Genomic DNA, 52,817 nt, shown 5'->3' on the forward strand with positions numbered 1-52,817 from the left:
TTTTTATTATAAATATATAAATCTAAAAATTATTTAAGGATTTCTCCTATTAAATCATACTCTAGTGCATCTTTTATTCTTACCTTAACAAAATCACCTATACTTAATTTATTAGATTTTACATAAACTTCTCCGTCAATTTCTGGAGCCATTTCATAACTTCTTCCACAATATGTTCCTTTTTCTTTACTTTCAATCAATACATCATAGGTTCTACCTATTTTATTTTTATTTATTTCTGTTGATATACTTTGTTGAGCCATCATTATAGAGTGAAGTCTTTCTTCTTTAATATTTTCTTCTATTTGACCTTCCATTTCTGCAGCCAAAGTACCTTCCTCTTGAGAGTAAGTAAATACTCCTAGCTTATCAAATTTAGTTTCTCTGACGAAATTTAACAATTCTAAGAAGTTCTCTTCTGTTTCTCCTGGAAATCCTACTATAAGAGTAGTTCTTATAGTTATATTAGGAACTGCATCTCTAAGCTTTTTAATATTTTCAGTGATTATTTTCTTTCTTCCTTTTCTTCTCATTGCCTTTAAAACATCATCACTGATATGTTGTATAGGAATATCTATATACTTACATATCTTATCATTGATAGCTATTTCATTTATAACTTCATCAGTTAGCTCTTCTGCATAACAATAAAGAAGTCTTATCCATTTTATACTTTTAATTTTACCTAGCTCTCTTAAAAGAATATGTAAAGTTTTTTCTCCATATATATCTACCCCATAATTAGTAGTATCTTGAGCTACTATAATTAACTCCTTATATCCATTTAAAGCTAACTCTTTTGCTTCTTTAAGGATATCTTCTATATCCCTACTTCTGTATCTTCCTCTTATTTTAGGAATTGCACAGTAGGCACAAATATTGTTACACCCTTCAGATATTCTTATATAAGCAGTAGTTCCTCCTGTTGTAACCTGTCTCTTACCAATGTTTATATTGGTATCACTATAAGTTGTAATACAGCTCTTTTCTCCAGTTTCCATAGATTTTTCAATACATTCATGCAATTTATCATAATCATTTACACCTAAAATTATATCTAATTCTGGCATAAGTTCTAAAAGCTCACTACCATATCTCTGAGTTAAGCACCCAGTAGCTATGAGTACCTTGCATTTATCTTTCTTATATTTTGTCATTTCTAATATGGTATCAATAGATTCTTGCTTTGAAGTTTCTATAAATCCACAGGTGTTAACTAGCAATATGTCTGCCTGCCTTTCATCTGTCACCGCTTCATACCTACTCTTCAAACTACTTATTATAATTTCTGCATCTATTCTATTCTTGTCACAACCTAAATTTATTACTCCAAATTTTAATTTTTCCACTTTTATCCTCCTAAGTTATCTCTATATTATTTATAATCTCTTCTTTTGTGTTGTAATGAAAGTTTCATTAAGAAATTATTGCCTCATGGTATCATCTCTTCCAAAAACCTGCCTTGGCTTACTTCCATTACGACCAGAGATAATCCCTTCAGCTTCCATTTCATCTATAATTCTAGCCGCTCTATTATACCCTATTTTTAGCCTTCTCTGCAACAAAGATGTTGAAGCTTGCCCTTCTTCTAATACAATTTTAATAGCTTCATCTATTAACTCATCACAATCTTCTCCACCCTTAGATTTAGAAACACTATTTTCTATTTCATCCATGATTTCTTTTTTATACTCTAATTCCTTTAATCCATTACGAATAAATTCTACTACAGTCTCTACTTCTTCCTCAGACACAAAGGCTCCTTGAATCCTAAGTGGCTTAGATTCACCTACAGGATAATATAGCATATCCCCTTTACCTAAAAGCTTCTCTGCTCCTGAAGAGTCTAGTATAGTTCTTGAGTCTATTTGACTTGACACAGCAAAGGATATCCTAGATGGTATATTAGCTTTAATTACCCCTGTAATTACATCTACAGATGGTCTTTGTGTTGCTATTACTAAATGCATTCCTGCAGCCCTAGCCATTTGTGCAAGTCTACCTATATATTCTTCAACATCATTTGGACATACCATCATTAAGTCTGCTAACTCATCGATTATGATTACAATCCATGGAAGCTTTTCTTCTATTATTCCCTTTTCTGCAAAGTCGTTATATCCTTCAATATTTCTTACGTTATTATCTGCAAAGAGTTTATATCTTCTAGTCATTTCATTAACTGCCCAATTTAATGCTCCTGCAGCTTTTTTAGGTTCTGTAACTACTGGAATTAATAGGTGTGGTATTCCATTGTATATATTAAGTTCTACTACTTTAGGATCTATTAGAAGTAATTTAACCTCTTGAGGTGTATATTTATATAATAAGCTTATTAAAAGAGTATTAATACATACACTTTTTCCTGACCCTGTAGCTCCTGCAATCAAAAGGTGAGGCATCTTAGATAAATCTCCGACTACACAATTTCCTGCAATATCCTTTCCAAGGGCAAAGGCTAAATTTTTCTTAGCAAGTGTAAATTCTTCACTTTCTATTACCTCTCTCAAAAATACTGCTGATAAATCTTTATTCGGTACTTCTATACCCACTGCTGCCTTTCCTGGTATTGGAGCCTCTATCCTAACTCCTGAGGCTGCTAAGTTTAGAGCTATATCATCTGCTAGATTAACTATCTTACTAACCTTAACTCCTACATGTGGTTGTAATTCAAATCTGGTTACAGATGGACCTTTTGTAACCTGTATTACCTTAGCTTCAACTCCAAAACTTTCTAGAGTTTCTTGAAGTTTATTAGCACTGTTAAGGAGGTCTTTTTTATCGCTATTTTTACCTATACTACTTAAATTTTTATGAAGGAGTTCTGGTGCAGGATGTTCATAAGCATATATTTTGTTTCCATCACCAAAGGAAATGTCAATATCTATATCCTCTATATTATTTCTATTTTCCTTTGACTTATTAGGTTGTTCTATACTTGTTTCTGTTTTTCCTTCAAATCTATTCTCTTCTTCATCCATCTTCATAAAATCTATAATTTTAATCTTCGACTCTTCACTACTTCCATTGTCTCTAGTATTCCCATCTGCTGATACATATTCCATAGCTTCATCAATTGCAATATTAGTTTTCTTCAAATCCCTTGACTTTTTTTTGCTTTCTACTTTCTCAAAGGTAAATAACTCTTTTATGGTAATATTATTAATTAAAACTAAAGATATTATATATAAAGCAAATAAAACTATATAACTACCTACCTTTCCTAAAAGTGAACTTATAGGGACAGTAATTACTAAAGATATAATACCTCCATGAAGTACAGACTTAGATTTAAATTGTTCTATAATAGCACTTGCCATATTTCCTTTTACATAGTAAGCAGGTAATACTATAAGCTCAACAAAAATCATGGTAGTAACTATAAACATTAAAATTCCAAGGGATTTTTTTGTTACCTTTAAATATTTATCTATTTTTATGTAGCTTACTCCCATGTATATAAGCACAAAAGGTAAAGCATAGGCACCAATTCCAAGGAGTCCTATAAAAATTCTATTAATAAATACTCCCATGGAACCTGCTAAAGATGTTGGGTCTGAAAACATAACTGATAGTAAGGCTAAAAATATTAAAACACCTAGGGTTATCAGTATAATTCCATTAAAATCAAAAAGTTTATCCTTTTTTGCTTTCTTAGCTTTTGAACTATTATTTTTAACAGTGTTCTTTTTACTACTGTTTTTCTTTTTTAAAGGTTCTTTTCCTTTAGTCATAGTATCTCCTCCAAAACTCATCCTAAGATTCATGAAAATAATTTCCATTTATCCATCTCAATATATTGTACATTGAAATCCACCTATATTTCAAATTTTTTTACAAATAAAAAGTTGCCAACATAATTTTGTTGACAACTCAATGCTCAATTGTTAAATTTTATCTATTTATTCACTAATATTTTCTTCTGAACTTATTTCTAGTTGATTTTTTTCACCTTCACTTATTAACTCTTCTAATTTATCTAAGGCTTCTCTAATTCCACCTACTTCATCAATAAGACCACATTCTACGGCTTGATCCCCTATCAATATAGTTCCTATATCATTTAGCAATTCATCTGTTTGACTCATAAGCCTTCTAAAATCATCTGAATCAATTTTTGAAGTTCTAACTACAAACTCAACTATTCGCTCCTGCATCTTTCTAAAATATTCAAAGGTTTGAGGCACACCTATAACAAATCCATTCATTCTTACAGGATGCACTATCATTGTAGCTGAAGGAGTTATAAATGAATAATCTGATGCCGTAGCTAATGGAACTCCTATAGAGTGTCCTCCACCTATGACTATAGATACTGTAGGCTTACTAAGACTAGTTATCATTTCTGCAATGGCTAAGCCTGCTTCTACATCCCCTCCTGCAGTATTCAACACTATGAGTATACCTTTTACATTACTATCTCTCTCAATAGCTATTAACTGGGGAATAATTAACTCATATTTAGTAGACTTAGTTTGATTGCCAGAAATATTATGACCTTCAACCTGACCTATTATAGGTATAACTTGAATCCTGTCATCAGCCTTTGCTACAGACATGACTCCTACTTCTTTTAGGTTTGCAACTTCCTTACTTACCCCTTTAGAGGTATCCTCTTCATTTTGTTCATCATCATTTTCTTCATTTATTATAACTTTACTTTTATTATTTTTTTTGTGTTTAGTATCTTTATCTTCCTTATGTTTTTTATTTTCCGCTTCATTAATCATGGAAAAACACCTCCTAATGTTTCTTATTCTTTGCATTAAGGGGTGTTTATATACTATCCTAATTTAAATTCATTATGAAGTAAATTTATAGCATCTTTAACTTTATTACTTTCTACAAGACACCAAATAGTTGTATGTGAATCAGCAGTTTGAAGAATATCTATATTACCTTCTTCTAAAGCCTTTAGAATTCTAGACATAACTCCAGGTATTCCTCTCATCTTTGAACCTATTATAGATATTTTGCTACAACTTTCTGTATACTGATAATCAATTTCATAGTTAGCTGCTATATTTTTAAACTGTTCTAAGTCTACTTCACTTATAGTAAATATTTTATCATTAGTAAATACACTTATCAAATCAATACTTATTTCATTTTCAGCTAAAATATGAAATATATTATTGCAGTGCTCCTTTGAGCCTCCATTAATTCTTATTTGAACTCTATTACTCATATGCGTAATTCCAGTGATAATTCTTTCATTGTCCTCCCCATAAGAAGAAATAGTAGTCCCCTCACAATCACTAAGAGTATTTTTAATTACTAATGGAATATTATATTTTCTAGATATTTCAACAGCTCTAGGATGTATTACTTTAGCTCCTTGATCAGCAAATTGGAATACTTCATCATAGCTTATACTCTCAATTAATGAAGCTTTAGAAACTATTCTTGGATCTGCTGTCATTATACCATCAACATCTGTATATATTTGAACTTCCTTTGCCTTTAGTGCTGCTCCTAAAATTGCCCCTGTAACGTCACTTCCACCTCTTCCTATTGTAGTGATGCTACCCTCTTCACTTATACCTTGGAAACCTGCTACTACAGGTACTTTTCCCTGTTCTAATACCTTTAGTACATTTTTCGGATTAACATCTAAAATAGATGCATTATTAAAATTATTATCAGTCCTTATACCAGCTTCTCCACCCATAAGTGGAACCGCCTCTATGCCTTCTCTTAATAAATCATTACACATTACCACTGTACTTAAAGTTTCACCACAGGACAAAAGTAAGTCTAAAGCCCTTTTATTATTTATCTTAAATTCTTCACTAACTAAAGACAATAATGTATCTGTTGCATAAGGAGAACCTTTTCTCCCCATAGCTGATACTACTACTACAGGTTTATACCCATCCTTTATAGCATTTTTAATCTTTTTTGTAACTAATATTCTATTATTTTCACTAGATACTGATGTACCACCAAATTTCTGAACAACTATATCCATACTTACCTCCATATTATATATGGGATTTTCTTAGTGTTTCCCCATCAACATCGATGATTATAGTTTTAGAGCCTATCTTCTTTACATAATCCCATGAAACTTCCAGCATCTCATTATTTCTAAAAAACATCTTACTAGACTTTCCATCTCCAAGTAATAGTAGCTTTAGCTCACCATTTTCATTTATAACTATATCATTATTGCCCAGGACACTATACTTATCTCCATCATTAATGTTTATTATTTCATATCGTTCCATTTCACTTAAATATCTATATTTTTCTTCCATCACATATCACCTCATATATAATTATATAAATTACTATGATTAATATGTTTTCTATTATATATTTATGAGTAAATTAACGAAACTTAATACAATTATAATATAATTTATGAAATTATACACTAGTATGTTCTTATGTTTTATAATAAAAAAAATAAAAAGGTATTTTACCTTTTTATTTTAACTTCTATTTACTCTTCTGTTTTAGACTCTTCACTATCTTTTAATGCATCTTTTCTTGAAAGATTTACTCTTCCTTGAGAATCGATTTCTGTTACTTTTACGAGTATTTCATCACCTATAGCTACTACATCTTCTACTTTATTTACTCTTTCGTTAGCTAATTTAGATATGTGTACTAAACCTTCTTTACCTGGAAGTACCTCTACAAAAGCACCAAAAGCCATAATCTTAGTAACTTTACCTAAATATATTTCTCCAACTTCTACTTCTTTAGTGATTTCCTTTATAATTCTTAATGCTTCATTAGCACTTTCACTATCAGTAGACATTATAACTATCTTACCATCATCATTAGTATCAATTTTAACCCCTGTATCTGCTATTATTTTCTTAATAGTTTTTCCACCAGGTCCTATTATATCTCTAATTTTGTCTGGTTTTATATTTATAGTGTACATCCTTGGAGCATATTGAGATAGCTCTGCTCTTGGCTCAGCTATACATTCATTTATCTTATCTAAGATATATAATCTAGCTGTTCTAGCATCTTCTATAGCTGTTCTTATACAATACTTAGATAATCCTTTTATTTTTGTATCAACTTGAATTGAAGTTATTCCTTTTTCTGTACCAGCAACTTTAAAGTCCATGTCTCCAAAGAAGTCTTCGATTCCTTGAATATCTGTAATTACAGCCTCTTCACTTAAATCTTCACTAGTTATAAGTCCCATGGCAATTCCTGCTGCTGGTCTCTTTATTGGAACTCCAGCATCAAGTAATGCTAATGTACTTCCGCATACACTGGCTTGAGATGTAGATCCGTTAGAGCTTAAAACTTCTGAAACAAGTCTTATAGCATATGGGAATTCCTCTATAGAAGGAATTAGTGGTTCTAAAGCTCTTTCAGCTAAAGCACCGTGTCCTATTTCTCTTCTTCCTGGTCCTCTAAGTGGTCTTACTTCTCCAACACTGTATGCTGGGAAATTGTAGTGATGCATATATCTCTTGAAGTCTTCTTCTCCAATACCATCTATGATTTGAACATCACCTAAAGCTCCCAATGTAGCTACAGTCATTACTTGAGTTAATCCTCTTGTAAATAATCCTGTACCATGAGTTCTTGGAAGGAGTCCAGTTTCACAAGATATAGATCTAATTTGATTAAATTCTCTTCCATCTGGTCTTCTCTTATCTCTAAGTAACATGTTTCTTACAATTTCCTTTTGAATATTGTAAACAACTTCTCCTATGTCACTTCCGCCCTCTGGATACTTCTCAGAAAATTCTTCATTTATTTTAGCTTTAATTTCACTTACTTTAAGATTTCTTTCATCTTTATCAGTGATATACATAGCTTCTTTTAACATATCAAAAGCAAAGTTTCTTACTTCACTTTGGATTTCTTCATTTGCTTTGTATAGTACTGGCTCAGGTTTAACCTTTCCAAATTTAGCTCTAGCCTCTTCTTGGAATGCTATAATAGATTGACACTGATTAAATCCAAAGTCTATAGCTTCAATCATAGTTTCTTCTGGAATTTCATCTCCACCAGCTTCTATCATCATAACTCTGTCTTTAGTAGCACATACAGTTAATTGCATTGTGCTTAATTCTCTTTCTTTAGATGTAGGGTTAACTACAAACTTTCCATCGATTAATCCAATTGATACTGTAGCTACTGCATCAGTAAATGGTATACTTGATAAAAGTAATGCTATTGAAGCTGCATTCATAGCTAATATTTCTGGAGAATTATCTTGGTCTACAGATAATACCGTACAAACCACTTGAACGTCATTTCTATATCCTTTTGGGAATAGAGGTCTTATAGGTCTATCTATAGCTCTACAATTTAGTATAGCTTTTTCTGATGGCCTTCCCTCTCTCTTTAAAAATCCCCCTGGAATTTTACCTACTGCATATAGTCTTTCTTCATATTCTACACTTAGTGGGAAAAAATCTATTCCTTGTCTTGGCTCTTCAGATGCATTTACATTTACAAGGATTACAGTCTCTCCATAACTAATAAACATAGCACAATCAGATAACTTTCCAATTTTACCAATTTCTATCTTCATTTCTCTTCCTGCTACAGAAGCACTTAACGTATTTGTCATTTAATCTCCTCCTTTCGGTTATTAAAAAAAAATATATATATATATATATACTTATTATTATCTTTTTTTTGCTATTTAATTAAAATAATAGAGCGGCTTTGCCGCTCTTAATTATTTTCTAATTCCTAATTTAGCAATTATAGCACGGTATCTTTCGATATCTTGCTTCTTTAAGTAGCTTAAAAGTCCTTTTCTTTGTCCAACCATCATTAAAAGACCTCTTCTTGAGTGGTGATCTTTTTTGTGAACTTTTAAATGCTCAGTTAATTCCTTAATTCTTTCTGTTAATAATGCTATTTGTACTTCTGGAGAACCTGTATCTCCTTCTGTTCTTGCAAATTGTTGCATTATTTCTTGTTTTCTTGCCTTTTCCATATTGTATGCACCTCCAATAGTTAAATCGCCATATGCCATGTACCCCGTTGGCATTCAGAATACATAGCATAAGGTTCATATGAAATTATATCAAACTAAATTTATTTTGTAAATAGAAAAACTAATTAAAAATTTGTAAAAATTAGTTATTTAGGAATTTTATCTATATATATAGAATAATCCTTACTATTTATATAATTTTTATCCTTGGATAGTTGATTCTTTAGTTCATCAATTGATCCAAATCTTTTTTCTTCTCTTATTTTCTCTATAAAATATAATTTAATTTCTTCTCCATATATATTTTTATCAAAATTTAAAATATTAGTTTCAATACTTAATTTACTACCTTCTAGGGTAGGATTGTATCCAATATTAGTTATGGCTTTATAAAAGCAATTTTTATACTCTACAATAGTTCCATAAACTCCACCCTTAGGTACTACGAATTTTTTATTATAATTTAAGTTTACAGTAGGAAATCCCATAGTTCTACCTATCTGCTTGCCCTTAATTATATTTCCACTTAACATAAATGGTCTACCAAGAAACTTATTAGCTCTTTCTATATTTCCTTCTTGAAGATTATGTCTAATGGCAGAGCTACTTACCACTTCTCCATCTGAAGTTATGGGCTCTACTACAAAAAGTTCATAGTCTAATATTTCACTATATTTTTTAAGAATCTCTACATCACCTAAATTTTTATATCCAAAACGATAATTAAAGCCAACTACTATACCTTTAGCATTATAATGCTTCTTTAAATTATTAATGAATTGTTCTGGTGAAATTGACATGAACTCCTTATTAAATTCCATAAAATTCAATATATTCACTTGAAGTTTTTCAAATAAAATAGCTTTCTCTTCATTGCTCATTATAAGTTTTGGACAAATCTCTTTATTAACAACAGACAAAGGATGATTTTTAAAGGTACACACCATTACCTCTACATCTTGTATCTTTTCAGTTAATTTAATCTTCTCTGCTAATTCCTTAGCACTATTAATTAATTCTCTATGACCACTATGTATACCATCAAAACTTCCCAGAACAATTATACTAGGAGTTTCAATGATTTCATTAAAATTATCTTGTATAATTTTCATAAATATATCCCCTAAAGAAAAAGTTTTATTAATTTAAATCCTACATCACTTTCTGATCCAATTCCTATAAGTTTATTTGAATTGTTGTATACTGCATATTTGCAAAACTTTTCAATTCTATTTAAAAGAGTTCTATCATTTATGGTTACACCATTTAATATTAACCTTTCAAACTTTTCATTAACTACAAGTTTAGGAAACTTACTAAATACTTCATCTAAGGAAATAATATAATTATTTATATTATCCTCTGTTAGATCTTTTAGCTCCACACTTCTATCTATAGTAAAAGGACCAGTAGCTGTTCTCTCTAGCTCCCACATCATAGCTCCACAACCAAGTTCTTCTCCTATATCATAGCATAAACTTCTTATGTAAGTTCCTTTAGAACATCTAACTTTTATGTGGATTATAGGGCTATCTATGGATAATACATCAATACTATGGATAGTAACTGTCCTTGGCTCTCTATAGACTTCTTTTCCTTCTCTAGCTAATTCATAAAGTTTTTTCCCATTTTGTTTAAGAGCAGAATACATAGGTGGAACTTGGTCAATAGTTCCTACAAATTTATTTATAGCCTTAGTAATTTCTTCTTCTGTAGAATCTACCTTACTCTCACGAAGTACTTTTCCTTCTCTATCGTAAGTATCTGTGACAACTCCTAATTTAACCTTTGCTATATATTCTTTCTCACCTTCCATTATAAAGTCTATGGCCTTTGTTGCTCTTCCTATACATACCGGAAGCACACCACAAGCTTCTGGATCTAAGGTACCCCCATGTCCAACTTTCTTCTCTTTAGCTAGCTTTTTTATTTTTCTTACTACGTCAAAGGAACTAATGCCAAGAGGTTTATTTATATTTAAAACTCCAAAGGGTTTATTATTTTCTATCATAAGATATCAACTCTTCTTCTAATATTTTGTATATTTTATCCTTTACTTCAATCATGGAACCTTCACAAAAAAGACCAGAAGCTCTTTTATGACCTCCACCATTAAAATTTTCCGCTACTTTACTAACGTCAACTATTTCTTTAGACCTTAAGCTTACTTTTATTCCACCCTTACTTTCTTTAAATAAAGCTACTACTTCTACTCCACTTATCATAGTTCCAAAGTGAATAACCTCGGAAGAATCCATGGATTCTAAGCCTACTTCATTAAGCATAGTATCATTAATCTCCATAAATACAACTTTATTATTAAGATATAATGTCAAAGTATCAATGACTTTTCCAAAGAACTTAACTTTATTAAATTCTTTATTTTCAAAGACTTGTCTTTGAATTTTATTAAAGTTAACTCCAGTTTTAATAATTTCACCAGCTATCTCATGAGTTCTGCTTGTAGTATTAGAATGCTTAAAGGAACTTGTATCTGTTAAAATGGAAGTATAAATTGATTTACCTATATCCTTTGTAATCTCTACTTTTAACTGATTTAATAGGTCGTAAATTATTTCTCCAACTGCTGAAGAATTTATATCCACATAATTAAAATCACCATACTTTTCATTACTTAGATGGTGATCTATATTTACAAGCTTATATTGCCTATTCTCAACATCTAAATTAGCATTTATTCTCTTGAAATCTCCACAATCTAGTACAATTATTAAATCTGTACCATCCTTTACCTGTTGAAGTAATCCTGTGATTTCCTCACTATAAGGCAAATACTCAAAAGTATCTGGAATTTTCTCCTTAGAAAGTATATATGCTTCTTTATTAAGTGCCCTCAGCCCTTGAAGTAGGGCTGTGGCACTTCCTAGAGAATCACCATCTGGTGATTGATGAAAAGTAATTCCTATACAATTACTTTTCTCTATGATATCTACTATATTCCTAGTTATCATTAGAATCATTCTCCTTTATCTTTCTAAATAAAGATTCTAAATGATTAGCTTTATCTAAAGTTGTATCTAACTCTATGATAACTTCTGGAACATGTCTTAACTTAACATTTTTTCCTATCTCTTTTCTTATAAAACCTGTTGAGCTTTTAAGAATTTTAAGAGCATCTGTCTTTTGATCCTCTGTACCAAATATACTAACAAATACTTTAGCATAGCTTAAGTCTCTTGTTACTTCTACATCTGTTACACTTACCATTGCTGTAAGTCTGGGATCCTTTATTTTATTTTGAATAGTGTTGCTAACATCTTTTTTTATCTCTTCATTGATTCTGCCGCCTCTATAGTTAGCCATGGAGATCACTCCTTCCTATTACAATTGTTTTGGTTTAATTTCTTCCATGATATAGCCTTCTATAATGTCTCCTTCTTTTATATCATTGAATTTCTCAATGCTAAGTCCACATTCGTATCCAGCTGCTGCCTCTTTAACGTCATCTTTAAATCTCTTTAAAGATGCAAGAGTAGATTCTGTAATCACTATACCATCTCTTAGTACTCTAACTTTACAGTTTCTTGTTATCTTTCCATTAAGAACATAACATCCTGCTATAGTCCCAACGTTAGAAATTTTATATACCTGTCTTGCTTCACAACGTCCAGTAATAACTTCTTTGTATTCAGGTTCAAGCATACCAATCATTGCTGATTTAATATCATCCAATGCATCATAGATAATTCTATAAGTTTTAATTTCTACGTTATCTCTTTCTGCAACTGTAATAGCATTATTGTCTGGTCTTACGTTGAAACCAATAATAATAGCATTAGAAGCATAAGCTAGAGATACGTCTGTTTCAGTTATAGCTCCAACTGCTCCGTGGATAACTCTAACTTTCACGTTATCTGTAGAAAGCTTTTCTATGGATTGCTTAACAGCTTCTGCTGAACCTTGAACGTCAGCCTTAACTATTACACTTAATTCTTTAACCTTGCCTTCTTGGATTTGGTTATATAGATTTTCCATAGACACTCTATTAGAGGTTTGGAAATGTTCTTGTCTAATCTTTTCTTTTCTTGACTCTGCCATTATTCTAGCTGTCTTTTCATCTCTAACAACAGTAAATCTATCTCCTGCTGCTGGAACTTCTGAAAGTCCTAATATTTCTACTGGCATAGAAGGTCCAGCTGCTTTTGTAGTTTTACCTTTATCATCAATCATTGCTCTGATTCTACCATAAGTAGTTCCAACTATTATAGAATCTCCTGATTTTAAAGTTCCATTTTGAACTAGTATACTAGCTACAGGTCCTCTACCTTTATCTAATTTAGCTTCTATAACTGTTCCCTTAGCTCTTCTGTTAGCATCAGCTTTTAATTCTAACATTTCAGCATTTATTGTAATCATTTCAAGAAGATTATCTAAGCCTTCCTTAGTGTGAGCAGATACTGGTACACATATAGTATCTCCACCCCAATCTTCAGATACTAATCCATATTCTGTTAACTCTTGCTTAACCCTATCTGGATTTGCACTTTCTTTATCCATTTTGTTTATAGCTATAATCATAGGTACTTCTGCAGCTTTACAGTGATTTATAGCTTCAACAGTTTGTGGCATAATTCCATCATCTGCTGCTACTACTAATATAACTATATCTGTAACTTGAGCTCCTCTAGCTCTCATAGAAGTAAAAGCTTCGTGACCTGGAGTATCAAGGAAGGTAATTCTCTCACCATTTACATCTACAGTATAAGCACCTATGTGTTGAGTAATTCCACCAGCTTCTGTTGCTGTAACTTTAGATTTCTTTATTGCATCTAGTAATGATGTCTTACCGTGGTCAACGTGACCCATTACTGTAACTATTGGTGGTCTTTTAGTTTCTTTTGCTTCTGATGCTTCGTCTTCTATCTCATCAATCTCATCCTCTTGTTCTTTAGCAATGTCACCAACATTTTGCTCTTTTAATACTGCAATAGATCCAAAGCTGTCTACAAGCTTTTCGGCTGTGTTAAAGTCAATCTCTTGGTTTACACTTGCCATAACTCCTTGGAATATTAAAGCTCTTATAACTTCTACCACTGGTTTTTTTAGCTTATCAGCTAAGTCTTTTACAACGATAGTTTCTTCCATTTCGATTACTTCATCTGGAGTTTCATCAGCTTTTTCTTCGTTTCTCTTATTTCCGCCTTTTCTCATTTTGCTATTTTTTCTTTGCTGCTTACTTATATCTTCATTGATTTTTGATTCATATTCCTCAATGATTTCTTTCTTTTCAGCTGCTTCTTTTTTCTGTTCTTCATATAGCTCTTTTATAAGATCAGCATCCTCTTCATCGATGACACTCATGTGATTCTTAGCTTCAACACCGAACTCTTCCATTAATACACTTATAAGTTCCTTGTTTGTAACTTCTAATTCTTTAGCTAACTCATATATTCTTATTTTCGACAAAACTTTCACCCCCGAATTTACATTCCGTAATTCTCTTTCCATAACTTTATTAAATTTTCACAAATTTTTTCATCTCTTACTGCTAACACATTGATTTCTTCTCTACCTATGGCCATACCCAATTCATTTTTAGGTATATTCCCTATTACAGGCACTCTTCTGTCATCACAGTATTTTTCAAATTTTTTCTTAGTGTTTTCTGAACACTCTATGGATAAAATACATAGATGGATTTTATTTCTTTTTATCTCTTCTTCACATCCATTATATCCTTCTACTAAGTTTCTAGATTTTTTTGCAATTCCTAGAAAACTTAAAAATTTATTCTGCATTAACTATCTCTTCCTTTAGTTTATCATATATTTCATCATTTATCTTAGTTTCTAGATTTCTTTCTAGTCTTTTAGTCTTTACGGCTTTTTCTAAACATTGAATATTTCTGCAGATATAGGCTCCACGACCAGGTTTTTTACCATGTAAATCTATAGATATCTCATTTTCCTTATTTTTAACAACTCTTATAAGTTCCTTCTTAGGTTTCATTTCCATGCATCCTGTGCACATTCTTTGAGGTATCTTTTTTACCTTCATAAAATATCACCTACCTTTAAAGGTTACTTTCTTCGTTTTGTAAGCTTTCAGCTTGACTCTTACTCTTAATATCTATTTTCCATCCAGTAAGTCTTGCTGCTAATCTAACATTTTGACCTTCCTTACCTATGGCTAATGATAATTGATTATCATCTACTACAACCTTAGCACTCTTTCCATCATCATCTACATCAACTGATAGAACTTTAGCTGGACTTAGTGCATGAGCAATATACTCTTCTGATAACTTACTCCACTTTATTATATCAATCTTTTCATTTCTAAGTTCATTTACTATGTTTTGAACTCTAATTCCTTTAGGTCCAACACAAGCTCCCATAGGATCTACTTCTTCATCGTTAGACCATACAGCTATTTTAGTTCTTGAACCTGCTTCTCTAGCTATACTTTTTATTTCTACAATTCCACTGTATATTTCCGGAACTTCTAACTCAAATAATCTTTTTACAAGGCCTGGGTGTGTTCTTGAAACTACAATTTGTGGTCCCTTAGAACTTTTCTTTACTTCTACTATATATAGCTTTAATTTCTCATTAAATGTATAAGATTCTCCTGGCATTTGCTCATTTGGGCCTAATACAGCTTCTAGTTTACCTAGATCTATAAATACATTTCCTCTATCTTTTCTTAGAACTATACCTGTTATTATGTCAAATTCCTTAGTTATAAATTCATTATATATAAGAGTTCTTTCAGCTTCCTTAATTCTTTGAATAACAACTTGCTTCGCAGCTTGAGCCGCGACTCTTCCAAAATCTCTTGGAGTAACTTCAATTTCCGCAACATCTTCTAAGTTATATTTGGCACTGATTTCTCTAGCATCCTCTAAGGATATTTCTATTACATCATCATATACTTCTTCTACAACTTCTTTTAATGAGTATACGTGAGTTTCTCCTGTATCTCTATTAACCCATACTCTTACGTTTTGTTCCTTGGCATGAGACTTTGCAAAATTCTTCTTATATGCTGCTACTAAAGCATCCTCTATAGTAGTAAAAAGCATTTCCTCACTAATTCCTTTTTCAACAACTAGTTGTTTTACAGCATCTATAAATTCTTCCTTAAATCCGGTGCTCATTATATTTATATCCTCCTTATAAAGTTGGGTTTAACGTAACTAAAGAAACCTTTGACATTGGTATTGCAACTTCATTGTCATTGATTTCTAACATTAAGTTTTCGCTATCAAACCCCTTCAATATCCCTTCATATTTTTTCTTTCCTTCAAATAATGCTGAAAGTTTTACAGCTACATCATGATTTATATACTTATTAAAATGTTCTTTTGTATATAAGGTTCTAAATATACCTGGAGATGATACTTCTAAATTATATTCTTCTGTTATAGGATCTTCTTTATCTAGCATTTCTCCAACAGCCTTACTTACTTCTACACAGTTATCCAAAGCAACGCCTTTTTCATTATCTATAAAAACTCTTAAAATATTTTGTCCGCCTTCACGTACATATTCTAAGTGATAAAGTTCAAATCCGAGTTTTTCTACTATATTAGTAATTTTACTATGGAGTTTTTCCACAACACCGCTACTATTCATAATACATTTCCTCCTTTTTATTATATTTACTTTAAACCTTTAGTAATAAACTTAATATTTTTTATTGCTATATAACTTCCATCTTTTTATGAAGTTGAAAGTATTTGGTCAAATAGTCATGGGATAATATTTACATTACCACAGTACCCTTTAAGGTATGAGTTCAACTAGCTTTAGTGAGATGTAAAACCTTAGTTCAAACTAAGGTTCACTTTATAATTAAAACGCAACTTGGGGTTGCGTTTTAATAAATAGAGAGTAGGCATAAATCCTACTCTCCCTCAAAGACTATCATAATAACTAGCTCATTAAGTACAATTATATCATAGCTATTTTCAATATGCAATGGTTTTAGCTCCTTTGAGGTATTTATCAAATGGCACCTAACTTAAATTATTTAAATAAACAGTTGTTAAAAAAGACTTAATTGATTTGTTTCTGGTAAATTTCCTATGGCTCCGTGATTTGCCAAAGCTTCTACTACAGTCTTTGTAGCTTTACTTCTTATACGAAGATCTTCCTTAGATATAAATTCCCCATGATTTCTAGCTTCTGCTATAGCCTTTGCTGCATTTTCCCCTACTCCAGTAAGTCCACTTAAAGGAATTCTTATATTATCTCCTTCTATTGTAAATTTTACTGCCTCTGATTTATATACATCTACGGGTAGAAATTTTATACCTCTTTTGTACATTTCATAACAAAGTTCTAAGGTGGTAAGAAGACCTTTTTCTTTCGTACCTATATTATTCCCTAAAGCATTTAATTCATCCATAGTATCTTTCATTGCTTCTTCACCCTTTATAACTAAATCGCCATCAAAATCGTCTGCCCTAACAGTAAAATAAGTTGCATAGTAAGCCTTTGGGTGATGAACCTTAAAATAAGCTATTCTCATAGCCATCATTACATAGGCAACGGCATGACCCTTAGGAAACATGTATTTTATTTTTTTACAGGACTCTATATACCAATCTGGAACATTATGTTCTCTCATTATGGATTCAAACTCTTCTGATACACCCTTTCCTTTCCTAACCTTCTCCATGATGGTAAAAGCAGTCTTGGGTGGAAGTCCTTTATATATAAGATAAACCATAATATCATCTCTGGTAGATATACAATCTTTAAGGGTAGTATATCCTTCTTTTATATAATATTGAGCATTATTAAGCCATACGTCAGTACCATGGGAAAGACCAGAAATTCTAACCAAATCAGAAAATGTTTGTGGTTTTGTATCTAAAAGCATCTGTCTAACAAATTTGGTTCCAAACTCTGGAACACCATAACATCCAACTTCACAACCTAGCTCTTCTGGAGTTATGCCAAGAGCTTGTGTTCCTGTGAAAAGACTCAAAACCTTTGGGTCTGATAAAGGTACACTTTGAGGACTTATTCCAGTTAAATCTTGAAGCATCCTAAGCATAGTAGGATCGTCATGGCCTAGTATATCAAGTTTTAAAAGCCTACCACTTATAGAATGATAATCAAAGTGAGTTGTTATTATCTCTGAATTGGGGTCATCTGCTGGATGTTGTATTGGGCAAAAATTAAATATTTCATTATCACTAGGTACAACCATAATTCCTCCTGGGTGTTGCCCTGAAGTTCTTTTTACCCCAGTGCATCCAATAGTTAATCTTTCTATTTCTGCATTAGTAGTATTTATATCTCTTTCATCTAAATACTTTTTAACATACCCATAGGCAGTCTTATCTGCAATAGTTCCTATGGTTCCAGCTTTAAAAGTATGACCTTTTCCAAAAAGAACTTCTGTATATCTATGAATATCACCTTGGTTATCCCCTGAGAAATTTAAGTCTATATCTGGTTCCTTATCCCCCTCAAAGCCTAAGAATGTTTCAAAAGGTATATCATGACCATCTTTTATATAAGGAGTTCCACATTTTTCACAGTTTTTATCCGGTAAGTCAACTCCCGAACCTATTGATCCATCTAAAATGAATTCACTATTTTTACAATTAGGGCATACATAATGGGGTGGAAGCCCATTAACCTCTGTTATATCTGACATGGTAGCTACAAAGGAAGATCCAACAGATCCTCTAGATCCAACTAGATATCCATCACTGATAGACTTTGCCACTAATTTTTGTGCTATAAGATAAAGCACCGCATATCCATTATTTATAATAGAATTTAATTCCTTATCAAGTCTTTTCTGAATAACTTCTGGAAGATTACCTCCATATATAGATTTTACTTTATTTAAAGTCATGTTTCTAATGTCATCCTCTGCACCTTCTATTTTAGGAGCATAGGTTTCATCTGGAATTGGTTTAACTTCTCCAACTAAGCTTTGTATATATTCAGGGTTTTCCACCACAATTTCCCTGGCCTTTTCTTCCCCTAAATATGAAAACTCTCTTAACATTTCTGTAGTTGTTTTGAAATATAGTGGAGGTTGATTATCAGCATCATCAAACCCTTTTCCAGCCATTAAAATTCTTCTAAAAACTTCATCTCGTGGTTCTAAAAAGTGTACATCACCCGTGGCAACTACTTTTTTATTATAGAAATCTCCAAGTTCACATACCCTTCTATTGAGATCCCTAAGTCCTTCTTCATCTTTAACCATGTTCTTCTTTATTAAAAATTCATTATTCCCAATGGGCTGTACTTCTAAATAATCATAAAACTCCACTATATGTTCCATGTCCTCTATGGACCTTCCTGCTAGAACCCCCTTAAATATCTCTCCAGCCTCACAGGCAGAACCAATAATAAGTCCCTCTCTATATTCTTCTATTAGACTCTTAGGAAGCCTTGGTCGTCTTTGGTAATAGTCTAAAGTAGAAAAGGAAATTAGCTTATATAGATTTTTTAATCCACTCTGGTTTTTGGCTAAAATTATTATATGGTATGTAGGAGCTTTTTTTACATCAAAGGATTTTAAATATTCCTTATTAATTTGATCTAAATTATTAAAATCCTTCTCTCTTAACATTTCAAAGGATTTTAAAAGAATATCTCCAGTAGCCTTAGCATCATCCACAGCTCTATGATGGTTTTCTAAGGATATCTTTAAGTGTTCACATATTACATTAAGCTTATGCTTTTTAAGTTGTGGAAATAAAAATCTAACTAAAGGTAATGTATCTATAATTCCATTTTTAAATTGCAATCCAAGATTTCTGCACTTAGACTTAATAAATCCCGTATCAAACTCCGCATTGTGAGCTACTACTACAGAATTCCCTACAAACTCTAAAAACCTAGGAAGAACATCTTCTATGGTTTTACAACCCTTCACCATATCATTACTTATACCTGTAAGCTCTGTTATTTTATATGGAATGCTCATCTCTGGATTTATAAGTTCATTAAAACTATCAATAACATGTCCATTCTCTATTTTAACAGCTCCTATTTCTATAATGCGATCCTGGTGACTTGAAAATCCTGTAGTTTCAATATCAAATACTACAAAGGAACTATTAAAATCTATTCCTCTACACCCGGTAGCTATACCTACTCCATCATTAACTAAATATCCCTCTATTCCATATATAATTTTTATATTATGTTTCTTCCCTGCATCCATAGCCTCTGGAAAGGCTTGAGCTACTCCATGATCTGTTATAGCAATTGCCTTATGTCCCCATTTAGCAGCTTTAGCAATAAGATTTGAAGGTGTAACCACTGCATCCATGGAGCTCATGGTGGTATGAGCATGAAGCTCTATCCTCTTGACTTCACAACCATCCATTCTTTCACTAGGTTTCAACTTTACAATAGACTTTGCATTAAGCACTAAATCTTTAGAAAATCTATCAATTTCTACTTCCCCATAAACCTTACAACATACCCCTGGTTTTAACTCTTCTAGCAGTTTTTCTACTTCTTCATTACTTCTTGGATATATTTTTATAGTTATAGAACTAGTGTAGTCTGTAATATATAAAGAAGGATATATTTTTCCACTTTTAGCTTCAAATATATTCACCTTAAATACATCTCCAGCCACAGCTACTCTCCCAGAACCCATATTTAATTCACACATTTCTGTGGTTTCTTCATTTATATTTCTATTACCATATACCACATTGTCATCTAAAGGCTCTTTGTTCTTTCTATAATTTTCCTTCCAAGGACTAGCTTTTTTATCCCCCTTAGTTTCTTTAGCCTTTTCTTTAGCTTTATCACTAGATCTACTAGAAATCTTAGGACTATTTGCTATAATATCACTTACTATTCTCTTTTCTTCAATTTGCTTTTCTAGGATATAATCTTCTTCAATAGCCGATTCATCATAGTATATTTTTACTTCTACTTTAATGTTGAACATATTATAAATTTCACTTTGTATTAATCTATCTATATTCTTATGGCAGAGCATCTTAGATATAAATTCATTAGATATACCTATGTTAATTCTGTCATTTTCTAGCTTTTTAACTGCTTTTAGTAAACTAGTCTTAGCAGAAGGAAAAGATGAGGCAAGAGAGTTAATGACATCTATCCAATACTCCCCCACCACATCTTCTAAAGCAACATGTTCTACATCTCTATACCACAAGATATCTATAGTACCTAAATCACAAAGTTTATCCTTAATAAGATTACATATATTCTCCTTCATAGGATCATCTAAGGAACTCTTATGTTTTAATACTACCTTAACCATCTCGCTTTGTTTTAGATATTGAACTTTATTTATGATGATATCTTCATAAATAGGCAATCTACTATCGTATCCTAGTAGTTCTGACAATGTCATTTAGATTCCTCCTATCTATAAACTTTCAATCTCCTTAATCAATTCATCCAGTAAATCTTCCTCTTTTACTTTTCTTACAATCTCACCTTTTCTAAAGATAAGACCTTCTCCATTACCACCAGCTATTCCTACATCTGCTTCTCTAGCTTCTCCTGGTCCATTAACTACGCATCCCATAATAGCCACCTTTATATTTTTATTTATGTGACTTAATCTTTTTTCTGCTTCTTCTGCTATGCTAATAAGATCTATTTGAGTTCTTCCGCAGGTTGGGCAAGATACAAATTTTATTCCATCCTCTAACATGCCAAGAGATTTTAATATTTCTCTTCCCACCTTAACTTCTTCAACCACATCTCCTGTAAGGGAAATTCTTAAGGTATCTCCTATGCCCTCTGCTAAAAGTGCTCCTACACCTACGCTGGACTTAACGGTACCTCTCCATGTGGTACCTGCCTCTGTAACTCCAATATGCAATGGATAATTAACCTTACTAGAAACTATATTATAAGCCTCTATCATTTGAACTACGTCAGAAGATTTTATAGATATGATTATATCTTCAAAATTTACTTCTTCTAGAATTTTCACATGATTAAGAGCACTTTCTGCTAAAGCCTCACTACACACTCTACCGTATTTATTTAAAACTTCTTTTTCTAGAGATCCAGAGTTAACCCCAATCCTTATTGGTATATTTCTTTCTTTTGCAGCTTTCGCCACCATCTCAACTCTACTTATATCACCAATATTTCCTGGATTAATTCTAAGTTTAGAAACTCCATTTTCTATAGACTTTAATGCTAATCTATAATCAAAGTGTATATCTGCAACTAAAGGAATGTGAATTTGTTTTACGATTTCCTTTATAGCTTCTGCAGCCTCCATATCGGGAACTGCACATCTTACTATATCACAACCACTTTCTTCAAGTCTTAAAATTTGCTCTACTGTGGAGGATACATCTCTTGTATCTGTATTAGTCATGGATTGTACTGTAATTCTAGAATCTCCTCCAATGTATATATCTCCAACTTTAACTTTTCTTGTTTCTTTTCTCTTCATAATTTCCTCCTAAAACTGAATAGGATTTATAATATCTTTTAGCAATACCAAAACCATAAGAGACATCAATGCTAAAAATCCATAGTAATTAATTGTTGCAACCTTTTCTTTATTTACTTCCTTTCCAGTTATAATCTGGAATAGTAATAGGAATATCCATCCACCATCTAAGGCAGGGAAGGGAATTACATTAAATATTGCTAGTTGAACACTAAATAAAGCCATAATATTTAATAATGTAAGAATTCCTTGCTGAGCAGCTCTTCCTGAAATTTTCATAATGCTTATAGGACCTCCTACATCATCAGCAGAAACCTTTCCTTTGAATAGCTGACCAAAAAAGCCAAAGGTCTGTCTTATGGTGCTTCCCGTTTGATTAAGCCCATATTTTATAGATTCAATAAAATTAGGCTTTACAACCTTAGAATATATCCCAACTTGATATCTATCTTCCCCTTCATTATAGGATGGTACTAAATCAAATTTTATTTTTTGTCCTTCTCTCTCTATTTCCATATTAAGGGGCTTTCCTTCTCCTGTAAAAATCTCAGTAAGAAATTCTTCCCAGGTAGTAACCATCTTACCATTGACTTCTGTAATCTTATCTCCAGCTTTTATTCCCACTTCCATGGCTGGTGAATTTTCTATTACTTTATCTACAACGTTAGTGGAGTGTCCTTGAATACCTCCTACTAAACTAAAGAATAGTATAGCTATTATAAAATTCATTATAGGACCTGCTGCTACAATAGTTAACTTTTGAAAGGATGTCTTATTAGAAAAGGCTCTATCATCAACTACAGTTACATCATCCTCTTCTCCATACATTCTTACGTAGCCACCAATTGGAAGTGCTTTTATAAGGTACTCTGTCTCCTTACCTTTAATAGAAAATAATTTCGGTCCCATACCTAATGAAAATTCAAGAACCTTTACACCATTAACTCTAGCCATTATAAAATGTCCAAATTCATGACCTATAATTAATACACTAAATGCAAGTAAAGCCATTAAAAAATACGGTATATTACCTATAATACTTTGCAATATTCTTCTCCCCTTCCACTATATTCACTTATACATATCTCTTTAAAACATATTCCCTAACCTGCTTATCTATGTCTAAAACTTGTTGTAAATCTGGATTTTTCACATGTGGAAACTTATTCATGGCATCTTCTATTATTTCTTCAATTTGTAGATACTTAATCCTTTCATCCAGGAATAATTCTACTGCAATTTCATTAGCTCCATTATAAATTGCCGGCATATTGCCACCAAGTTTTCCTGCTTTAAATGCTAATTCTAAGCATCTAAAAGTGTTTATATCGGGCTGTTCAAAGGTTAGACTTGAAACAGTTTTAAAATCTAACTTATCTGCTATAGCTGTCCTTCTCTCAGGATAGCTTAAGGCATATTGGATAGGTAACCTCATATCTGTGCTTCCTAATTGAGCAATAATTGAACCATCTTTATACTCTACCATGGAATGTACAATACTTTGTGGATGAACTATAACTTCAATGTCATCATAGCCAACTCCAAATAAAAAGTGTGCTTCTATAACTTCTAATCCCTTGTTTACCAAGGTTGACGAATCTATAGAAATCTTTCTTCCCATGTTCCATTTAGGATGTTTTAGAGCCTCTTTAGGGGTAATTTCCTTCAAATCATCTCTAGTTTTACCTCTAAATGGCCCACCTGAAGCGGTAAGTATTATCTTATTTATATCTTTTTTTTCATTACCCTGAATACATTGAAATATAGCTCCATGCTCTGAATCTACTGGAAGAATTTTAACACCATTTTCCTTTGCCTTTGCTATAACTATATCTCCAGCAACTACTAAGGTTTCTTTATTAGCTAATGCTATATTTTTCTTAGCTTCAATAGCTCTAATAGTTGGTTTCAATCCTGCAATTCCTACTACAGAAGTCAAAACCGTATCTATTTCTTTTAAAGTAGCAACTTTTTCTAGCGCTTCTTCTCCACCAAATAGGTTTACTTGTTTATTTTCTCTTTCACAGTACTCCTTTATATCTTCATAACATTTCTCATCTGTTATACCTATATATTTTGGACTAAACTCTTCTATAATATCCACTAATCCTTTAAAGTTTCTATGAGCTGTAACCCCTATTAGGTTTACTTTATTTTCTTCATTTCTTATTACATCTAACGCCTGTGTTCCAATGGAGCCAGTAGCTCCAAGTATGCTTATGTTTTTCACTGTCAACGCTCCTTTAATTTTATCTAAACACATTATACCCTATAATATGTAATAATACAAAATACTAATAGTTAAATTAATTTTAAAAACCTAAATTTAAAAAAGGATTTCCCAAAATAAACTAATTTTAAGTAAATATTGAGCATCACTTATCTTATTCTTGCTCAGTACTTAAAGACTAGTAAATTTTTTGAGAAATCCCTTAAATTAATAATACCTTAATAATTTTTTATAATTACACTACAAAAATATTAATATAATAATATACCACCACGGATACTAGCAATATACTATCGAACCTATCTAATATGCCACCATGTCCAGGAATTAAATTTGAGTAATCCTTAACACCCGCATGTCTTTTTATTGAAGATGCCACCAAGTCTCCACACTGTCCAAAAATTCCACCTAATAGACCAATTATAATATAGTGATATAGGGGTACTACTACTCCAAATTTAGTTATGATGTATCCATAAATTGTACATCCTAAAATACTTCCTATAAGTCCACCTACGGCTCCCTCTATGGTTTTTTTAGGGCTAACCTTTGGATTTAATTTATGTTTTCCTAAATATCTACCAAAATAATAAGCTAAAGTATCACATCCCCATGAGGATATAAATATAAGCCATATGAAGAAGTTACCATTTTCCATATTATTAAGTAATAATATAAAACTAAAAAATATGCCTACATAAAAACAAGGTAATATGGTCAATGCTACATCAATGAAGTTTCTATCAGTATCAAATACCGGAACTATCATTAAAAGGAATAAAACAAGTATAAATATACCCACAGCAACATTTAAATTAAATCCATGTCCTAAATAAATATAATAAAGTAAACATAATAAATATCCTACTATAGATATAGGTTTATATCCATCCACTTTGCTTACCTTATAAAATTCATACATTCCACCAAGGGATAATAAAACTACAGAAATCTTTAAAAAATATCCCCCTAAAAATATAAATAGTAATAGAGGAGCTAATATCATTGCCCCTATATATCTTTCATTCATTTGCCTCACCTCTTACTATACTCCACCAAATCTTCTATCTCTCTTTTGAAAATCACTAATAGCTCTTCTCAAATCTTCTTTTGCAAAGTCAGGCCAATTTATATTGGAAAACCAAAATTCAGAATAAGCACTTTGCCATAATAAATAATTACTAAGTCTTAATTCTCCACTGGGCCTTATAATAATATCCGGATCTGGCATACCACTAGTATACAAATGGTCCGATATGATCTTATCATCTATGTTGTCTACTTGTAACTTTCCTTCTAATACTTCCTTGGCTATTTCCTTAATCCCTTTTACAATTTCATCTCTTCCTCCATAATTTAAGGCTATGTTAAGAGTTAAACCTGTATTATTTCTAGTTTTATACATTGCATCCTCTACGGCAGCCTTTGATTTTTCAGGAAGCTTACTTATATCTCCTATTGAATTAAGTTTCACATTATTTCTATGTAGCTCTTCAAATTCCTTATTTATAAACTCTACTACTAAGTCCATTAAAGCACCTATTTCTTCTTTTGATCTCTTCCAATTTTCTGTAGAAAAAGCATATAAGGTTAAATATTTAACTCCCAGATTACTAGACTCCTCCACCATCATTTTAATATTTTTCATACCAGCTCTATGCCCCATAGTTCTTGGAAGTTTTCTTTGTTTAGCCCAACGTCCATTCCCATCCATAATTATAGCTATATGGGAAGGGATTCGCTCCATATCTAATTGTATTTTTTCTTTAATTGTATCTTTTTTAAATTTAAATATATCCAAAATATACCTCTCCATTTCAAGTAATCATGATGCTATTATATCACAAATACATAATAATAAAACCTGCAATATTTGCAGGTTTTATCTTACATATTATACTGACATTATTGACTTTTCTTTTTCTTCTATAGCCTTATCAATTAATTTGATAAACTTATCAGTTTCTTTTTGAATCTGATCTTCAGCTTTTTTAGATTCGTCTTCACTGATTTCACTATTCTTCTTTAAGTTTTTAATCTTATCATTCGCATCACGTCTTATGGATCTGATAGCAACCTTAGCATCTTCACCACATTTTTTAACTGATTTAACTAAATTTTTTCTAGTCTCTTCAGTTAATTCTGGAACAATCAGTCTAATAACCTGACCATCATTACTAGGATTAATTCCTAAATCTGATTTTAAAATTGCTTTTTCTATATCCTTCATGCAACTTTTGTCCCATGGTTGAATAAGAAGAACTCTTGGCTCTGGAGCAGATATGTTCCCTACTTGGTTAAGAGGTACCATTGTTCCATAACTTTCTACTAATATTCTATCAAGCATTGTAGGGTTTGCTCTTCCAGCTTTTAATGTTCCAAGCTCATTTTGTAAGCTTAAAATAGTTTTGTTCATTTTCTCATCAGCATTTTTAATGATATCTTTTACCATAAAATTACCTCCATCAATTATTTACATATATTAGATGATACTAAAGTACCAATATTTTCACCTTTTACCGCTCTTATAATATTATGAGGCTCATCTAAACCAAATACTAGAATAGGTATTTGATTATCCATACATAGGGATGTAGCAGTCGAATCCATAACCTGCAATCCCTTTTCTAATACCTCAATATAAGATAAATTATTAAACTTAACTGCACCCTCATGTTTATGAGGATCTTTATCATATACCCCATCAACTTTTTTAGCAAGCAAAATAACTTCAGCTTCTATTTCTGCTGCTCTTAAAGCTGCTGTAGTGTCTGTGGAGAAATATGGATTTCCTGTTCCTGCTGCAAATATTACAACTCTTCCCTTTTCAAGATGTCTCATTGCTCTTCTTCTAATGTAAGGCTCTGCTATTTCTCTCATTTCAATAGCCGTTTGAACCCTTGTATTAACACCTATAGCTTCCAAGGAGTCTTGTAATGCTAAAGCATTTATACATGTAGCAAGCATACCCATATAGTCCGCGGTAGTTCTATCCATGCCTTCACCACTTCTACCTCTCCATATGTTGCCGCCACCAACAACTGCACCTACTTCAACACCCATTTCAACTAACTTCTTAATTTGTAAAGCAATAGTGTTCGCTGTATCAAAATCAATGCCGTACCCCTTCTCTGACGCTAATGCCTCTCCTGAAAGTTTAAGCATGACTCTTTTATATTTCGCAGTTTCCATATATATATTATACCTCCAACTCAATATATTTACACCATATTTTTATATTTTTATCCGATGACTACCATCTCTAATACTCCCATATTCTTTAAAGTGGGTGTAGAGATCTGTTACGTCCCTGGATAACGATTTCCCCTAAAGGACAACGACTTCTTAGTATCAAATAAATTGATACTAAGAATTCTGTTAGTAACCTTCATAGGGAGAAAGTTCCCTCTGAAGGAAAGAACTCTGTTTATTAATTAATAACTAAAATTAACCATAGAAATTATATTATATATTTTAATGTAAATATGACTTTCTCTGGTTACATAGCTATTATAATACATGTAGATTTCAAAAAAAGAGAACCTAGGTTCTCTTTAATATTATCTTGTATTATTTTCCTTGCATTTGTCTTTGAACTTCTTCAGCAAAGTTTTCTTCTTTCTTTTCTATTCCTTCGCCTCTTTCAAATCTTGCAAATTTAACAATTTCCATAGTTGCTCCAAGTTTCTTTCCTTCTTCTTGAAGATACTTGCTTATAGTGTAATCTCCATTTTTAACCCATACTTGATCTACTAAGCAAACTTCTTTGTAATATTTGCTTATTCTTCCCATAACCATTTTCTCAACTATGTTTTCTGGTTTTCCTTCGTTAAGAGCTTGAACTCTGTAAATTTCTTTTTCTTTTTCTAAAGATTCATTATCTACTTGATCTTTGTTTAAGAATAATGGGTTAGCTGCTGCTACTTGCATTGCTACATCTTTAGCAACTGTTTTTAATACTTCATCTTGCTTTTCACAAGCTAATTGAACTAAAACCCCTATTTTCCCATTTCCATGGATATAACTTTGAATTATTCCATTGTCAACTACAAACTTTTCAAATCTTCTAACAGACATATTTTCACCTAATTTTGCAATTAGGGCTGTAACAGCGTCTTGAAGAGTTATGCTATCATCTCCAACATATTTTTCTGCTAATAATCCTTCTACAGTAGTTACATTAGTAGTTGCTGCCATTTTAGCTACATTTGCTGCTAATGCTTTAAAGTCATCGTTTGCTGCAACAAAGTCAGTTTCACAGTTAACTTCTACTACAGAACCTATTTTCATATCTTCTGATATATAAGTAGTAACTATACCTTCAGCTGCTATTCTTCCAGCTTTTTTAGTTGCTGCTGCTAATCCTTTTTCTCTTAAAACTTCTACTGCTTTTTCCATATCTCCATTTGTTTCGCTAAGAGCTTTTTTACAATCCATCATTCCTGATCCAGTTCTTTCTCTTAACTCTTTTACCATTGCTGCTGTTATCATCTTTATTCCTCCTTTAATTTCCTAACAAAAAGGTAAATGAAAGATTTCTCTCTCATCTACCTTTAAAATTTCATATGTTTTACAACCATAGATGAGGCTGTTTGAAATTTACTTAGAAAGTTGCTATATTATTCAGCTACTTCTTCACCTTGTCTTGCTTCAATTATAGCATCAGCTAATCTTTCAGTTATTAATTTAACTGCTCTTATAGCATCATCATTTCCTGGGATTACATAGTCAACATCATCTGGATCACAGTTTGTATCAACTATTGCTATTACAGGAATTCCTAATGTTTTAGCTTCAAGTATAGCATTTTTTTCTTTTCTTGGGTCAACTATAAATAAAGCTCCAATATTCTTAGCATCCATGTTTCTAATTCCGCCAAGGTTCTTTTCTAGTTTTTCTCTTTCATTTTTAAGTTGAATAACTTCTTTTTTAGGAAGAACATCAAATGTTCCATCTTCTTCCATTTTATCTAATGCTTCAAGTCTACCTATTCTTGTTTTAATAGTTCTGAAGTTAGTTAACATTCCACCTAACCATCTGTTGTTTACAAAATGCATGCTTGATCTGATAGCTTCTTCTTGGATAGCTTCTTGAGCTTGCTTTTTAGTTCCAACAAATAATATATCTTTTCCTTCTTCTGATACTGATTTTATGAACTCATATGCTTCATCAATTTTCTTAACTGTTTTTTGTAAATCAATGATATAGATACCATTTCTCTCAGTGAAGATGTATGGAGCCATTTTAGGGTTCCATCTTCTTGTTTGATGTCCAAAATGAACACCTGCTTCTAATAATTGTTTCATTGAAATAACTGCCATTTTAATATACCTCCTGGTTTTTTCCTCCACTACCATCATTTTTATTAAATACTCCTTAAAGCACCTTTTAATAAATTCAGTAGTGTGTGTATTTTCTTACCTTGTGTATTATATCACATAGAAAATCAATGTTCAACAAATTTATTTCTAAATAACAATGTTAATTTTAAATTTTTATTATTTAAAACTCTGTTAATGCAATAATTATAATTTTTCATAATTAATATATATTAATTCTAGAATTTTAAAAGACAGATCCCTGAAATCCGCATGGATAAAACAACTATTTACCTATTTAAATAGTTTACATTATAACTGTTTAACTAGGCAACTGTTTATCCTATGACTACCAACTCTAATACTCCCATCTTCTTCAAAGTGGGAGTAAAGAGTTGGTACGTCCCTGGATAACAATTTATTTGCTTATATAGTTTCCTAGAAAACTTTTAAAATACATCTGAGTAGTGAAAGAATCTTCTTTATTAAAAATAAAAATCCTTTATCAGGATTTTTATTTTTAATATATTTCTACATATTGTATTAAATTATTTAAGCTTATTTAATTCATCTATTAATTTCTCATTTAGAATCTTTATGTGAGTACCCTTCATTCCTAAAGATCTAGATTCTATAACTCCAGCACTTTCAAACTTTCTAAGAGCATTTACTATAACAGATCTAGTTATTCCAACCTTATCTGCTATTTTAGATGCAACTAAAAGTCCCTCACTACCATCAAGTTCGTTAAATATATGTTCTACGGCTTCTAACTCTGAATAAGATAATGTTCCTATTGCTAATTGAACTATAGCCTTTTTTCTTGCTTCTTCTTCTATTTCATCAGTCTTAGCTCTTAACATTTCCATTCCTACAATAGTACCACTATATTCTGCAATAACTAAATCATCTTCAGTAAACTGGTTAGAAAATCTTGATAACAATAAAGTTCCCAATCTCTCTCTATTCCCATTAATAGGAACTATAGTTGATAGCATATCTTTGAAGTCACATTGAACTTCTCCATTAAATACACAAATACCACTGCTTGGCATATTTGCCTTTGTCTCATCTATATTTAGCAGTTTAGCATTATATTGCTCTGGAAATCTTTTATTTTCAACTACTTGTTCTTTAACTTTATCGCATTCAAATCCATAGGAAAGATTATATCCTAAAACTTTCCCCTTTCTACTAATAACATATACATTACAATCTAACACTTCACTTAGAAGTTCACATATATCATCAAAAACTACTGGTTCTGAACCTGATTTCTGTAAAATCTTGTTTAATTTTCTTGTTTTATCTAATAATGACATCTCTATTCCTCCTTCTTCTTTTTTCACTTTTTATAATGCTATTTATCACTGCAACTTTTTAAATAATTCAAAATATTCTTTTCTTTCACAAATTTTAGAATTGTTTCGTTGCCATATACCATCATAACATATAGAATTTATTCTATCAACATGTTTTTTATTAATTTTCGACATATTTAACTTATTTTTAAATTAAATTTTACTTCAAGGTAATTTTTAACTAATATAAACCATTTTATTTATTATCTGTTAACTCTTTATATTTACATTCTGAGTTAATACATTCTAAATAATCACCTTTTGCTTTGCTATATCTTTTAGCCATTACACTCCCACACTGAGGGCACTTCTTTTCTGTAGGTTCATGCCAACTTACAAAATCACATTGTGGGTAATTTCCACATCCATAAAATATCTTACCTTTTTTGCTTCTCTTTTCTAAAACATTTCCTCCACACTTAGGACACTTTACATCCAATTCTCTAGCCATGGTCTTTGTATTTTTACACTCTGGATATCCTGGACATGCGAGAAACTCACCAAATCTTCCCTGTTTTATCACCATAAGTCTTCCGCATTTATCACATGGTATGTCAGATACCTTATCTTCTATAGTTATCTTAGCTATTTCTTTTTCGGCTATTTCTATAGCTTCCTTTAGTGGTACAAAGAATTCTTCTACTACAGATTTCCAATTTGTATTTCCTTCTTCGATTCTATCTAATTTACTTTCCATTTCTGCAGTAAATTCTACATCAACTATTTGTTTAAAATATTCGCTAACTATATTATTAACTATGAATCCTAATTCCGTAGGAAATAATACCTTCTTTTCTCTATCTACATATTTCCTGCTTAATAAGGTGGTAATTGTAGGTGCATAAGTACTCGGTCTACCTATTCCATTTTCCTCTAAAGTTTTAACTAAGGATGCCTCTGAAAATCTTGCTGGAGGTTGAGTAAAATGTTGCTTACCATCTACAGATTTTTCTATTAACTTTTCATCTGTATTTAAGGTTGGTAATTTTGCATTTCCATCCTCATCTTCATTATCTGTAGCATAGATTTTAGTAAACCCATCGAATCTCACCTTAAATCCTGAAGCTTTAAATAAATAATCCCCATTGCTTATTGAAATTGATGTAGTATCAATTATTGCAGACTCCATTTGGCTAGCTACGAATCTATTCCAAATTAAAGTATAGAGTTTTAATTGATCATTGCTTAAGGTTTCCTTAGCAATTTCTGGAGTTATCTCTACATTAGTGGGTCTTATAGCTTCGTGAGCATCTTGTGCTCCCTTCTTACCCTTGTAAGCTCTTTTAACCTTTGGTGCATATTTATCTCCATAGATATTTTTTATAAATTCAAGAGTAGCTCCCTGAGCCTCCTCTGATACTCTTACTGAGTCCGTTCTCATATAAGTTATAAGACCGATAGTTCCATGTCCTTTAACTTCTATACCCTCATACAACTGTTGTGCTGTTGCCATGGTTTTTTTAGTTGAAAAGTTTATTTTTCTATAGGCATCTTGTTGAAGAGTACTAGTAGTAAATGGTGGTAGTGGATTTTTAGATTTAGCTGTATCTTTTATATCTTTTACCACAAATTCACCTTGCTGCACAACTTTTATAATATTATTAGCTTCTTCTTCCTTATTTATAATAATCTTTTTCCCTTTTTTACTATGCAGTTTCACTGTAAAGGTTTTTGTTTCTGCTAATTTAGATACTTTTGCTTCTACAGTCCAATATTCTTCTGGTACAAAAGCTTGAATTTCCTTTTCTCTATCGCATATTATTCTAAGAGCTACGGATTGTACTCTTCCAGCACTTAATCCCCATTTTATTTTTCTCCAAAGTATAGGACTTATCTCATATCCTACTAATCTATCTAATACTCTTCTCGCCTGTTGAGCATCAAATACATTTTCATTTATCTTTCTTGGAGATTTTATGGCATTTTTTACAGCACTTTTTGTAACCTCATTAAACTCTATTCTACATGACTCTTCAGTGTCTATCTTTAATATGTTAGCTAAATGCCAAGATATAGCTTCCCCTTCTCTATCAGGGTCCGTAGCAAGATATATTTTTTCACTTTTTTTAGCTTGTTTCTTAATCTTATCTAAAAGTTCTCCTTTACCTCTAATAGTTATGTATTTGGGTTCATAATTTTTTTCTATATCTACCCCTAACTGACTTTTAGGTAAATCTCTTACATGACCCATAGATGCTTCTACTACATAATTTTTTCCTAAATACTTCTTTATGGTTTTCGCTTTTGCTGGCGACTCAACTATGACTAATTTTTGCCCCATTCTAACCCCTCCATTATAGCTTATAATTTTTTACTTTATTACATATTTATAAGCACCATGCAGATTTCTCATAATCTTTTTATTATATATAAAATTCTACATCCTACTATATTTTAAAATATTATTATCTCATTGCAAGTCATAATATACAAACATTATTAAATATTTCATAAATTTTTAACTATTTATTAATTCTAACATAAAAGTTTCCACTTAAACATAAAATCTCCTCTTTTACTTGCAACTCAAATAATAACTTATATAATCGATTAATGTCAACATCAACTAATTTAATTATTTTATCAATGTGTATAGGATTATCATCTATAACTTGATATATTCTTTCCTCTAGTTTGCTTTTTAAAGTAGTTATATTTCTATTATCCATGGAAATTCTAGAAATATTCAATAAATTTAACACATCTTCTATGTCTGTATAAACATAGGCACCATCTTTTATTAATTTATTAGTTCCTCTACTTTCACTGGAGAATATACTCCCTGGCACAACAATTATATTTTTACCTTGCTCTAAAGCTGCTCCTACAGTAATTAGCGTCCCACTTTTCTCTCCGCCTTCAGTGACAACTAACAATTCACACATACCACTAATAATTCTATTTCTCATTGGAAAATTTCTACTTAAAGGCGGTGTTCCCAAGGGAAACTCACTAATTATACAACCACCTTTTTCTAAAATTTCATGGTAGAGTCTATAGTTTTCTTTAGGATATATAACATCAATGCCACTACCTAAAACTGCAATTGTATTAATGTTGTTTTTTATTGCAGCCCTATGAGCTACAGAATCAATACCTTTAGCCATACCACTTACAATATTTATTTCATAAGGGCTTAACTGTTCCACCATACTATTAGTTACGTCTATCCCATACCTAGAACACTTCCTAGAACCCACAATAGAAATATTCTTTTTTTCATTAATCATTGAAATATTCCCCTTGTAAAACATACCAAAAGGTGCATCCTCATACCGCAGTAAACTTATAGGATAATCTATATCATACATAGTACAAATATGTATATCCTTAATGGATTTACATTCTTCAGCAGCTAACTCTTCAATTTTTATATAAGACTTTTGAAACTTTTCTACAATTTTTTTAGGCAATAGTGTCATATTATCATTAATCACCATTTTTCTCAAGGTATCAAAATCATGATATTCATCATAAACGTATTTTTTCATATTATTAGATACTTCCGTAATAATAATCCATAATTTAAATAAATCAACCATCTATACTCACCCAATTCTTTATATTATATCTTCTCTTATGTACTTCCTATATTGAAGTGCTTCAATAATATGATTTTCTTCTATGGATTTATTGCCATCTAAATCTGCAATAGTTCTAGCTACTTTTAAAATCCTATTATAAACTCTAGTACTAAGTCCATATTTTTTATAGGTATATTCAAGAATCCTATTAGAACCCTCATTAAGCTTACAGTATTTTTTTATATGACTAGAAGACATATTACTATTATATTTTATATGTTCATTCCTAAATCTTTCACTTTGTATCTCCCTTGCCCTTTCTATCCTAAGGGCCATAACCTCTGATTTTTCTTCTTTTTTATCATTATTTATAGTCTCATAGGATATGGAATTTACTGAAGTGAAAATATCTATTCTCTCTAATAAAGGTCCAGATAATCTAGATAAATATCTTTTCACTTCACTATCGCTACATTTACACAACCTTGTTTCACTTCCATACATCCCACAGTTGCAAGGATTCATAGCTGCCACAAGCATAAAATCTGCTGGATAAGTTATAGTTCCATTTACTCTTGATATTCTTACCCTCTTATTCTCTAAAGGTTGCCTTAGAACTTGAAGAGCTCTTTTATCAAACTCTAATATTTCATCTAGGAATAACACTCCATTATGAGCTAAAGATACTTCTCCTGCTGAGGGGTTTCTACCACCACCAATTAAAGCAGTACTAGTAATAGTATGATGAGGATTTCTAAATGGTCTATTTCCCATTAATCCTTCTTCTTTAAGCTCTCCACTAATACTATATATCTTCGTAACCTCTAGAGCTTCCTCATCGGTAAGAGGTGGCATAATAGAAATAACTCTCTCTGCCAGCATAGTTTTTCCCGATCCTGGAGTTCCATACATAAGTACATTATGATTTCCTGCTACTGCTACCTCCAATGCTCTTTTAGCTGCTTGCTGTCCTATGACATCTTCAAAATCTAATGGACAATTATTATTTTTATTTTTTCCTCTATTGGTAAATTTATAGGGTTTTACATCCTTATAAGTAAAAAGATGAATTACTTCACTCAAATTTTTGATAGGATATATATTGGCTTCTTCAATACAAGCACATTCATCTTTATTTTCCATAGGTACTATATAGTTCTTTACACCATGTTTTATACCTTCAATTACAATAGGAAGAGCACCTTTAATTTTATTTATATTTCCATTTAAGGACAACTCACCCATAAATATAAAATTATCTGGCTCTTCTAAGAAAAGTTGATTAGTTGCTAAAAGAATTCCTACAGCTATAGGTAAATCATAGTGGGAGCCTTCCTTTCGTATATGAGCCGGAGCTAAATTTATAGTTATTCTGCTAATCGGAAAATCTAAAGAAGAGTTGGTTATAGCCGATCTAACCCTATCCTTAGATTCTTTTACAGCAGTATCCCCTAAACCTACAATATTAAAATTAGGTAACCCATAGGTGATATCTACCTCTACATTAATTAATATACCTTCCACTCCTGAAAAGGCTGCGGTTTTTATTTGAATTGACATAATTTCACCCTCTAAATATAAATTTCCAACTTTACTAGTGTAAGTATTGACCATTGAATTTAGAATAAATCAACTTTGTAAAAATTTTAATTAAATCAAAGTTTAGCTTTGGATTATATTGTCTAAAATGTAGACATAGTTCTTTGCATTAAAGGGAGTTTTAAATGAAGATTTTAAATAAAACTATAGGTAATTATGGAGAAAATCTAGCTAGAGAATATATTGAAAAAAAGGGATATATAATATTAGAAGAAAATTTTTTATGTAAGTTAGGGGAAATTGATATTATAGCTAAGGATAATAATTATATTTGCTTTATAGAGGTAAAAACTCGATATAGCAAAAGATACGGCACTCCATTAGAAAGTATCACTAATACTAAGAAAAGAAAATTGTATAAAACTGCACAATATTATATTTGTTTAAAAAATATACATAAATCTTATTTTAGATTTGATGCCATAGAGGTAACACTTATTTCTTCTGGTGAAACCCCTAATATTACACTCATTAAAAACGCTTTCTAAAAAGTAAATACCTGAATAAAAAAGTAATTAGATAACTTTTTTATTCAGGTATTTTTTATTTTATTAATTATTTGTTAAGTATATTTTTCAAAAAACTTTCTCTATGAATTGGACAGCTACCATGACAAATTATTGCATCTATATGTTCTTTGGTCCCATATCCTACATTTTTATCAAAGTGGTATTTTGTATATTTCTTACTATACTCTTCCATTAAATTATCTCTATATACTTTAGCTATTATAGAGGCACACGCAATGGCAGCACTTTTAGTGTCTCCTTTAATTACAGCTTCATTTCTAAGGTTAAATTCTCTTATAGTATATCCATCAGATAATACTATATCAGGAGTAATTTTTAGTTCTCCCACAGCCATCTTGAAAATTTCATTGTTACAAAACCCTATGCCTTCTTTATCTATTTCTCTGTTGGTTTTTAGGGCTATAGAATAACTTATTGCTTCTTTTTTTATTATATCACTTAACTCTTCTCTTACTTCTTTAGTTAACTTCTTAGAATCATTTATTCGTAATATTAAATCCCTTGAATTATTGTCAAGAACTACTGCAGCAGCAACTATAGGACCTGCTAAGGGTCCTCTTCCAACCTCATCTACACCAGCTACAATATCATGTCCATAGCTTTTATCAAAATCATATAATTTTTCTACTCTAGCATATTCATTTTTATAATGCTCCACATATTTTCTTAGGGTTTCTCCTAAAGCTCTTACATTTTTCCTATGATCATTGTTTAATAATTGATATATAGCTTCATAATCTGCTTCATGGCTACTTACATCTTTTAATGACATAAACCCACGTACAGAAGATTTTATATCGTTAAATCTCATAGTTTTAATTTCTTTTAAAAAATTTATACTACTCATATTTATTTTCTGTATCAGGTACCTCTAGTGAAATAGGACCTAACTTCCCCCCCCTAAATTCATCTAATATCATTACAGCTACTCTATTATAATCTATGTTGCCCCCAGAAATTATAGCACCTCTTTTTTTACCTATGTTATCCATATTAGTAAGAGGATTCTCATCTAATTCTTTAAGCTTATATCTCTCCACTAGCCTTGATCCATGGGTATTTTGAAGTCTTTGTATAAGCTTTAATGCCAGTTCCTCAACATCCATTATTTCATCCTTTATAGCTCCAGTAAATGCTAAATTAAGCCCTACTGTATCATCTTCAAATTTAGGCCATAAAACCCCTGGAGTATCCATAAGTTCTATACCCATCTTTGTTTTTATCCATTGTTTACTCTTTGTAACACCAGGTCTATCTCCCGTTTTAGCAGCACTGTTTTTTGCCATCCTATTTATAAATGTAGATTTTCCTACGTTAGGGATTCCTACAACCATTACTCTGGTAATAATATTTACTACGCCTTTACTTTTAAGTCTATCATGCTTCTCTTTTAAAAGCTCTTCTAGAGTGGGTTTAATTTTGTTAAGCCCTGATCCTGTAAGGCAGTTAACAGACAATACTCTAGTTTTATCGTCTGATAATTTATTTACCCACTTCTTTGTTACATATTCTTCACTAAGATCGCTTTTATTAAATAATATTATTCTAGGTTTCTCACTACAGATATCTTCAATGTCTGGATTAGAACTTGAATAAGCTATTCTTGCATCACGAATCTCTATTATTGCATCTACTAACTTTAAATTTTCTTTTATTTCTCTTCTGGTCTTTGCCATATGTCCAGGAAACCAGTTTATACTCATTTATCTCACTCCTAAGAATTTTATAATTAGATATATTAAATTAACTATTTTAGTATTTACCACATTTACAATAAATACTTCTATATATGTAATAAAAAAAGGGACTATCTAGCCCCATTTTCTTACATTCTCTCTTTTACTTTAGCAGCCTTACCTACTCTATCTCTTAAGTAGAATAATTTAGCTCTTCTTACTTTTCCTCTTCTAACTACGTCGATTTTTTCTATAACAGGCGTATTTATTGGGAAAGTTTTTTCAACTCCAACTCCTGATGCAAATCTTCTTACTGTAAAAGTTTCTCTAGCTCCACCATTTTGTCTTTTAAGAACGGTACCTTCAAATATTTGAACTCTTTCTTTGTTACCTTCTTTAATTCTGATGTGAACTTTAACTGTATCTCCTACATTGAACTCAGGTAAGTCAGTTCTTAATTGTTCTGCTTCTATAGCTTTTATTATATCTAACATTGTGCATTCCCTCCTAAAATTTATTATGACGTTCTTACTCACATTGGGTGACAGAGGACCGCCCGTACTAGCACAATCCTCATTTTATCACATAATATTTCAATGTGCAATATTATTTATCCTTTTTATGATAATTGTCTAATAGCTTTTTATCCTCTTTAGTAAGTTCTATATTTTTATATAAGTCCCTTCTTCTCTCCTTTGTAATCAGTAATGATTTAAGCCTTCGCCACTTTCTTACATTTTCGTGATGCCCAGATATTAATACCTCTGGAACTTCATCTCCTTCAAAGGAAAAAGGTCTTGTATATTGAGGATATTCTAATAATCCTTCATAAAAGGATTCTTCTTCATAACTCTCATTGCAGGATAGAACTCCTGGGATCATTCTAGCAATACTATCAACTACAGGTATGCAAGCCATTTCTCCCCCTGTTAAAACAAAATCCCCTAGAGAAATTTCCATATCTATATATTTATATACTCGCTCATCTATACCTTCGTAATGACCACATAAAAATATTAATTCCTCCTCTTTGGCAAGTTCTTTACATAACTCTTGATTTAAAGTCTTACCTCTAGGACCTAAAAATATAACTTTCCCTTTATTATTTTCTTTTAGATGCTTTATGGAGTTTACAATGGGTTCTGGGGTCATCACCATGCCTGCTCCACCCCCATAAGGGTAATCATCAACCTTTTTATGTTTATTAGTAGAGAAGTCTCTTATATTAGTAGTATTTATAGATAATATTCCTTTTTCCATAGCATTTCCTATGATACTATGATTAAATACCTGAAACATCTCTGGAAATAAAGTTAAAATATCTATCTTCATTATTCAGACCATACCTTCACTGGTTTTATTACAATTTTATTATTTTCTATGTCTACTTCTTCTACAATTGTCTTTAAAGCAGGAACTAGCACGTCTTCTTTTCCTTCTGATTTAACCCAATATACATCATTACTTCCCGTTGCAATAACATCATATACTTTCCCTAATTCTTCTCCATCTGTATCATAAACATAACAATCCATTAAATCTGCAACATAGTAGCTACCCTCTGGTAATTTTATAGCATCTTCTCTTTTTACTTGAAGATATTTATTTCTATAAAGTTCGGCTTCTTCAATAGAGTCAATTCCTTCTATTTTTAATATAGCTCTATCCTTTTGAAGCTTAACTGATGTAATTTCTATTTCTTTATCATCTATGTATACCTTATCTAAGTCTCTAAATCTTTCTAAGCTATCTGTTAGAGAAAGCACCTTAACTTCTCCTCTTACTCCATGGGGCTTAGTTATCTGCCCAACGCTCATCAATTCCCTCATCATATATCTCCTCACTATTTAATTACTTAATATTATTAACACAAAAAATTTTCATAAACTCAGTTTACCCGATGACTATTAGCTCTAATACTTCCACCTTCTTCTCAAGTTGGGAGTTAAGAGCTACTACGTCCCTGGATAACGATTTCTAAGTATCGAAAATACTGATACTAAGAACTCTGTTTATTATAATAATTCTTTGTAATTCTTGTCAACTACAATATATAAAAAAATAAGAGCTAGGTATTCCTAACTCTTATATTATTTCTACAACAACTCTTTTATTTTCTTTAATCGCTGCTGCTTTAACAACAGTTCTAATAGACTTAGCTATTCTTCCCTGTTTTCCAATTACTTTCCCCATATCTTCTTCAGCAACCTTTAATTCTAAAATTATAGAATGCTCTCCAGCAATTTCATTTACTTGCACTGAATCAGGGTTATCAACTAATGACCTTGCAATAATTGTAAGTAATTCTTTCATGGATTGCGCCTCCAATCAATTAAACTTTCCTATTTTATTCCTGCATTGTTGAAAAGTCTTTTAACTGTGTCTGTTGGTTGAGCTCCATTTTTTACCCATTTAACTGCTTTCTCTTCATCGATTTTAACAGTTACTGGCTCTGTAGTTGGATTGTAGTATCCAATCTCTTCAACAAATCTTCCATCTCTTGGAGATCTTGAATCAGCAACAACTATTCTGTAGAAAGGAGCTTTTTTAGCACCCATTCTTCTTAATCTTATTTTTACTGCCATTATATTTTCACCTCCTTCAAAGGTTATGTGTATTTGAACTTAGAAAGGTAATTTTCCAAACAAGCCTTTTTTACCAAATTTACCAGCCTTGCCTCCCATGCCCTTCATCTGTTTCATCATTTTTTTCATCATCTCGAAGTCTTTTAAAAGTTTATTCACTGCTTGAATAGTTGAACCTGAACCATCTGCAATTCTCTTCTTTCTAGATGGAGAAGAAGACACTATGCTTGGATTTTTTCTTTCCTTTGTAGTCATGGAATGTATTATTGCTTCCATGCTGCCCATATTTTTCTCACTTTGTGAAAAATCTACACCCTTTAATTCCTTTGCATTAAAGCCTGGAATCATTTCAACCAACTTGCCCATAGGTCCTAAATTTTTCATTTGATTCATAGTCTCTAAAAAGTCCTCAAGATTGAATTCTTGATTCATCATTCTGTTACCGAGTTCTGTAGCTTTCTTCTCATCGATAGCTGATTGAGCTTTCTCAATTAAAGAAAGTACATCTCCCATACCAAGTATTCTTGATGCCATTCTCTCTGGGTGGAAGATTTCCAAATCTGTCATCTTCTCTCCCATACCTACATATTTTATAGGTTTTTCAGTGATTGCCTTAATTGATAGTGCAGCACCACCTCTGGTATCACCATCCAACTTGGTAACGATAACGCCTGTAATATCTAGTGTATTATTAAAGGTTTCAGCTACATTTACTGCATCTTGACCTGTCATAGCATCTACAACTAATAAAATTTCTGATGGATTTATTGAAGCTTTTATATCTTCAAGTTCTCCCATCAGCGCTTCATCTATGTGAAGTCTTCCTGCCGTATCCACTATAACTACATTAGCTCCAATGCTCTTAGCATGTTCAATGGAAGCTTTTGAAATATCTACTGGGCTATTTTTATCTCCCATAGTGAATACAGGTACATCTATTGACTTTCCTACAACTTGTAGTTGTTTTATAGCTGCTGGTCTATAAACGTCACAGGCTACTAGTAATGGCTTTTTATTGCTTTTTCTAAGATTTAGAGCCAGCTTTCCTGCCATGGTTGTTTTACCTGCACCTTGGAGACCAACTAACATTATCATTGTTATTCCATTGTTGACAAATTCTATTTTCTTTTCAGTGGTTCCCATTAACTCAGTTAATTCTTCATTAACTNNGGTGTTAAACTTTCCATAACTTGATCACCAAGACATTTTTCACTGACAGACTTTACAAAGTTTTTAACAACTTTATAATTTACATCCGCTTCTAAAAGAGCAAGTTTTACTTCTCTCATAGCCTCTTTAATATCTTTCTCTGAAAGCTTACCTTTACCCTTTAGCTTTTTTATGGTCTCTTGTAATTTGGAAGATAGTCCTTCAAAAGCCATATGAAAACCTCCTATACATTCTCTTCTATATCTTTAATTATATGGTCTATTTCTTTTTTTATATTTTCTTCAGAAGTAGTACCTTTTAACCCTTTTAATTTGTTAATAATTTCAGTCTTAGAGTTTTCTATAGCTAAGGTTTTTTTCATTAAGTGAAGTTTACTTTCATACTCTTCTAAAAGATTACCACATCTTTTAATTAAGTCATGAATTGCTTGCCTACTAGTATTATTAACTTCTGCTATTTCTGATAGAGATAAGTCATTATTATAATATAAATCCATAATATCTCTTTGTTTATCAGTAAGTAATGAGTTATAAAAATCTAGTAAAATTGATATTTCAACTCTTTTTTCCATATAATCACCCAACTCACAAAACTTATATTAACAAATTAATTTTAAGCTGTCAAGTATTTTTACTTAACAGTTAAAATAAAGCTTCTACAAAATCTCTAGAATTAAATTCTTGAAGATCATCTATACCTTCCCCTACTCCTATATATCTAACTGGAATATTTAAAGTATGTTTTATAGAGATAACTATACCACCCTTAGCTGTACCATCTAGCTTTGTTAGAATTATACCATCTATAGGACATATCTCCATAAATTGTTTTGCTTGAATAACTGCATTTTGTCCAGTAGTAGCATCTAAAACTAGTAAAGTTTCCTTTCTAGCTTCTCCATACTCTCTATCGATAACTCTATTAATCTTTCCAAGTTCATCCATAAGATTTTTCTTATTATGAAGTCTACCTGCAGTATCACAAATTAACACATCAACTTTTCTAGCCTTTGCAGCCTGTACTGCATCGTATATAACAGCTGCTGGATCTGAACCTTCTTGATGTTTTATCATATCCACATTAGCTCTATTACTCCAAACTTCTAATTGATCTATAGCTGCCGCTCTAAAAGTATCTGCTGCTGCTAATAAAACCTTATAATTATTATTTTTTATTCTAGCAGCCATTTTTCCAATGGATGTAGTTTTACCTACTCCATTAACACCAATGACTAATCTTACTTCTGGTGTTGATTCAGGTATTATTGAGGTTTCATAGTCTCCTAGCATATCCATAATTATAGATTTCATAGCTGGAAGTATCTCTTCAGTATCATTGATTCTTTCAGAAACAACCTTTTTTCTAAGCCTTTCAATAATTTCTACTGAGGTTTCTACCCCTATATCGCTAGTTATTAATACTTCTTCTAGTTCTTCATATAAATCATCATCTATAGTAACTGCAAGTTTTAATACTTGAGTCACTGCATCATTTATAGTATTTCTAGTTTTGCTAAGCCCCTGTTTTAACTTATCAAAAAATCCTCCAAACATATTAAGCCTCCTTATTTCTTATTAAATTCCATGGATACTACCTTAGATACACCCTTTTCTTCCATAGTAACTCCATAAATCATATCACTGGTTTCCATGGTTCCTTTTCTGTGAGTTATTACTATGAATTGTATGTTTTCAGAGAATTTTTTTAAAAATTCTCCATATCTAAGTACATTAGCATCATCTAACGCTGCCTCAATCTCATCTAGTATGCAGAATGGAGTTGGCTTCATCTTTAGTATTGCAAATAGTAGTGCAATGGCTGATAAAACCTTCTCTCCTCCTGAAAGTAGATTTATATTTTGAAGTTTTTTTCCTGGTGGCTCTACATCTATTTCAATCTTACAGGTTAGCTCATCATCACCTTGAAGACTTAAATCAGCACTTCCACCCTTAAATAACTCCTTAAAAGTCTCATTGAAGTAAATCCTGAGCTGCTTAAAATTCTCCATAAACACATCTCTCATCTTTTCAGTTATCTCGCCTATGAATTCAATTATTTCTTCCTTAGACTTAACTAAATCTTCCCTCTGTGTACTCATAAAAGTATACTTTTCATTTACTTCTTTAAATTCTTCTATGGCACCTAGGTTAACTACTCCAAGAGCAGTTATTCTCTTTTTCAATTCTGCAACTTCATTCTTTAATATAGCTATATCATAACCCTCTAGTTTAAAACTTAATCCTTCTGCAAAGGTAAGATTATACTCTTCATTAAGCTTCTTCAATAGAACTTCTTCTTCTGATTCAATTTTAGCCAAAGAAATCTGATTTTTATGAATTTCTTTTTCTAGTTTATCTAATTGTAAATCAATATCTTCAATTTTTGAAGTTATAACTGGAATTTTATCTTTTATCTTTAACTTTTCTACTTGGGTTTCTTCAAAAAACTGCTCTAACTCCTTAAGTAACTTAATAATTTCCTTAGTATTTTCAGTACTTTTAGATATGTTTATTCTATATTCTTCCTTAGCTAAAGTGGATGTTTCTATATTTTTCAAATTGCTTTCAATTAGACTTTTCTCAATATCTACTGCCTGGGTCATCCTATCTAATTCTTGAATATTATTACTTATAACTTCTAAAAGCTTTGCTTTATTTATTTTTATAGAGGTTAATTCATCTTTAATGGCATCTATATATAAATTTTTGCCTTTAGTTTTATTGTTATGCTCATCATATTGACCTTCTAATTCAATTATCTTATCTTTAAGCTCAGTTAATTCCTGCTGTGAAAAAGTTAATTTAGCTTTTAAGGCTTTAATTTTCTCCTCTTCCTTACCCAGATTTTCGCTAGCTTTTTGAAGTTCTCTTTTGTTTCTCAGTTCCTCTTCTGTAACCCTGGATATTTCACCCTTAATCTTTGTTATATTAATACTCTCGTAATGTATTTCATCTCTTAAGTTAAGACCTCTATCATCTAGTTCTTTAATCTTAACATTAACTGATGTTATTTCTTCATTTTTAAGAGCAACTACTCCGTGACTTTCTTCTACTTCCTCAGTTAATTTTTCAATTTCTCTCTTTCTACCAATTACGTTAGCATTTTTAGAATAACTTCCTCCCGTTAGTGATCCCCCCGGATTAAAGACTTCTCCATCTAAAGTAACAATTCTATATTTATAGCCACAAACTTTAGATATATGTAGTCCATTATCCATAGTATCACATACAAGAGTTTTGCCCAAAACTTGATCGATTACACCCTTAAATTTATCTTCAAATTCTATAAGTTCACTAGCTNNATGCCTATATATCCCTTAGTATGCCTTACAGTTTTATCTACCACTAGGTTCTTACCCTTTACTATATTTATAGGCATAAAGGTTGCTCTTCCTATTTTACTACTTTTCAAGTAATTAATAAGATTTTTTGCTATATGTTCATCCTTGGTGACAATATTAGATATGCTAGCTCCCATAGCAATCTCTATAGCTCTTTCAAACCTCTTTGGAACCTTTATTATATCTCCAAGTACATAGCAATCCTCATTTGCTCTATAATCTTTACTATTCTCTATGTGTTGCATTAGAAGTTTTACAGATCTATTATATCCTTCATAGGAATTCTCTAAAGTTACCAAAGCATTTAGCCTAGCTTCTTTATTTCCTTGCTCTCTCAATATTTCTTTTAATTTTTTTTCTAAGATCTCTAAGTCATGCTTACACTTAGATAGTTTTTTTCTATTTTCCTTAACTTCCTCTTCATATTTCTCAATACTAATACTAGCCTTATTCTCTTCTTCTATTAAATGATTCTTAGTCTTGTTATTTATTAATATAGAATTTTTAAAAGTTTGAACATCTAATATTAAATTTTCTACATTTCCACTACTAATTTCGATATTATTTTTTAAAATATCTATTTCGCTAGTTTTAGAATTAATATTATTATAATACTTAAATTTTATCTCTTCTAATTCCTTCAATTTATTATTATCACTAGTTACACTATTTAATACATTTGTTAATTCTAATTGTTTTTTTTCTATTTTATTATTTATGTCTAATTCTTCTTCTTTTAAGGCAGCAATACTCTTTCTTTGGTTTTCTATTTTCAAATACGCTTCTTCAAGATATTGATTTTTTTGCAGTATTTCACTGTTTAATCTATTTATACTGTCTTCTAAATGTAATATTTTTTCTTCAAAGAGTTTAACTTCTCCAATTACTCCTTGATGTTTATTTTGACTTTCATAATAAATCTTTTTCTTTTCTTCTAAAATATTATTTAAAGCTTCTAGCTCTTCATTATTATTTTCATAAGCTAGTTTTAATTCATATTTTTCTTTCTTCAAGGTTTCTATATCTGTAGTTACAGCATTTATTGTGTTGTTGTATCTATCTATGTTAATTTTAGTTTTTTCCAAAAAATCTATGATTATATTAACTTCCTTTACTTTTATCTCTTCAGAAGCTTCTAAAAATATTTTGGCTTTTTCACAATCTTCTTCTAAGGATGGAAGCCTTTCTTCATAGGTAGAAATAATATCATTTATTCTAATAAGATTTTGCTCCGTGTTATCTAGTTTCTTCTCAGCCTCTTCTTTTCTTGTTTTATATTTTACTATACCTGCGGCCTCTTCTAATAACTTTCTTCTATCCTCTGACTTAGCACTTAAGATTGCATCAATTTTACCTTGTCCTATTAAGGAATATCCTTCCTTACCTATACCTGTATCCATAAATAAAGCTTGTACATCTTTTAATCTACACACAGTATTATTTATTAAATACTCACTTTCACCTGATCTATATAATCTTCTTGCAACGGTTACCTGAGAATAGGCTATATCTAAGTCAGAATCGCTATTATCTAAAGTAAGAGAAACTTGAGCAAGCCCTACAGGTTTTCTATATTGAGTACCTGCAAAGATTACATCTTCCATTTTATCTCCTCTAAGATTCCTAATACTTTGTTCACCCAGCACCCACCTTACAGCATCTGAGATATTACTTTTTCCACTTCCATTGGGACCTACAACTACAGTTACACCTTTTTTAAATGTAAGCTCTGTCTTATCTGCAAAGGATTTGAATCCTCTTATTTCGATAGATTTTAAGAACATCTATTCACACTCCTAAGCTCCTAAGATTATAGGTAAAATAAGTACTGCAGCCATAGCAATGCATATACAAGTAGTTATTATTTTTATATACTTTTCTCTTTTCTTCTTAGTCATCCTCATAAAATCCACTCCTAACTTTAATTTAAAGAAAATATCCTATAATCTTACTAGGATACTTTAAAATATATATTTACTTTAACCTATATAATCAAAAGTTTTATTGATATTTAAGTTTTAAATAATCCTTCTGATTAATTATATCTAACTTTGTACCATTATAAAACCCTATGGAAGACTTTCCTATATTTCTTTCTTGAGTTACAAAAATTTCTTTACTCTTTAATTTTTTTAGAAGCAGATTAAAATATTGCTTTTTATTAGAATAAAGCTTAGATATATCTTTAGGGTTTATATATATTTTGAACTTATCCATTTCTTTATCTTTATAGTAATCATAAATCATATCACAGTAGACACTACTCTCCACCAGCTCTCTAAAAGCAGGATGAAAAGGTCCATCTACCACATCTCCATCAGCACTAANNGTAGGTTGAAGTCCAATTCGGATAACCTTTATATCATTACCCTCCATCATTCCATAGACTATCTTACTTATATCTACAGCTTCCTCTAAAGTATATGGTTTATATAGGCCTTCCCTTAAGAGCTTTTCCATAGGAGTTTCCTTAATAACTAGGGATGGGTATATCCTACAGATATCTGGATTCATAGAAATACTTTTTCTTGTAGTTTCAATATCCTTCTCTCTTGTATCTCCTGGGAGTCCTAGCATTATTTGATGCCCTAAGGTGAATCCATATTGCTTTATTAATCTCGATGCCTTCTCCACGTCCTCTGAACTATGCCCTCTTCCTGATTTATGTAAAACTTCTTCATCTAAGGATTGAACTCCTAATTCTATAATATCTACATCAAAACTTTTTAGGTGTTCTAAAATCTCTTGGTCTATATAATCTGGTCTTGTGGATAATCTTATAAATTTAATCTTTCCTATTTTTTTATAGTTTTGAGCTACTGATAATAGTTCTCTTTGGATGCATATATTAATTCCTGTAAAAGTACCACCGAAAAATGATACCTCAATTATAGCATCACTACTATCTATAGTTTCTAAATAATCCTCTATGGTTTTTTTTACATAATCACCGTCTACATTTCCTGCGCTACCTGCTGACCCTGCATCTCCTGTAATACTATCCTGATTACAAAACACACAAGTATGGGGACATCCTATATGAGGTACAAATATAGGTATAATATAATGATTTTTACTCACTAATATCACCCCTCTTAATTAGAACTCCCCTAGCGGCCATTTGTTCAGCTTCTTTCTTACTATACCCTGAACCACTTCCTTTAGCTTCTCCATTAATTAAAACCTTCACAAAAAATTCTCTTCTATGAGGTGGTCCTTCAAAATTAATAAGAGAATAAGAAATATCTACATCTCCATTCTTTTGTAATATTTCTTGAAGCTTTGTTTTATAGTCTAAAATTATCTCATTTTTAACTGCTTTAATAATAATTGAGTTAAAGTTTTTAAGGACAAACTCCTTAGTTACTAAAAGTCCTTCATCTAAGTATACTGCTGCAATAATAGCTTCTACAGCATCAGCTAAAATTGATTCCCTATTTCTACCACCGGTTAATTCTTCACCTTTACTCATATAAATGTATTTTCCTAGTTCCCACTTCTTAGCTATTTCAAATAAAGAATTTTCACATACAATTAAAGCTCTTACCTTAGTAAGGTATCCTTCTGTTTCATCTATGTGATTAGTAAATAAATATTCAGATATAATTAATTCTAAAACTGTATCTCCTAAGAATTCTAATCGTTCATTGAATGCAGTGTTTCTTTCATTAGCATAAGAACTATGAGTTATTGCTGTTTGTAATAAAGTTAACTCTTTAAAGTCAATACCTAATTTATTTTTTAATTCTAATGTACTTTTTAATACTTTCATCTTTTTACCTCTTTCGCCAAGGTTTATTCTTCAATTTATCTAAATAACCTACCAACTTAATATTATTATTCAAGTGGATAAATTCAAGAATAAATCTAAAAATAAGGTTCCGCATTTCTACGGAACCTGCTGATATTATTCTTCTACTCGTGCTTTTATGTAGTCAACTACATCTCCAACACTAGTTATTTTTTCTGCATCTTCATCAGGGATTTCCATGTCAAATTCCTCTTCAAGGGCCATAATTAACTCAACTAAGTCCAATGAGTCTGCTCCTAAATCATCAACAAATCCAGAGTCCATAGTTATATCATTTTCATCTATGCTTAGTTGCTCCGCGATTTTTGCTCTTATCTTTTCAAACATTTTATATACCTCCTAAAAATTCAATATAATATCACTATTTAATATAATAGCATATTGGATAATAATCAACTGTTTATTTACAAATACTATATTATAATATACTAAACCTACAAAATTTTATTCACTTATTTTAATTTTTTTATTTTTCTTCTTTAAAAGCATCTTTAACTTTATCTAATACTTTTGTATCATAATAGGTTTTAGAAAGTTTAATTGCATTTTTTAAAGCCTTGGCATCTGAGCTTCCATGAGCTTTTATGCAAATACCATCAACCCCTAAAAATGCAGCTCCACCGTATTCTTTATAGTCATAGTGCTTTTTAAAGCTCTTAAATACAGGCTTTAATAATAGTCCGCCTATTTTTGTTGTTGTGGAACTCATTATTTCATTTTTAAGCTCACTTAATATGGTTTCTGCAACGCCTTCATACATCTTTAATACGGTATTACCTACAAAGCCATCACATACAAGGACATTTACTTCTCCTTTAGGAATTTCTCTCGGCTCTACATTTCCTATAAAATTTAAATTCTCTTGTTTTAAAAGTTGATAAGCTTCCTTGGTTAATTCATTCCCCTTTTCTTCCTCTGATCCTATATTTATAAGTCCTACAGTAGGATTTTCAACAGATAATACACTTTCAAAGTATACCTTACCCATTTGAGCAAACTGAGTTAAATAATGGGGTTTACAATCTGCATTAGCTCCTACATCTATTATCATAAATGGACCATTTTTACCTGGCATAACTGGTGCTAGTGCTGGTCTGCTTATCCCTTTAATCCTCTTTACAATAAGAGTACAACCTGCTAAGAAGGCTCCTGTACTTCCAGCAGATACAATGGCATCTGCTTCCTTATTCTTAACTAATTCTAAAGCTTTAACAAGAGATGAATCCTTTTTAGTCTTTAGAGCTTTTACTGGTGCTTCATTAGTTGAAATAATTTCAGTAGTATTTAAAATAGTTATTCTTCCTTTGGTATATTCATATTTTTCTAATTCTTTTTTTATAAGATCTTCTTGACCTGTAATTATTATATCTATATTATATTCTTTTTGTGCAAGAACACAACCTTCTACTATAGCTTCAGGTGAATTATCTCCACCCATTCCATCAACTACAACCTTCATAGTAACTCCTTTCATGATTTTAAAATATTTAAATACATTATATATTTTTTTCATTTAAATTTCCACATAAAAATAAAAAGAAAGTCTATCGACTTTCTTCTTATTCCTCAGTTGAAACAACTTCTCTATTCTTGTAGTAACCACAGTTCTTACAAACTCTGTGAGCAAGCTTCATTTCGTGGCATTGAGGACACTCTACTATTCCTGGTAAACCAAGTTTAAAAGTTTGAGCTCTTCTTGAATCTCTTCTTGCTTTTGAAAATTTTCTAGCTGGATTTCCCATTATTACACCTCCTTATGGTTAGAAAACATTTGTGATAGCTTTTCAAGTCTAGGGTCTACATAAAAATCAGTACAAGAACATTGTCCTGAATTTAAATCTTTCCCACAAGTCTGGCATAAGCCTTTGCAATCCTCTTTACATAACCTTTTAACAGGTAGTTCAAGGAGAATACTGTTTTCAATAATTTCATAAATATCTATATTCTCAGAATTGGTTGAGATAATCTCACAATCATCAGTGTTTGATATTTCTTCTTCTATGTGCACCTTAACTTCATAAGAAAAAGCTTTTGTACATCTAGAACAATTTAATAATACTTCAGTATCTACGTCGCCAATAAGTTCTATAACTTCCTTTTTACGACGCAAAAACCCATTAAACTTAATAGACTTGGAGTATTTTACCATTTCACTACCATCGTAAAACTTATCTTTCTCAATTTCGATATCTATATTCTTTCTCTCATAGTTCTTATCATTTAAATCTTTAAAGTTTATAATCATAACAACACTCTAAAAAAACATAATATCCCTGTTTTTTCTCATATAACTAAGAGTAGTTATATATAATGCAAAATGCATAGCTTGAGTAAAGCTCCAACTTCCCTCCTTAAGTTAATTAAATATATCATTCAAACACAAGTTATTATATAAATTATACCGATAAAAGTCAAGGTAATTTACACATGTATATTTTTTCCTTAAGATAAAAAGCTAATTTTTTACTCAAGCAGATAAATATTTTTACTATTTTGAAGTAAGTTCTTTAGTATCTCTTGCTATTACTAACTCTTCATTTGTAGGAATAACAAATACTTTTACTTTAGCTCCATCTTTGCTTACTTCTGTAGATTTTCCTCTAACATTATTCTTAGCATCATCTATTTCAATACCTAAGAATTCTAAGCCTTTGCAAATTTCTGCTCTAGTTTCTATAGCATTTTCTCCAAGTCCTGCTGTAAATACAACTGCATCTACTCCGCCCATTGCTGCAGCATAAGCACCGATCATTTCTCTTACTCTGTAGTTATATACATTTAAAGCAAGAATAGCTCTTTCATTTCCTTCTTTAGCAGCATCTTCTATGTCTCTAAAATCACTACTTACTCCTGATAATCCAAGAACTCCTGATTGTTTGTTCATTAAATTATCAACTTCTTTAGCTGTCATTTTTCCTTCATTCATTAAGAATGTAACTATAGCAGGGTCAATGTTTCCACATCTAGTTCCCATTGCTATTCCTTCAAGTGGAGTGAATCCCATGCTTGTATCTACACAATGGCCATCTTTTATAGCAGCTAAGCTAGCTCCGTTTCCAAGATGACAAGTAATGATTTTAACATCTTTTATGTCTTTGCTCATTAATTTAGCACATTCTGCTGATACATATTTATGTGATGTTCCGTGGAAACCATATTTTCTTATTCCATACTTAGTGTATAGCTCATATGGTAGTGGGTACATATAAGCAGTTTTTGGCATTGTTTGATGGAATGCTGTATCGAATACTGCAACCATTGGAGTGTTTGACATTAAGCTCTTGCAAGCATTAATTCCAATTATGTTTGCTGGATTATGAAGTGGTGCAAGTTT

General features: G+C 31.2%; 49 protein-coding genes and 2 pseudogenes. 1 reads left to right on the plus strand and 50 read right to left on the minus strand.

Going from position 1 to position 52,817, the window contains the following annotated elements; all coding sequences use genetic code 11:
* Positions 1-29 precede the first annotated feature (29 nt).
* The 30 genes from rimO to B2671_RS05440 form a co-directional block, all read right to left on the minus strand.
* On the minus strand, positions 30-1,349 hold the full coding sequence (rimO, locus tag B2671_RS05295; RefSeq protein WP_346869482.1) for a 30S ribosomal protein S12 methylthiotransferase RimO: 1,320 nt from the start codon (positions 1,347-1,349) through the stop codon (positions 30-32).
* Positions 1,350-1,424: 75 nt separating this feature from the next.
* Positions 1,425-3,734 carry an FtsK/SpoIIIE family DNA translocase gene (locus tag B2671_RS05300; RefSeq protein ID WP_346869483.1) on the minus strand — a complete coding sequence of 770 codons (2,310 nt, stop codon included), beginning with the start codon at positions 3,732-3,734 and terminating at the stop codon, positions 1,425-1,427.
* 168 nt (positions 3,735-3,902) lie between these two features.
* Positions 3,903-4,730 carry a ClpP family protease gene (locus B2671_RS05305; RefSeq protein ID WP_346869484.1) on the minus strand — a complete coding sequence of 276 codons (828 nt, stop codon included), beginning with the start codon at positions 4,728-4,730 and terminating at the stop codon, positions 3,903-3,905.
* A 53-nt stretch (positions 4,731-4,783) separates the two neighbouring features.
* Positions 4,784-5,971, minus strand: a complete 1,188-nt coding sequence (dapG, locus tag B2671_RS05310; RefSeq protein ID WP_346869485.1) for an aspartate kinase — start codon at positions 5,969-5,971, stop codon at positions 4,784-4,786.
* 13 nt (positions 5,972-5,984) lie between these two features.
* Positions 5,985-6,260 carry a YlmC/YmxH family sporulation protein gene (locus tag B2671_RS05315; RefSeq protein ID WP_035132817.1) on the minus strand — a complete coding sequence of 92 codons (276 nt, stop codon included), beginning with the start codon at positions 6,258-6,260 and terminating at the stop codon, positions 5,985-5,987.
* Between the two features lie 188 nt (positions 6,261-6,448).
* Positions 6,449-8,557: a polyribonucleotide nucleotidyltransferase gene (locus B2671_RS05320; RefSeq protein WP_346869486.1), complete on the minus strand. Its 2,109-nt coding sequence runs from the start codon at positions 8,555-8,557 to the stop codon at positions 6,449-6,451.
* A gap of 111 nt (positions 8,558-8,668) precedes the next feature.
* Positions 8,669-8,932 (minus strand): 30S ribosomal protein S15, encoded by a 264-nt coding sequence (gene rpsO / locus B2671_RS05325; protein WP_035132815.1) that lies wholly within the window; start codon positions 8,930-8,932, stop codon positions 8,669-8,671.
* A 146-nt stretch (positions 8,933-9,078) separates the two neighbouring features.
* A complete protein-coding gene (locus tag B2671_RS05330) occupies positions 9,079-10,044 on the minus strand; it encodes a bifunctional riboflavin kinase/FAD synthetase (RefSeq protein ID WP_346869487.1) in 966 nt (321 codons plus the stop codon).
* An 11-nt stretch (positions 10,045-10,055) separates the two neighbouring features.
* Positions 10,056-10,943: a tRNA pseudouridine(55) synthase TruB gene (gene truB / locus B2671_RS05335; protein WP_346869488.1), complete on the minus strand. Its 888-nt coding sequence runs from the start codon at positions 10,941-10,943 to the stop codon at positions 10,056-10,058.
* Entirely contained in the window at positions 10,930-11,904 is a 975-nt protein-coding gene (locus tag B2671_RS05340) for a bifunctional oligoribonuclease/PAP phosphatase NrnA (protein WP_346869489.1), read from the minus strand. The genes truB and B2671_RS05340 overlap by 14 nt, the downstream gene beginning before the upstream one ends.
* Complete coding sequence (gene rbfA, locus B2671_RS05345) at positions 11,894-12,256, minus strand: 30S ribosome-binding factor RbfA (RefSeq protein WP_035132809.1); 363 nt, start codon at positions 12,254-12,256, stop codon at positions 11,894-11,896. The genes B2671_RS05340 and rbfA overlap by 11 nt, the downstream gene beginning before the upstream one ends.
* Positions 12,257-12,274: 18 nt before the next feature.
* Positions 12,275-14,359, minus strand: coding sequence for a translation initiation factor IF-2 (gene infB, locus B2671_RS05350; RefSeq protein WP_346869490.1), 2,085 nt, complete (start codon positions 14,357-14,359; stop codon positions 12,275-12,277).
* 17 nt (positions 14,360-14,376) lie between these two features.
* Positions 14,377-14,691 carry a ribosomal L7Ae/L30e/S12e/Gadd45 family protein gene (locus B2671_RS05355; protein ID WP_346869491.1) on the minus strand — a complete coding sequence of 105 codons (315 nt, stop codon included), beginning with the start codon at positions 14,689-14,691 and terminating at the stop codon, positions 14,377-14,379.
* The gene (gene rnpM, locus B2671_RS05360; protein WP_035132803.1) at positions 14,681-14,950 is read right to left on the minus strand and encodes an RNase P modulator RnpM; all 270 of its coding nucleotides are present in this window, start codon (positions 14,948-14,950) and stop codon (positions 14,681-14,683) included. Before rnpM ends, B2671_RS05355 begins: the two co-directional genes overlap by 11 nt.
* A 16-nt stretch (positions 14,951-14,966) precedes the next feature.
* On the minus strand, positions 14,967-16,052 hold the full coding sequence (nusA, locus tag B2671_RS05365) for a transcription termination factor NusA (protein WP_346869492.1): 1,086 nt from the start codon (positions 16,050-16,052) through the stop codon (positions 14,967-14,969).
* 16 nt (positions 16,053-16,068) lie between these two features.
* The gene (gene rimP / locus B2671_RS05370) at positions 16,069-16,530 is read right to left on the minus strand and encodes a ribosome maturation factor RimP (protein WP_150843841.1); all 462 of its coding nucleotides are present in this window, start codon (positions 16,528-16,530) and stop codon (positions 16,069-16,071) included.
* A gap of 412 nt (positions 16,531-16,942) precedes the next feature.
* Positions 16,943-21,274: a PolC-type DNA polymerase III gene (locus tag B2671_RS05375; RefSeq protein ID WP_346869493.1), complete on the minus strand. Its 4,332-nt coding sequence runs from the start codon at positions 21,272-21,274 to the stop codon at positions 16,943-16,945.
* Positions 21,275-21,289: 15 nt separating this feature from the next.
* Complete coding sequence (gene ispG, locus B2671_RS05380; RefSeq protein WP_346869494.1) at positions 21,290-22,339, minus strand: flavodoxin-dependent (E)-4-hydroxy-3-methylbut-2-enyl-diphosphate synthase; 1,050 nt, start codon at positions 22,337-22,339, stop codon at positions 21,290-21,292.
* A gap of 9 nt (positions 22,340-22,348) precedes the next feature.
* Positions 22,349-23,350 carry an RIP metalloprotease RseP gene (rseP, locus tag B2671_RS05385; RefSeq protein WP_346869560.1) on the minus strand — a complete coding sequence of 334 codons (1,002 nt, stop codon included), beginning with the start codon at positions 23,348-23,350 and terminating at the stop codon, positions 22,349-22,351.
* Positions 23,351-23,414: 64 nt separating this feature from the next.
* Positions 23,415-24,569, minus strand: a complete 1,155-nt coding sequence (locus tag B2671_RS05390; protein WP_346869495.1) for a 1-deoxy-D-xylulose-5-phosphate reductoisomerase — start codon at positions 24,567-24,569, stop codon at positions 23,415-23,417.
* A 235-nt stretch (positions 24,570-24,804) separates the two neighbouring features.
* Entirely contained in the window at positions 24,805-25,599 is a 795-nt protein-coding gene (locus tag B2671_RS05395; protein ID WP_346869496.1) for a phosphatidate cytidylyltransferase, read from the minus strand.
* 15 nt (positions 25,600-25,614) lie between these two features.
* Entirely contained in the window at positions 25,615-26,373 is a 759-nt protein-coding gene (locus tag B2671_RS05400) for an isoprenyl transferase (protein WP_414632614.1), read from the minus strand.
* A 90-nt stretch (positions 26,374-26,463) separates the two neighbouring features.
* Positions 26,464-27,021 carry a ribosome recycling factor gene (frr, locus tag B2671_RS05405; protein ID WP_035132788.1) on the minus strand — a complete coding sequence of 186 codons (558 nt, stop codon included), beginning with the start codon at positions 27,019-27,021 and terminating at the stop codon, positions 26,464-26,466.
* Between the two features lie 17 nt (positions 27,022-27,038).
* Positions 27,039-27,761, minus strand: a complete 723-nt coding sequence (gene pyrH, locus B2671_RS05410) for a UMP kinase (protein WP_035132786.1) — start codon at positions 27,759-27,761, stop codon at positions 27,039-27,041.
* Between the two features lie 378 nt (positions 27,762-28,139).
* Positions 28,140-29,060, minus strand: coding sequence for a translation elongation factor Ts (tsf, locus tag B2671_RS05415; RefSeq protein ID WP_346869498.1), 921 nt, complete (start codon positions 29,058-29,060; stop codon positions 28,140-28,142).
* A 128-nt stretch (positions 29,061-29,188) separates the two neighbouring features.
* On the minus strand, positions 29,189-29,890 hold the full coding sequence (rpsB, locus tag B2671_RS05420) for a 30S ribosomal protein S2 (RefSeq protein WP_346869499.1): 702 nt from the start codon (positions 29,888-29,890) through the stop codon (positions 29,189-29,191).
* A 545-nt stretch (positions 29,891-30,435) separates the two neighbouring features.
* Positions 30,436-31,209, minus strand: a complete 774-nt coding sequence (gene codY / locus B2671_RS05425; RefSeq protein ID WP_346869500.1) for a GTP-sensing pleiotropic transcriptional regulator CodY — start codon at positions 31,207-31,209, stop codon at positions 30,436-30,438.
* A 235-nt stretch (positions 31,210-31,444) separates the two neighbouring features.
* On the minus strand, positions 31,445-33,529 hold the full coding sequence (gene topA, locus B2671_RS05430) for a type I DNA topoisomerase (RefSeq protein ID WP_346869501.1): 2,085 nt from the start codon (positions 33,527-33,529) through the stop codon (positions 31,445-31,447).
* A 181-nt stretch (positions 33,530-33,710) separates the two neighbouring features.
* Positions 33,711-34,790, minus strand: a complete 1,080-nt coding sequence (gene dprA / locus B2671_RS05435) for a DNA-processing protein DprA (RefSeq protein WP_346869502.1) — start codon at positions 34,788-34,790, stop codon at positions 33,711-33,713.
* 18 nt (positions 34,791-34,808) lie between these two features.
* A complete protein-coding gene (locus tag B2671_RS05440; protein WP_346869503.1) occupies positions 34,809-36,332 on the minus strand; it encodes a YifB family Mg chelatase-like AAA ATPase in 1,524 nt (507 codons plus the stop codon).
* Positions 36,333-36,496: 164 nt separating this feature from the next.
* On the opposite strand from B2671_RS05440, the gene B2671_RS05445 reads away from it, so the two are divergent.
* Positions 36,497-36,859: a YraN family protein gene (locus tag B2671_RS05445; RefSeq protein ID WP_346869504.1), complete on the plus strand. Its 363-nt coding sequence runs from the start codon at positions 36,497-36,499 to the stop codon at positions 36,857-36,859.
* Positions 36,860-36,926: 67 nt separating this feature from the next.
* Here B2671_RS05445 and B2671_RS05450 read toward each other — a convergent pair whose 3' ends face one another.
* The 20 genes and pseudogenes from B2671_RS05450 to B2671_RS05540 form a co-directional block, all read right to left on the minus strand.
* Complete coding sequence (locus B2671_RS05450; RefSeq protein ID WP_414632615.1) at positions 36,927-37,673, minus strand: ribonuclease HII; 747 nt, start codon at positions 37,671-37,673, stop codon at positions 36,927-36,929.
* Between the two features lie 67 nt (positions 37,674-37,740).
* The gene (ylqF, locus tag B2671_RS05455; protein WP_346869505.1) at positions 37,741-38,604 is read right to left on the minus strand and encodes a ribosome biogenesis GTPase YlqF; all 864 of its coding nucleotides are present in this window, start codon (positions 38,602-38,604) and stop codon (positions 37,741-37,743) included.
* A 122-nt stretch (positions 38,605-38,726) separates the two neighbouring features.
* Entirely contained in the window at positions 38,727-39,071 is a 345-nt protein-coding gene (gene rplS / locus B2671_RS05460) for a 50S ribosomal protein L19 (RefSeq protein WP_035132767.1), read from the minus strand.
* A 112-nt stretch (positions 39,072-39,183) separates the two neighbouring features.
* The gene (trmD, locus tag B2671_RS05465; protein ID WP_346869506.1) at positions 39,184-39,909 is read right to left on the minus strand and encodes a tRNA (guanosine(37)-N1)-methyltransferase TrmD; all 726 of its coding nucleotides are present in this window, start codon (positions 39,907-39,909) and stop codon (positions 39,184-39,186) included.
* Positions 39,909-40,406 (minus strand): ribosome maturation factor RimM, encoded by a 498-nt coding sequence (rimM, locus tag B2671_RS05470; protein ID WP_346869562.1) that lies wholly within the window; start codon positions 40,404-40,406, stop codon positions 39,909-39,911. Before rimM ends, trmD begins: the two co-directional genes overlap by 1 nt.
* Positions 40,407-40,662: 256 nt before the next feature.
* On the minus strand, positions 40,663-40,890 hold the full coding sequence (locus tag B2671_RS05475; protein WP_035132761.1) for a KH domain-containing protein: 228 nt from the start codon (positions 40,888-40,890) through the stop codon (positions 40,663-40,665).
* Positions 40,891-40,919: 29 nt separating this feature from the next.
* Complete coding sequence (rpsP, locus tag B2671_RS05480) at positions 40,920-41,162, minus strand: 30S ribosomal protein S16 (protein ID WP_035132758.1); 243 nt, start codon at positions 41,160-41,162, stop codon at positions 40,920-40,922.
* Between the two features lie 39 nt (positions 41,163-41,201).
* Positions 41,202-42,544: pseudogene (gene ffh, locus B2671_RS05485) on the minus strand (signal recognition particle protein).
* Positions 42,545-42,555: 11 nt separating this feature from the next.
* Positions 42,556-42,903, minus strand: a complete 348-nt coding sequence (locus B2671_RS05490; RefSeq protein ID WP_346848355.1) for a putative DNA-binding protein — start codon at positions 42,901-42,903, stop codon at positions 42,556-42,558.
* A gap of 70 nt (positions 42,904-42,973) precedes the next feature.
* On the minus strand, positions 42,974-43,885 hold the full coding sequence (ftsY, locus tag B2671_RS05495; protein ID WP_346869507.1) for a signal recognition particle-docking protein FtsY: 912 nt from the start codon (positions 43,883-43,885) through the stop codon (positions 42,974-42,976).
* An 11-nt stretch (positions 43,886-43,896) separates the two neighbouring features.
* Positions 43,897-45,576: a hypothetical protein gene (locus B2671_RS05500; protein ID WP_346869508.1), complete on the minus strand. Its 1,680-nt coding sequence runs from the start codon at positions 45,574-45,576 to the stop codon at positions 43,897-43,899.
* Positions 45,577-45,645, minus strand: a pseudogene (locus B2671_RS17515) (hypothetical protein); the annotation flags it as partial.
* Positions 45,615-47,456 (minus strand): AAA family ATPase, encoded by a 1,842-nt coding sequence (locus B2671_RS05505; protein ID WP_346869509.1) that lies wholly within the window; start codon positions 47,454-47,456, stop codon positions 45,615-45,617. The gene B2671_RS05505 and the pseudogene B2671_RS17515, both read right to left, overlap by 31 nt.
* A 217-nt stretch (positions 47,457-47,673) precedes the next feature.
* Positions 47,674-48,753, minus strand: a complete 1,080-nt coding sequence (locus tag B2671_RS05510; protein ID WP_346869510.1) for an elongator complex protein 3 — start codon at positions 48,751-48,753, stop codon at positions 47,674-47,676.
* Positions 48,746-49,444 carry a ribonuclease III gene (rnc, locus tag B2671_RS05515; protein ID WP_346869511.1) on the minus strand — a complete coding sequence of 233 codons (699 nt, stop codon included), beginning with the start codon at positions 49,442-49,444 and terminating at the stop codon, positions 48,746-48,748. The genes B2671_RS05510 and rnc overlap by 8 nt, the downstream gene beginning before the upstream one ends.
* A gap of 135 nt (positions 49,445-49,579) precedes the next feature.
* The gene (gene acpP / locus B2671_RS05520; RefSeq protein ID WP_035132743.1) at positions 49,580-49,810 is read right to left on the minus strand and encodes an acyl carrier protein; all 231 of its coding nucleotides are present in this window, start codon (positions 49,808-49,810) and stop codon (positions 49,580-49,582) included.
* A 139-nt stretch (positions 49,811-49,949) separates the two neighbouring features.
* On the minus strand, positions 49,950-50,942 hold the full coding sequence (gene plsX, locus B2671_RS05525; protein ID WP_346869563.1) for a phosphate acyltransferase PlsX: 993 nt from the start codon (positions 50,940-50,942) through the stop codon (positions 49,950-49,952).
* 100 nt (positions 50,943-51,042) lie between these two features.
* On the minus strand, positions 51,043-51,225 hold the full coding sequence (rpmF, locus tag B2671_RS05530) for a 50S ribosomal protein L32 (protein ID WP_035132741.1): 183 nt from the start codon (positions 51,223-51,225) through the stop codon (positions 51,043-51,045).
* 2 nt (positions 51,226-51,227) lie between these two features.
* Positions 51,228-51,728, minus strand: coding sequence for a DUF177 domain-containing protein (locus B2671_RS05535; protein WP_346869512.1), 501 nt, complete (start codon positions 51,726-51,728; stop codon positions 51,228-51,230).
* A gap of 243 nt (positions 51,729-51,971) precedes the next feature.
* Positions 51,972-52,817: acetate kinase (locus B2671_RS05540; protein ID WP_346869513.1), on the minus strand; the 846-nt coding region annotated here is incomplete at its 5' end.

Source organism: Clostridium sp. UBA5119, assembly GCF_002414285.1.
GTDB lineage: Bacteria > Bacillota > Clostridia > Clostridiales > Clostridiaceae > Clostridium_J > Clostridium_J sulfidigenes.

Excerpts from the sequence above, each read along its gene's own strand:
- ispG (WP_346869494.1), bottom strand. The coding sequence starts at position 22,339 with ATGAAGAGAAAAGAAACAAGAAAAGTTAAAGTTGGAGATATATACATT.
- B2671_RS05300 (WP_346869483.1), bottom strand. The coding sequence starts at position 3,734 with ATGACTAAAGGAAAAGAACCTTTAAAAAAGAAAAACAGTAGTAAAAAG.
- truB (WP_346869488.1), bottom strand. The coding sequence starts at position 10,943 with ATGATAGAAAATAATAAACCCTTTGGAGTTTTAAATATAAATAAACCT.
- rnpM (WP_035132803.1), bottom strand. The coding sequence starts at position 14,950 with ATGAAGGTAAAAAAGATACCTCAAAGAATGTGCACAGGATGCATGGAA.
- rseP (WP_346869560.1), bottom strand. The coding sequence starts at position 23,350 with ATGGCTTTACTTGCATTTAGTGTATTAATTATAGGTCATGAATTTGGA.
- B2671_RS05490 (WP_346848355.1), bottom strand. The coding sequence starts at position 42,903 with ATGGAAAAAAGAGTTGAAATATCAATTTTACTAGATTTTTATAACTCA.
- dapG (WP_346869485.1), bottom strand. The coding sequence starts at position 5,971 with ATGGATATAGTTGTTCAGAAATTTGGTGGTACATCAGTATCTAGTGAA.
- plsX (WP_346869563.1), bottom strand. The coding sequence starts at position 50,942 with ATGAAGGTTGTAGTTGATGGAATGGGTGGAGATAATTCACCTGAAGCT.
- rpmF (WP_035132741.1), bottom strand. The coding sequence starts at position 51,225 with ATGGGAAATCCAGCTAGAAAATTTTCAAAAGCAAGAAGAGATTCAAGA.
- rpsB (WP_346869499.1), bottom strand. The coding sequence starts at position 29,890 with ATGGCAGTTATTTCAATGAAACAATTATTAGAAGCAGGTGTTCATTTT.
- acpP (WP_035132743.1), bottom strand. The coding sequence starts at position 49,810 with ATGTTTGAAAAGATAAGAGCAAAAATCGCGGAGCAACTAAGCATAGAT.
- topA (WP_346869501.1), bottom strand. The coding sequence starts at position 33,529 with ATGGGGCAAAAATTAGTCATAGTTGAGTCGCCAGCAAAAGCGAAAACC.
- B2671_RS05450 (WP_414632615.1), bottom strand. The coding sequence starts at position 37,673 with ATGTCATTAAAAGATGTAAGTAGCCATGAAGCAGATTATGAAGCTATA.
- B2671_RS05305 (WP_346869484.1), bottom strand. The coding sequence starts at position 4,730 with ATGATTAATGAAGCGGAAAATAAAAAACATAAGGAAGATAAAGATACT.
- B2671_RS05445 (WP_346869504.1), top strand. The coding sequence starts at position 36,497 with ATGAAGATTTTAAATAAAACTATAGGTAATTATGGAGAAAATCTAGCT.
- B2671_RS05535 (WP_346869512.1), bottom strand. The coding sequence starts at position 51,728 with ATGATTATAAACTTTAAAGATTTAAATGATAAGAACTATGAGAGAAAG.
- frr (WP_035132788.1), bottom strand. The coding sequence starts at position 27,021 with ATGGTAAAAGATATCATTAAAAATGCTGATGAGAAAATGAACAAAACT.
- rpsO (WP_035132815.1), bottom strand. The coding sequence starts at position 8,932 with ATGGAAAAGGCAAGAAAACAAGAAATAATGCAACAATTTGCAAGAACA.
- rpsP (WP_035132758.1), bottom strand. The coding sequence starts at position 41,162 with ATGGCAGTAAAAATAAGATTAAGAAGAATGGGTGCTAAAAAAGCTCCT.
- B2671_RS05330 (WP_346869487.1), bottom strand. The coding sequence starts at position 10,044 with ATGAAAATTATACAAGATAATTTTAATGAAATCATTGAAACTCCTAGT.
- rimM (WP_346869562.1), bottom strand. The coding sequence starts at position 40,406 with ATGAGGGAATTGATGAGCGTTGGGCAGATAACTAAGCCCCATGGAGTA.
- trmD (WP_346869506.1), bottom strand. The coding sequence starts at position 39,909 with ATGAAGATAGATATTTTAACTTTATTTCCAGAGATGTTTCAGGTATTT.
- rimP (WP_150843841.1), bottom strand. The coding sequence starts at position 16,530 with ATGAATAGTAGCGGTGTTGTGGAAAAACTCCATAGTAAAATTACTAAT.
- B2671_RS05475 (WP_035132761.1), bottom strand. The coding sequence starts at position 40,890 with ATGAAAGAATTACTTACAATTATTGCAAGGTCATTAGTTGATAACCCT.
- tsf (WP_346869498.1), bottom strand. The coding sequence starts at position 29,060 with ATGATAACAGCAGCAATGGTAAAAGAGTTAAGAGAAAGAACTGGATCA.
- rnc (WP_346869511.1), bottom strand. The coding sequence starts at position 49,444 with ATGAAAGTATTAAAAAGTACATTAGAATTAAAAAATAAATTAGGTATT.
- B2671_RS05315 (WP_035132817.1), bottom strand. The coding sequence starts at position 6,260 with ATGGAAGAAAAATATAGATATTTAAGTGAAATGGAACGATATGAAATA.
- B2671_RS05320 (WP_346869486.1), bottom strand. The coding sequence starts at position 8,557 with ATGACAAATACGTTAAGTGCTTCTGTAGCAGGAAGAGAAATGAAGATA.
- codY (WP_346869500.1), bottom strand. The coding sequence starts at position 31,209 with ATGTCATTATTAGATAAAACAAGAAAATTAAACAAGATTTTACAGAAA.
- ftsY (WP_346869507.1), bottom strand. The coding sequence starts at position 43,885 with ATGTTTGGAGGATTTTTTGATAAGTTAAAACAGGGGCTTAGCAAAACT.
- nusA (WP_346869492.1), bottom strand. The coding sequence starts at position 16,052 with ATGAGCACCGGATTTAAGGAAGAATTTATAGATGCTGTAAAACAACTA.
- B2671_RS05355 (WP_346869491.1), bottom strand. The coding sequence starts at position 14,691 with ATGCAGAATAAATTTTTAAGTTTTCTAGGAATTGCAAAAAAATCTAGA.
- B2671_RS05340 (WP_346869489.1), bottom strand. The coding sequence starts at position 11,904 with ATGATAACTAGGAATATAGTAGATATCATAGAGAAAAGTAATTGTATA.
- B2671_RS05395 (WP_346869496.1), bottom strand. The coding sequence starts at position 25,599 with ATGAATGAAAGATATATAGGGGCAATGATATTAGCTCCTCTATTACTA.
- ylqF (WP_346869505.1), bottom strand. The coding sequence starts at position 38,604 with ATGAGTATAAACTGGTTTCCTGGACATATGGCAAAGACCAGAAGAGAA.
- pyrH (WP_035132786.1), bottom strand. The coding sequence starts at position 27,761 with ATGGAAACTGCGAAATATAAAAGAGTCATGCTTAAACTTTCAGGAGAG.
- dprA (WP_346869502.1), bottom strand. The coding sequence starts at position 34,790 with ATGGTTGATTTATTTAAATTATGGATTATTATTACGGAAGTATCTAAT.
- rplS (WP_035132767.1), bottom strand. The coding sequence starts at position 39,071 with ATGTTAGATATAATAAAAGCTATAGAAGCAGAACAATTAAGAACTGAC.
- rbfA (WP_035132809.1), bottom strand. The coding sequence starts at position 12,256 with ATGGCTAACTATAGAGGCGGCAGAATCAATGAAGAGATAAAAAAAGAT.
- B2671_RS05375 (WP_346869493.1), bottom strand. The coding sequence starts at position 21,274 with ATGACATTGTCAGAACTACTAGGATACGATAGTAGATTGCCTATTTAT.
- B2671_RS05440 (WP_346869503.1), bottom strand. The coding sequence starts at position 36,332 with ATGTCAATTCAAATAAAAACCGCAGCCTTTTCAGGAGTGGAAGGTATA.